We start from the raw sequence: 57,671 nt of genomic DNA, 5'->3' as shown, positions 1-57,671 counted from the left end.
TCGCTTGGCCGCCCAGCCCAGGACGAGGCCGGTGGGGAGGGTCAGGACGATGAAGCCGAAGGCGAAGACCGCGAAGACCGCGAAGAGTGCCTGGGCCTCGTTCTCGATCATCTCCTTCATCAGGAGCGCCGCCTCGGCGGCGCTGATGGCCGCCGCCACGGTGGTGTTCTTGGTGAGGGCGATCAGGACGTTGGCGAGCGGGGTCACCGCGGCGCGGAAGGCCTGCGGGAGCACCACCAGGGTAAGGACCTGGAAGAAGCTCAGGCCCAGTGCGCGGGCCGCCTCGGCCTGGCCCGGCGGCACCGTGTTGATGCCGGAGCGCAGCGCCTCGCAGACGAACGTGCCGGTGTACGCGACCAGTCCGAGGATCGCGAGGCGGAAGCCGATCGTCTCGGAGTCGTCGGCGCCGAGCGTGATCCCGAGGGTCTGGTCGAGGACGAGCGAGCAGGCCACGATGACCACGGTCAGCGGGGTGTTCCGGACGAAGTTGACGTACGCGGTGCCGAAGGACCGCATGAGCTGGACCGGGCTGACCCGCATGGCGGCCAGGGCGGTGCCCCAGACCAGCGAGCCGATCGCCGAGTAGAAGGCGAGTTGCGCCGTCACCCAGAAGGCGCCGAGCAGGTCGTACTGCCCGGAATCAAGAAAGTCGAACACGATGCCCCGCGCTCTCCCCTGGTGGTCGGTCGGTGTGGAGGCCGCCGCAGAGGCGACGGCCGGTGCCGATGTGACGGCCGCCCTCGTGCGGGGCGGCCGTCACGCCGGAGGCGGGGTCGGTCAGCCCGCGACCTTGGGCGCGGGCTCGGACTTGTAGCCGGAGGGGCCGAAGTGCTGGTCGACGAGCTTCTTCCAGGTGCCGTCGGAGACCATCTTCTCCAGCGCCTTGTTGATCTTGCCGCGCAGCTCGTCGTCGCCCTTCTTGAGGCCGATGCCGTAGTTCTCGTCGCTCATCCGCAGACCGACGAGCTTGAACTTGCCCTGGTTCTCCTTCTGCGCGGCGTAGCCCGCGAGGATGGAGTCGTCGGTGGTGAGGGCGTCGACGCGCTTGTTCTCCAGGCCGGTCAGGCACTCGGAGTAGCCGCCGAGCTGGCGCAGGTCGGCCTTGGGGGCGAGCTTGTCGCGGACGTTCTGCGCGGAGGTAGAGCCGGTGACCGAGCAGAGCTTCTTGGAGTTGAGGTCCTCGACCTTGGTGATCGAGGCGTCGTCGGCGCGCACGAGCAGGTCCTGGTGGGCCAGGAAGTACGGACCGGCGAAGTCGACCTCCTTCTTGCGCTTGTCGTTGATCGAGTAGCTGGCGACGATGAACTTCACGTCGCCGTTCTTGATCAGGTTCTCGCGCTCGGCGCTCGGCGCCTGCTTGAAGTTGATCTTGTCCTCGGCGTAGCCGAGCTCCTTGGCCACGTAACGGGCGACGTCGACGTCGAAGCCGGCGTACTTGCCGTCCGGGGTCTTCAGGCCCAGGCCGGGCTGGTCGAACTTGATGCCGATGGTGATCTTGTCGCCGTTGCTCCCGGAGTCGGACCCGCCACCACAGGCCGTCGCGGTCAGCGCGAGCAGGACGACGGCCGCGGCGGCGGCGGAGGTGTTGCGAAGCTTCATCGAGGAAAGTCCCTTGCGTAGGCGTGAGTTGGGAAGAGTAAATCCGAACTCGCTCAGTGGTGAAGGATCTTGGAGAGGAAGTCCTTGGCGCGGTCGCTGCGCGGGTTGCTGAAGAACTCCTCGGGGGAGGACTGTTCGACGATCTTCCCGTCCGCCATGAAGACGACCCGGTTGGCGGCGGAGCGCGCGAAGCCCATCTCGTGGGTGACGACCACCATCGTCATGCCCTCCTGGGCCAACTGCTGCATGACCTCCAGGACCTCGTTGATCATCTCGGGGTCGAGGGCCGAGGTCGGCTCGTCGAAGAGCATGACCTTCGGGTCCATCGCGAGCGCGCGGGCGATGGCCACGCGCTGCTGCTGGCCGCCGGAGAGCTGGGCAGGGTACTTGTCCGCCTGCGTGCCCACGCCCACCCGGTCGAGCAGCGCGCGGGCCTTCTCCTCGGCGGCCTTCTTCTCCGCCTTGCGGACCTTGATCTGCCCCAGCATCACGTTCTCGAGCACCGTCTTGTGCGAGAACAGGTTGAACGACTGGAAGACCATGCCGACGTCGGACCGCAGCCGGGCGAGCTCCTTGCCCTCCTCCGGCAGCGGCCTGCCGTCGATGGTGATGGTGCCGGAGTCGATGCTCTCCAGCCGGTTGATCGTGCGGCACAGCGTCGACTTGCCGGACCCCGAGGGTCCGATGACGACCACGACCTCGCCGCGGGTGATCGTCAGATCGATGTCCTGGAGGACATGCAGTGCGCCGAAGTGCTTGTTCACGCCGGACAGTACGACCAGGTCGTCCGCGGCGCGCGGGGTGTCCTCCGAAACCTTGGACACTGACTCTCCGCTCATCGGCCTCTTGCTCCGTCCTCCTCGGTTGGGGAGGACACTAGAGACCCGATGTGACGAGCGTCATCACATCTGAGCGGAAATTGAGGATAACGATCCGGCCGCAACCGGACACACTGCGTGAAGGCGACACCGGCCGCCGTACCAGGTGCATCACGGAAACGCCCACGCAACGGGGGGACACTTGACTGTGACGCCGCTGTCCGGTGTTCATGCTCTGGTACCACCTGGTACACAGAGACCCGGCAACCGGCGCGCGCACGACACCGGGAGCGGCGCGAAGGCCGCGGAAGAGACCACGGAAGATCACGGAGGAGGTACGCATGCGACTGCTGCTCGTGGAGGACGACGACCACGTCGCCGCCGCCCTCTCCGCGATCCTCGCGAAGCACGGCTTCGCCGTCACCCACGCCCGCAACGGCGAGGAGGCGCTCCAGGCCGTCCTGCCCACCGCGCACGGCGAGCGCCCCTCGTACGGGGTGATCCTGCTCGACCTCGGCCTGCCCGACCAGGACGGCTACCAGGTCTGCGGCCGCATCCGGAAGCTCACCACCACCCCGGTGATCATGGTGACCGCGCGCGGGGACGTGCGCTCCCGGATCCACGGGCTCAACCTCGGCGCCGACGACTACGTCGTCAAGCCCTACGACCCCGGCGAGCTCCTCGCCCGCATCCACGCCGTCAGCCGGCGCAGCCCCGGCCCCGAGGAGACCGGCACGGGCGCCGGGACCGCCGACGGGACCCGACTGCGGCTCGGCTCCGTCACCATCGAGCTGCCCACCCGCCGGGTCAGCGTCGAGGGCGAGAGCGTCCAGCTCACCCGCAAGGAGTTCGACCTCCTCGCCCTCCTCGCCCAGCGGCCCGGCGTCGTCTTCCGCCGTGAGCAGATCATCAGCGAGGTCTGGCACACCAGTTGGGAGGGGACCGGCCGCACCCTGGAGGTGCACGTGGCCTCCCTGCGCTCCAAGCTGCGGATGCCCGCCCTGATCGAGACCGTGCGGGGCGTCGGCTACCGCCTGGTCGCCCCCGCCGCGTAACCCTCCGGCGGTCCCTCCGTGCGCACCCGACTCCTCCCGCTGCTCATCGTCCTCATGGCCGGCGTGCTGCTCGCCCTGGGCTTCCCGCTCGCCGCCAGCCTCGCCGCCTCCGAACAGCAGAGGGTCGTCGTCGACCGGCTCGACGACGCCGCGCGCTTCGCCGCCCTCGCCCAGTTCGTCGGCGGGCGCGGCTTCGGCACCGACGAGCGGCACGCCACGCTCGGCGGCGAACTCGCCAGCTACCACGACGTGTACGGCATCCGGACCGGGATCTTCTACCGCGACAACCGCACCATGGCCGCCGCCCCCGAGGACTGGGTCGTCCCGTACGACGGGGAGGGCCGGCGCGCCTTCAACGAGGCGCTGCTCGGGCGGCGCAGCCACGACCCGCCCCAGGTGTGGCCCTGGCAGCGCGGCGCGCGGCTCACCATCGCCTCCCCGGTCGTCCGGGACGGCGACGTCGTCGCCGTCGTCGTCACCGACTCGCCCACCGGCCAGCTCCGCTCCCGCATCCTGCACGGCTGGCTGCTGATCTTCGCGGGCGAGGCCGCCGCGATGCTACTCGCCGTCGGCGCGGCCTTCCGGCTCACCGGCTGGGTGCTGCGGCCCGTCCGCGTCCTCGACGCGGTCACCCACGACATCGCCACCGGCCGGATGAACTCCCGGGTCGCCGCCACCGGGGGACCGCCCGAGCTGCGGCGCCTCGCGAGCTCCTTCAACGAGATGGCCGACCACGTGGAGGAGGCGCTCGAACAGCAGCGGGCCTTCGTCGCCGACGCCTCCCACCAACTGCGCAACCCGCTCGCCGCGCTCCTCCTGCGGATCGAGCTGCTCGCCCTGGAGCTGCCCGAGGGGAACGAGGAGATCGCCTCCGTACGGACCGAGGGCAAGCGCCTCGCCCGCGTCCTCGACGACCTCCTCGACCTGGCGCTCGCCGAGCACGCGGCGGCCGAGCCGCAGCTCACGGACGTCGGCGCGCTCACCGCCGAGCGGGTCGCGTCCTGGCGGCCGGTCGCCGAGGACAAGGGGGTCGTCCTGGCGGGGGAGTGCGGGGCGGTCACGGGCTGGGCGGACCCGGTGGCCCTCTCCAGCGCCCTGGACGCGGTGATCGACAACGCGCTGAAGTTCACCCCGGCCGGGGAGGAGGTCACGGTCACGGTCGCCCAGGAGGGCGCGCGCGTCGCCGTCGTCGTCGCCGACCGCGGGCCCGGCCTCACGGAGGAGGAGCTCGGCCGGATCGGGGACCGCTTCTGGCGCTCGGGCCGGCACCAGAACGTCAAGGGCTCGGGCCTCGGCCTCTCCATCGCCCGCGTCCTGCTGACGGCGGGCGGCGGCGGGGTGGCCTTCACCCCGAACGCGCCGCACGGCCTGCGGGTGACGGTCACCGTCCCCCGGCACGCTCCCGCGGAACGGCAGGATCAGGGCTTCGCCGAGCGGTAGCGCGGGGTCGGGGCTTTCGCCGAGCGGTCGTGCGTGACCAGGGCTTTCGCCGAGCGGTCGTACGAGGTCAGGGCTTCACCGAGCGGTAGTAGCGGCGGGCGCCCTCGTGGAGTTCCAGGGGGTCCGTGTAGACGGCCGTGCGCAGGTCCACGAGCTGGGCCGGGTGGACCAGGCGGCCGATCCCGTCCCTGCTCCTGATCACCGTGCGGGTGAAGCCCTCCACCAGGTCCGCGTCGGCCTCCTCCGTGGTGACCAGGAGGTTCGCCACGGCCAGCGTCTCGACCGACTGCCCGTCCTGCGCCTTCGCGTACGCGTCGGCCGGGATCACCGCCGAACGGTAGTGGCGGGTCGAGTCGCCGACGTCGTGGAGCTGGGCGACCAGCTCCGGGTCCAGCGGGAGCAGCCTGACCGGGGTGCGCTCGGACAGCTCCTGCACCGCCTGGGTGGGCAGCCCGCCCGACCAGAAGAAGGCGTCCAGCTCACCGCGCTCCAGGAGCCCCGGCATCGTGTCGATGCCGGCCGGGACCGCCCGGACGTCCCGGACGGGGGCCAGGCCCGCCGCCGCGAGGACCCGGTCCGCTATCAGCCGCACGCCCGACCCGTCCTGGCCCACGCCGACCCGCAGGCCCTTCAGGTCCTGCACCTTCCGCAGCGACGACCCCTTGCGGACCACGAGCTGCACGTAGTCGTCGTACAGCCGGGCGCAGCCGCGCAGCCGCTCGAAACCGGGCCTGCGGTCGCGCTGGTACTGGGCCACCGCGTCGGCCGTGGCGACGGTGAAGTCCGCCTCGCCCGTCGCCACCCGGGCCAGGTTCTGCTGGGAGCCCTCGCTGTCCGTGAGCCTTATCGTCACCTCGGGCAGGTCCTGGGCCAGGGCCTGCCGCAGGAGCTTCCCGTACCGCTGGTACACCCCGGTGGGGACCCCGGTGCTGAAGGTGACCGTGCCGCTGGGGGCGGGGGAGCCGAAGGGGGCGAGCCACCACACCAGCATCCCGCAGAGCGCGAGCAGCGCGGCCGTGACCGCCAGGGCACGGCGGCGGGCGGCGCGGGAGAGGGAGGCGAACATGGGGCCGATCCTGCCAGCCCACCGCCGCTCCTGGCCAGGGACGGCCGCGGGCCGCCCGGCGCCCTCCGGGACCGGAGCGCGCTCCGCCGAAGCGGTGAGCGGCCCGCCGGAGCGCGCCGCGCCGTGTGTCCTGCCGCGGCGGGGGGACCCCGGCGGTTAGCGTCGGAAGGCGTTCGGTGATCTTGAGGACAGTCCCCTGTCCGCCCCTGGCGTCCCCCTTCGAACGCACCGGTCCCTCCGATGTCCCGTCCCGTCCCCGCCCCGCCTCACCCCGCCACGGCGGTGAGGCGGCGCACCACCTCGTCCCGGCCCAGGACGCCCGCCACGGCGAACAGGTCCGGGCTCCGGGTGGCGCCCGTCAGCGCCACCCGGACCACGTTCGCCACCACCCTCGGCGGACCCGCCCAGCGGTCCGGTTCCCGGCGCCAGGCGGCCGTGTCCGGGGCGAAGCCGTGCCGCCCGGCCAGCGCGCGCAGCGCCCCGTACCACTCCTCCGGCGTGCCCGCCCCCACCCCGTCCCGGACGAACCCGGCCGCGATCCGGCGCACCAGCTCCGGTGCCAGGCCGCCGAACCGGTCGTCGGCGGCGGACGGCACCGGGCCGAACAGCTCCGCGAAGAAGAAGCCGTAGCGGTCGCGGAAGCACGACCAGCGGTCCAGGTCCTTCCGGGCGGGCGCGCCCTCCGGCCGCCCCACGGCCACCGCCGCCAGGGCGAGCCCCTCGTGGCGGACGAGGACGGACGCCAGCTCCGGGTCGTACTCCTCCGCCCAGTCGAGCAACTGCGCGTACAGCTCGCCCGGGGTGAGCGAGGCGATGAACTCCCGGCTCAGGGAGTGCAGTTTGGGCAGGTCGAGCAGCGGACCCGACGGGCGCATGCCGTCGAGCCGCACGGGGGCGGCGAGCGCCTCGGCCGTGGGGACGTCCATCAGCCGGATGTTGGCGAGGCCGCGCAGGTAGTGCTGGACGGCCGCCGGCGGATAACCGGCGGACAGGTAGTACTCCACCGACGCCTCCGGGTCCTTGCGCTTGCTCAGCTTGCGGCGCGAGGGCCCCTCGGCCTTCATCAGCGGCGCGAGGTGCGCGTACGCGGGCGGTGCGAAGCCGAGCGCGGTGTGCAGTTGGAGGTGGACCGGGGTCGAGGACAGCCACTCCTCGCCGCGCACCACGAGCGTGACCCGCATCAGGTGGTCGTCCACGACGTGCGCGAAGTGGTAGGTCGGCAGCGGGAGTTCCTCCTGCGAGGACTTCAGGAGCACGATGTCGTTGCCGTTGTCCTGCAGGGTGACCGAGCCCCTGATCCGGTCCGCGAAGCGGATCCGGCCGGGGAACTCGTACGGGCAGCGCAGGCGCACCACGTACGGCTCGCCGGCCGCGAGCCGCCGCGCCGCCTCCTCCGGGGCCAGCGTCCGGCACGGCGCCCACCGGCCGTAGTAGCCCAGCGGGGAGCGGCCCGCACGCTGCTCCCCGGCGCTCCGGGCCAGCCGCTCCTTGTCGCAGAAGCAGGGGTACGCCCGGTCGCCGCGCAGCAGTTCCCGCACGTGGCCCAGGTAGACGTCCCGGCGCTCCGACTGGAGGTACGGGCCCCACTCCCCGTCCCCGGCGACCCCGCCCTCGTCCGGGGCGAGCCCGAAGGCGCCCAGGAGCCGGGAGAACTCCTCGGCGGCGCCCGCCACCCGGCGGGCGCGGTCGGTGTCCTCGACGCGCAGCACGTACGTGCCGCCCGACTGGCGGGCGAGCGCCCGGGCCACGGCCGCCGTGTAGAGGCCGCCGATGTGCAGGTGTCCGGTGGGGCTCGGGGCGAAGCGCGTCACCTCGGCACCGTCCGGCAGGTCGCGCGGCCGGAACCGCCGTTCCCAGTCGTCCGGTTCCGGAAGGTCGGGCGGGAACATCGCGTTGATGACGGACAGGTCGAGCACGGTGGACTCCCTCCTGGGGTTCCTGAAGAGATCCACCGTAGGCCGGTGACCGGGCGGATCGAGGGGCGCGGGGGCGCGAGGCTGCGGAACCCCGAACCCTCTTGCGCGTTGTGGGCTGCGGGCGGGACGCGCGGTCAGTAGCGTCCCGAGGACCGTTCGGCACGACGACAAGGGGGCGCGATGGGCGGCACGCGTGCGGTGGGCCTGCTCGCGCTCGGCTCCTTCGCCACGGGGACCGACGCCTACGCGATGGCGGGGCTGCTCCCGGGCATCGGGGCCGACCTGGGGGTCTCCGTCTCCCTCGCGGGCCAGTCCGTCACCGCCTTCACCCTCTGCTACGCCCTGGCCGCGCCGTTCCTCTCGGCCGCGCTCGCCCGCCGGGGCACCCGTACGGTCGTCGTGACCGCCCTCGTCGTCTTCGTCCTCGCCAACGCCGGTACGGCCCTGGCCGGTTCGTACCTCGTGCTCCTCGGCACCCGGGCCCTCGCCGGTGTCGCGGCCGGCCTCTTCACCCCGGCCGCCGCCACCGCGGCCGTCGCGCTCGTCCCGCCCGAGCGGCGCGGGCGCGCCCTCGGCCTGGTCCTCGGCGGGATGAGCGCGGGCACCGTCCTCGGCGTCCCGCTGGGCCTGCTCGTCGCGGCCGGCGCCGGCTGGCGGGCCGCCCTGTGGCTGATCACCGGACTCGGCGTCCTCGCCCTGCTCGGCACCGCGGTGGCCCTGCCGCCGGTGCGGGGGGCCGCGGCGCCGTCCCCGCGGGACCGGTTCGCGGCCCTCGCCCGGCCCCGGGTCGCCGTGGTCGTCGCCGTCACCTTCACCCAGACCGTGGCCAGCCTCGGCCTCTACACCTACCTCGAACCGGTCCTCCACCGGACCGCCGACGTCGGCAGCGCCGTGCCGTACCTGTGGGTCTGGGGGATCGGCGGGGTCTGCGGCAGCCTCCTCGCCGGGACCCTCGTCGACCGGACGGGACGGCCCGCCCTCCTCTCGGTCGTGCTCCTGGGCACCCTCGGCGGCGCCCTCGCGCTGCTGCCGTGGACCGGATCCGTCCCCGGTCTGGTCCTCCTGCCCCTGCTCCTCTGGGGCGCGGTCGGCTGGGCCTTCGTCGTCCCGCAGCAGCACCGGCTGCTCGCGGGAGAAGGACCCGGGGAAAGATCGGGGGAGGGAGCCGGGGAAGCCGGGTCGGGAGCCGCCGCCGTCGGCCTCAACAGCTCCGCCACCTACCTCGGCGGCGCCGTCGGCTCCGCGCTCGGCGGCCTCGCCCTCGCCCACGGGCTCGACGCCCGCTGGCTCCCGCTCCCCGCCGCGGCGGTCGCGCTCGCGGGAGTCCTCCTCCACCTCGTCGCGGTCCCCGCCCTCGCCCGGCGCGCCGCGCGGACCGCTCCAGGAACCAAGGACCATGACGACGGGACCGGAGGCGCGGACGCGACCGCGGCCGGCTTCCCGGAAAGGAACGCCCCATGAAGTTCGGCGTCAATCTGCCCAACTACGGGCCCGAGGCCACCCCCGACGCCCTCGCCGACTGGGCGCTGCGGGTGGAGGCGCTGGGGTACGACTACGCCATGGTCTCCGACCACGTGGCGCTCACCCCGGACGTGCAGCACCTCTTCCCCGCCCCGTTCTACGACCCCTTCGCGACCCTCGCCTGGCTCGCCGGCGTCACCAGGACCGTGGGCCTCGGGACCACGGTCACGATCCTCCCGTACCGGCACCCCGTGCACACCGCCCGGGTCGCCGCCAACATCGACCGGTTCAGCAACGGGCGCCTCGTCTTCGGCGCGGCGGCCGGCTGGGCGGCCAGGGAGTTCGCCGTCCTCGACGTCCCGTACCGCAAGCGCGGCGCGATCAGCGACGAGTACCTCGCCGCCATCAAGGCCTGCTGGCGGGACGAGGTCGCCTCCTTCGACGGCGCCCACGTCTCCTTCCGCGAGGTGCACACCGGGCCGCTGCCCGTGCAGCGGCCCGGCCCGCCGGTCTGGGTCGGCGGCCACAGCCACGGCGCGCTGCGCCGGGCCGTCCGCCTCGGGGACGCCTGGCACCCCACCTCCGTCTCCGGCGACTGGCTCCTCGGCGTGGGACTGCCCGCGCTCCGCCAGGTCGCGGAGGAGCAGGAGCTGCCGGTGCCCGCGGTCTGTCCCCGCATCAAACTCCGGGTCACCCCGAGGCCGTTGGGGCCCGGCAGGCTGCTCGGCGAGGGCACCCTGGCCCAGATCGCCGACGACCTCGGGCTGCTCCAGGACGTCGGCGCGCGGGCCGTCGTCCTCGACCCCACCTACCCGGGCGACCGGCGCGAACCGGGGCGCACCGCGCGGGACCTCGACGTCCTGGAGACCCTGGTGAAGGAGGTCGTCGACGTGGACGCGGGGTCGGTGCGGTGACCGTCCGGACGTGACGTCCGGTGCGGGTGACGGCTCCGTACGGACAGCCGTCCCGTACGGGCGACGACCCCGTAAGGGCAGCGGTCCGGTGAGGGCGGCGACTCCGTGCGGTCAGCGGTCCCGTGCGGGCGACGACCCCGTACGGACAGCCGTCCCGTACGGACACCGGCTGCGTACGATGAGTGAGGGGGACCCGGGCGCCGGGACGCCCCCCGGAGACGGGAGGGAGAGCGGGACGTGGCCGATCCGGACCTGCGGAAGCTCCGCGTGCTGAGGGAGCTCAGCGAGCGCGGCACCGTCAGCGCGGTCGCCCAGGCGCTCCACCTCACCCCGCAGGCCGTCTCGCAGCAGATCAGCTCCCTGGGGCGGGAGTTGGGCGTGCCGCTCACCGAACCGTCCGGGCGCCGGCTGCGGCTCACGGGGGCGGCGCGGATCGTGCTCCGGCACGCCGACGCCGTCTTCACTCAGCTCGAACAGATGCGCGCGGAGCTCGCCGCGCACCGCAGCGGCGAGCACGGCGAGGTGGCCGTGGCCGGCTTCTCCACCACCCTCTCGGCGCTCATCCTGCCCGCCGTGGCCCGGCTGCGGGAGACCCGGCCGCTGCTGCGCACCTCGCTGGCCGAGGTCGACCCGCCGGAGAGCTTCTCCATGCTGCACCGAGGCGAGACCGACGTCGTCATCTCCGCCGACACCGCCCGGAACCCGGGCCCGGCGGGCGACGAGGGCCGTTCCGGCGGGCGGTTCCACCGGGTCCCGCTCTGCGAGGACCCCTTCGACATCGCCCTCCCCGAGGGCCACCGGCTCCTCGGGAGCCCCCGGCTGCTCCTCGCCGACCTCGCCGAGGAGACCTGGATCTTCGCCACCACCGGCATGTGCCACGACATCGGCGTGGCCGCGTGTACGGCCGCCGGGTTCACCCCGCAGGCCTCCCACGCCATCGGCGACTGGGACGCCACCCTCGCGGCGGTGCGGCTCGGCCTCGGGGTCGCGCTCGTCCCGCGGATGGCCAAGCCGGCCCCGCGGCCCGAGGTGACGATCCGCGCGTTCAGCGAGCGGGCCCCCTCCCGCACGGTCTTCGCGGCCGTACGGGAGGGCAGCCAGACCTCCCCGGAGATCGCCGCCGTCCTGGACGCGCTGCGCACCGTCGCCAGGGCGGCCGTGGCCGCCTGACCGGACGGCCGTCCGGCTTCCGACCTGCCGGTACGTGATCCTCCACGGCACGTGGAAGGTACCGTCCAGCAGACGTTGCTGGATCCGCCCGGCCGCCGGTGCGAGGCTCGTTGCCGTACCGCGGACCGCTCCGCGCGCCCCCTTCCTTCCTCACTCCCCTGTCTTTCCTCGTCCTTCCTCTGTCCCCTGCCGAGCCCTTCCGGAGAGCGGGAAACACCCATGTCCAAAGCCACCTACGCGCGGCTGGCCGCGCTGAGCCTCATCTGGGGCTCCGTCTTCCTGTGGATCAAGATCGCCGGGTACGGCTTCTCGCCCGTGCAGATGGTCCTCATCCGGCTCGCGCTCGGCGCCGTCGTCATCCTCGCCATCGGATACGCGCGGGGGCTCCGACTGCCGAAGGAGAGGGCCGTCTGGGGCCATCTGACCGTGGCCGCGCTGCTCGGCAACGCGATCCCCTGGACCCTGTACGCCGAGGGCGAGATCGAGGGGTCCAGCAGCGTCGCCGCCGTCGTCAACGGCAGCGCCCCGATCTGGACCCTGGCGGCCGCGCTGCTGCTCGGCCAGGAGAAGCGGGTCTCCGGCTTCAAGGCGGGCGGCGTCCTGCTCGGCCTCGGCGGCACCGCGCTCATCGCCTCCCCGTGGAACGCGTCCTCGGCCGGCACCGGCTGGAGCATCCTCTGCTTCGTCCTCGGCTCGATCAGCTTCGGCGCCAGCTTCGCGTACATGGGCAAGTTCCTGGTGGGCAAGGGCATCCCGCCCCTGATGCTCGCGGGCGGCCAGCTCGGCGTCGCCACCGTGCTGCTCCTGGTCGCCTTCCCGTTCCTGGGCCTCCAGAGCGTCACCTGGCGCACCGACTCGGTCGTCTCGGTCCTCGTCCTCGGCGTGGTCTGCACCGGTCTCGCCGCCCTGCTCAACTTCGAACTGATCATCAAGGACGGGGCCACGGTCGCCTCCACCGTCACCTACCTGATGACCGCCGTGGCCGTGGTGCTCGGCGCCGTGGTGCTGCGCGAGCCGCTCGGCTGGACCGTGTGGCTGGGCGCGGTGGCGGTCCTCGCGGCCACCGGCCTGCTGCGCCGCAAGCCGCGCCCGGCGGCGGAGGAGGGGAAGACGCCCGCACCTGCCGCACGACCCGCCCCGGAGGAGAAGGCGCCCGAGCCGGCCGTACGGCCCGCTCCGGAGGCCCGGACGCAGACCGCCGGAGCCGCCGATTGAATCCAGGCCGGACCTCGGCGTCGGAACCAGGAAAAAGCAAGGCGATACCCGGCCGTTCTCGGCGGCCGGGTGGAAGCCATTCCCTCCGTACCCCCATGAAATACCGGGCCGCCGTCCGCAACATTGTGTTCATTCAATGTGCAGGAGGCGGGTGGTAGCGTCACAAGCGGAAATACCCGGCCTCTGTGGGGGAGACGCACGTGGCTTTTGTGGTCGAACTCGTTTTCCGTGGTAAAGAGACGGACCGGCTGAGTTTCGGAGAAGCTCACCGGACCTACTGGAAAAGGATGGCCGCGCGCGGCCTCCTGCTCGGTGGCGGCCCCTGGCGGGACGGCACCGGGGAACTCCTGGTCTGTGAAGCCCGGGACCGCCGCACGCTCTTACGGGTGCTCTACGCCGACCCGTACGCGCAGGCGCAGGTCATCGGGGAACTGAGGGTCCGGGAATGGAACGCGGTGATGGGCCACGTGGTGCTCGCCGGCCTGGAGCGCTCCACCGGCGGTGCCGGGACCCACGAACGAATACGCGGGGGCGTCCCGGCGCCCGTCCCGCCGTACGCCCCGCCGGTCGGCCCGGCACCCGTGCCGCCGGCCCGCCGCAGGGAGTTCGCCGTCCGCGAGGAACCCGCCGTGCGCGAGGAGCTGACCGCCCACGAACGGCGCATCGCCACGATGATGCTCGACGGCCTGACCAACAAGCAGATCGCCGAGGCCTTCACGGTGTCGACCCGGGCCGTGGAGCTGCACATCACCCGGATCTACCGCAAGCTCGACATCCGCCGGCGCGCGCAACTGGCCGCTGCCATCGACCGGTTCGAGACCGCACCGGCCTGAACCCCGCGCCCGCGCACATCCGCACCACGCCCACGCCCGCACCCGTATCCGTACCCGATGGGGAGTCGTCATGCCGCTGGTCGAGATAACCGTTCCCGAGGGCACCCTCTCCGAGGCCGCCGCGGAGGTCCTGCAGCAGCAGGTCGCCGACTCCGTGCTGAAGGCCATGGAGCTGCCCCGTACCGACTTCTTCACCGCCGCCACCTGGGTGTACGTCCGCGAGGCCGCCAAGGGCCTCGCGACCACCGGCGCCGGCACGCCCCCGGGGGTCCTGGTCGTGGTCACCCCCCTGGAGGGCTTCCTGACCCCCGAGCGCAACGAGGCCCTCTCCGCCGAGGTGACCGGGTGGGTGCGGGAGGCGACCGGGCCCGACACCGTCGTCTGGCTCGTCGTGAACGAGGTCCCGGAGGGCAACTGGGCCGTGAACGGCGGACTGACCCGCCGCGCGAAGATCGACGAGTTCGTCGCCGAAGCCGAAGCCGAAGCCGAAGCCGCCAAGGCCGGCCGGGCCGGCCTTGGCGGCTGAATTCTCTTCGCGGAAAACATTTCCGCATTCCGGACGTCACGGCGCCGCACCCATTCCGGGTGCGGCGCCGTTCGCATTTCCGCGGTCCGGACCACCGGGTGCGGAATCCCGTATCGATGTTCTATCCGCCCCGCCCGTACGGTGATGTCAATGGCACCGACGGATCGGAGAGAAGCGCTCATGGCTCTGCATTCGGCGCCGCGACTCGGGGTGGTGGTTCCTTCCGGAAACGCCGCCGCCGAACCCGAGATCGCCGCCCTCGCCAGTCCCGCGTTCAACGTCCACACCTCGCGATTCCCGGTACTTCCCGGAAAGGACCTGCGGGGCCGTCTCGAAAAGTACAACGAGGTCCTTCCCGAAGTCCTGGGGAATTTCGGCGGGCTCCGCCTCGACGCGGCCGTCGTCTCCTGCACCGGCTCGCACTACCTCCTCACCCCGGACGGCGACCGGGCCCTCTGCGCGGAACTCTCCGAGCGGATCGGGGCGCCCGTGCGGTCCGCCGCGCTCGCCATCCTCGACACCGCGCGGGCCGTGGGCGCCGAACGGCTCGTCCTGATCTCGCCGTACGAGCCCTGGCTCACCGAACTGTCCCGCGCCTACTGGGAGTCGGCCGGCCTCACGGTCGACGAGGTGGTCAAGATCCGGGCCGGCGCCCGCTTCTCCCCGTACGACGTGGCCACCGGCGAACTCGTCGCCCAGGTGCGGGAGGCCCGGCTCCCCGAGGACGCGACGCTGCTGTTCACCGGCACCGGCATGTTCACCTTCGACGCGCTCGCCGAGCTCGGCCGGGACGGCGGGCAGACCCTGCTCACCTCCAACCTGGCGAGCGCCTGGTGGGCCCGGGACGCCCTCGGCCTCCCCGCCGGAGGCCCCGACGCGCACCCGCTGCTGCGCCGCCTCGCCGAACGGACCGGCGGCGGCCGGGACGCCTCCGGCCGCGACCCCGTGACCGTGCCGTGAGCGGTGACGCCCCGGGCAGTGGGGTCGCGGGCGGCACCGTGAGTGCCGCCGGGGCCTCCCGCCCGCCGGTCGCCGTCGTCGGCGCCGGGCCGGTCGGCCTGACCGCCGCCCTCGTCCTCGCCCGGGCCGGCGTCCCCGTGACCCTCCTGGAGGCCAGGGAGGAACTGGCCACCGAGTCCCGCGCCTCCACCTTCCACCCGGCCACCCTCGACCTCCTCGACGAGCTCGGCGTGGCGGCGGCCCTGCGCCGCCGGGGCCGCACGGTCGACCGGATCCAGTGGCGGGACCTGGACGGCGGCGTGCACGCCGAACTGGACTACGCCCTGCTCGCCGGACACACCGATCATCCCTACCGGCTCCACGTCGAACAGGCCCGGCTCACCCCCCTGCTGCTCGCCGAGCTGACCGCGACCGGCCTCGCCGACGTACGGTTCGGGGCCACCGTCACCGGGGCGACGGAGACCGGCGCCGGGGTGCGGCTGCGCACCGAGGACGCGGCGGGGCGGAGCACCGTCACCCACCACCCGTACGTCCTGGCGGCCGACGGCGCCCGGAGCCGGCTGCGCGAACTCGCCGGACTTCCCGGCACCGCCGAGGTCTACCCGGACTACGCGCTCCGCGTCGTCACGCAGACCCCGCTCGACGAGCTGGTCCCGGGGCTCGCCGCCCTCGCGTACGTCCGCGACCCGCGCGGCTCGTACAGCGTGCTCGGAATGCCCGACCACTGGCGGTTCATCTTCCGGATCCCGCGCGGCACGGATCGGGACGCAGTGCTCGCCCCCGACGCCGTACGGGCCCGGATCGAGCACGCCCTGCCCGGTCCCGCCGGGCGGGCCGTCCGGATCGCCGACGCGCACACCTACCGGCTCGCGCGGTTCCTGCTCCCGCGCTACCGGGCCGGCCGGATCCTCTTCGCCGGGGACGCGGCCCACCTGACCTCCACGGCGGGCGGACTGAACATGAACTGCGGCCTCCACGACGCCGTGGAGACCGGCCGGGCCCTCGCCGCGGTCCTGCGGGAGGGGCCGGGCGGCGAGGCCCTGCTCGACGCGGCCCTCGAACGCCGCCGCTCCGTCGTGGAGACGGCGGTCATCCCGCGCAGCGAGGCCCGTACGGCCGGCATCGGCACTCCGGCCGAACTCCCCGCGCGGCTCGCCGCCCTGCGGCGGACCGCCGCGGACCCCCGCTCGGCCACCGACTACCTGCTCAAGGCATCACTTCTCGACGTCGCACCACGACCACTGAAAGGTGAGGCACATGCGGATCTGGTTTCACAAGCACACGGTTGAGGGACGCCTGCCGCTGCTCGACCAGTGGTATCGCGAGCACCTCGACGCGATCGCCGCGCCCGGCACCACCGTCGACATCAAGACCCTGCCGGCCGACACGTACCCCGACCGCACCCCCTTCGGGCTCGTCGGCCACCACTCCGCCCAGGTGCTCTTCAGCCGCCACTTCTCCGAGTCCGCGCTCGTCGCGGAGCGGGAGGGCTACGACGCCTGGGTGATCGCCGCCGGCCAGGACCCCGGCCTGCGCGACGCCCGCCACCTCGCCTCCATCCCCACCCTCGGGTACGGCGAGACGGCCTTCTTCCTCTCCGCGCTCACCGGACAGCGCTTCGGGGTCCTCGGCTTCATGCCGCCCCTGGAGGAGCCCATCCGGGCCAACATCCGCCAGTACCGCCTGGAGTCCTCGCTCAGCTCCTACGAGGTCGTCCCCGGCGGCTGGGACTCGGTGCACCGCTCCCTGGAAGGGGACTTCGACGAGTTCGTCGAGGTGTACTCGGCCGCCGCGCTGCGGGCCGCGAAGGCCGGGGCCGAGGTCATCATCCCCGCCGAGGGCATCCCCAACGAGATCCTCTGGCACCTCGGCATCCACGAGCTGCACGGGCTGCCGGTGATCGACCCGGCCGGGCTCGCCGTCAAGCTCGCCGAGACCCTCGTCCAGTTGGGCGAGCTGAAGCTCTTCCAGCGCAGCGGCCACGGCTACTGGTTCAGCCGCCCCGACGAGCCGGTCGCCAAGCACCTGGAGAAGGTCTTCCTCGGCTCGCCGCTCTAGCCCTTCCCGCTCCAGACCCTTCCCGCGAGGGCCGGCCCCGCGCCCCGCACACCCCCTCGCACGCCCCCGCACACCCCGCCATCACGCCCTGCACGCCGACACGTTCCCGAGGGAGTCCTCCCCATGACGTACGACGCCTACGGCCGCAACACCGCGGCCACCGACCCCGCCGCCCCCTACTACCGTCCCCGCCGGCTGCGCCGCACCCCCGCCCTGCGCCGGTTCGCCGCCGAGACCCGCGTCGGCCCCGCCAACCTCGTCCAGCCCCTCTTCCTCCGCGAGGGCCTCACCGAACCGCGCGAGATCCCCTCCATGCCGGGCGTCTTCCAGCACACCCGCGACACCCTCCGCAAGGCCGCCGCCGAGGCGGTCGCCAACGGGGTCGGCGGACTCATCCTCTTCGGCATCCCCGAGCACAAGGACCCCACCGGCACCGGCGCCGTCGACCCCGACGGCATCCTCCAGGTCGCCCTGCGCGACGTCGTCGCCGAGGTCGGCGACTCCACCGTGATCATCGGTGACATCAACCTCGACGAGTACACCGACCACGGCCACACCGGCGTCCTCGACGCCCACGGCGACGTCGACAACGACGCCAGCATCGAGCTGTACGCGCGGGCCGCCGTCGTCCAGGCCGACGCGGGCGCCCAGATCGTCGCCCCCAGCGGCATGATGGACGGCCAGGTGCGCCGCATCCGCGAGGCCCTCGACCGGGCCGGACACCAGTCCGTCGCCATCCTGGGCTACTCCGCCAAGTACGCCTCGCACTTCTACGGCCCCTTCCGGGACGCCGTCGAGTCCACCCTGCGCGGCGACCGCAAGGGCTACCAGCAGTTCCCCGGCAACATCCGCGAATCCCTCCTGGAGGTCTCGCTCGACGTCGCCGAGGGCGCCGACCTGGTGATGGTGAAGCCCGCCCTCGCCTACCTCGACATCGTCCGGCTCATCGCCGACCACGTGCAGGTGCCCGTCTCCGCCTACCAGGTCTCCGGCGAGTACTCGATGGTCGAGGCGGCCGCCGCCAAGGGCTGGATCGACCGCGACCAGGTCGTCCGCGAGAGCCTCGCCTCCATCCACCGCGCCGGCGCCACCCAGATCATCACCTACTGGGCCTCCGAGTTCGCCCAGAGCCTGGACCGGTGACCCGGTGACCTCGCCCTCCACCATGCTGGTCCTCGGCATCAGCCACGCCAGCGCGCCGCTCGACCTCCTGGAGAGACTCGCCGGCACCGAACGGCCCGCCGAGGACCTCGTCTCCGACGTGACCTCCGTCGACGGGATCGACGCCGCCGTCGTCGTCTCCACCTGCAACCGCCTGGAGATCTACGCCGAGACCCGGGGCACCCCCTCCGACCCGGGCCGACTCGACGGTCTCGGCGAGCTGTTCGCCCAGCACACCGGCGTCGACCACGAGGAGATCGCCCCGCACCTCTACCGCCACCACGCCGACGGGGCCGTGCGCCACCTCTTCGCCGTGGCCTCCGGGCTCGAATCGGTCGTGGTCGGCGAGGACCAGATCCTCGGCCAGGTCAAACTGGGCCTCGAACGGTCCCAGCGGCTCGACCGGACCGGCCGGGTCCTCGCCAAGGCCGTCCAGACCGCCCTCAGGGTCGGCAAGCGGGCCCGCAACGAGACCGGACTCAACGAGGCGGGCCGCTCGCTCGCCACCGCCGGACTCGCCTTCTTCGAGCGCCGGGTCGGCTCGCTGCACGGCAAGACCGCCCTGGTCATCGGCGCCGGCGCGTTCGCCGGGGTCGTCGTGGCCGCGCTGCGCCGCTCCGGCCTCGACCGGGTGCACGTCGCCAACCGCACCCCGGAGAAGGCCCGGCGCCTCGCGGAGACCACCGGGGGAGAGGGGTACGACCTCACGGACGTGCCCCGGCTCCTCACCGAGGTGGACGTGGTCGTCGGCGCCACCGCCGCCACCGGCCACCTCGTCACCGCCCGGGACGTCGAGGACGCCCTCGCCGCCCGGGACGGCCGCGAACTGTTCCTGCTCGACCTGTCCCTCCCGCACAACATCGCGCCCTCGGTGTCCGGCCTGCCCGGCGTCACCTTCGTCGACCTGCGCGCGATCGCGGAGGAGGGCCAGGAGGACGAGATCTCGGCGGCCAGCGTCCGGGCCGCGCGCGAACTCGTCGACGCCGAGGTCGAGCAGTTCCGCACCGGCCTCCGGCTCGCCGGGGCCACCCCGGTCCTCACCGCCCTGCGGACGGCCGCCACCGAGGCGGCCGAAGCCGAACTCGACCGGCTCGCCCGCCGCCTGGAAGGGCTCGACGGCGCGGCCCGCCAGGAGATCGGCCGCAGCGTGCGCCGCATCGTCGACAAGGCCCTGCACCAGCCCACCGTCCTGGTCCGCGAACTGGCGGCGGACCCGGACGGCGCCCGGCACATCGCCGCCTTCACCCGCCTCTTCGCGGCGGCGGAGGACACCGGGGCGTCCGGCGCGTCCGGCGCGGACGACGCGAACGACGCGAACGATCCGCGCGGGAAGAGCGCCCCGCACGCGAAGAGCGACCCGAACGAGAAGAACGACCCGAACGAGAAGAAGATCGAGGCCATCGCATGAGTGACATCTCGGCCCTTTGGGAAGCCGAATCCATCGCCGTCATCGGCGCCAGCGAGCGCCCCGGCGCCCTGGGCCGCAAGCCGCTCGACTACCTCCTCCGGTACGGCTACAAGGGCCGCATCCTGCCGGTCAACCCGCGCTCCCCGGAGATCCTCGGCGTCCCCGCGTACCCCAGCGTGAAGGACGCCCCCGGCCCCGTCGACCTGGCGCTGATCATGGTCTCCGCCGAGCGGGTCCCCGGCGCCGTCGACGACTGCGTGGCCGCCGGCGTCAAGCTCGCCGTCATCGCCTCCTCCGGCTTCGCCGAGACCGGCGAGGAGGGCGCCCGCCTCCAGGCCGAGGTCGTCGCCAAGGCCCGCGCCGGGGGCCTGCGGATCATCGGCCCGAACTGCATCGGGGCCGTCGGCTACGAGAACCGGGTCCTCGCCACCTTCAGCCCCCTCTTCGGCGCCGAGTCCGTGCCCTTCGAGCCCGGCACCCTCGCCTTCGTCAGCCAGAGCGGCGCCCTCGGCTTCGGCGCCGCCAGCCTCGCCCTGGAGCGGGGCCTGCGCCCCGGCTGGGTCGTCAGCACCGGCAACGACGCCGACGTCACCGCGCTCGAAGTCCTCCGCGAACTGGCCGCCGTCCCCGACGTCACCGGCCTCCTCGGCTACCTGGAGGACACCCCGGACATCGGCACCCTGCGCGAGCTGGCCGGCTCCGGCAAGCCCGTCGCCCTCCTCAAGTCGGGCCGCACGGAGGCCGGCGGCCGGGCCGCCGCCTCCCACACCGGCGCCCTCGCCACCGACGACCGGGTCCTCGACGCGGCCCTGCGCGGCCTCGGCATCGTCCGCGTCGAGGACATCGACGAACTCCTCGACGTGGCCCGGGTCTTCGAGTCCGAGCGCCGCCCCACCGGCAACCGGGTCGCCGTCGTCACCACCTCCGGCGGCTCCGGCATCCTCGCCGCCGACGCCGTCGAGGCCCACGGCCTGGAGCTGAGCGCCCTGGAGCCCCGCAGCAAGGAGGCGCTCGCCGAGATCGTCCCCGCCTTCGGAGCCATCGACAACCCGGTCGACATCACCGCCACGGTCCTCAGCGACCCCTCCCTCTTCGACCGCTCCCTCGACGTCCTGATCGCGGACGAGACCGTCGACATCATCGTCGCCGCCTTCTGCGTGATGGCCGGCCCCGACGTGGAGAAGGCCGTCAACGCCCTCTCCCGCGCCGCCGAGAAGGGCGGCAAGCCGATCCTCGTCGCCCGCACCGGGGCCGACTTCCTCGCCCCCGACGCCCCCCGCGACCTGCGCGAGGCCGGACTGCCCGAGTACCCGACGCCGGCCCGCGCCCTGCGCGCCGCCGCCGCCCTCTGGGAGGTCAGCCGCCCCCGTACGCTCCCGGACGCGCCCCGCCCCGGGGCCGTGTCCGGGCCCGCCGCCGGGGTCACCGAGCCGGAGCTCAAGAGCCTCCTCGCCGACGCCGGGATCGCCGTGCCGAAGGGCCGGATCGCGAAGGACGCGGCGGACGCGGCCGCGGCCGTGACCGAGGTCGGCGGTACGGCGGTGCTCAAGGCCGTCGTCCCGGGCCTGCTCCACAAGACCGAGGCCGGCGGCGTCGAGATCGGCGTCACGGCCGGGGCCGCGCCCGAGGCCTTCGCCCGGCTCGCCGCCCTCGGCGGCCGGGTGCTCGTCGAGGAACTGGTCGACGAGGGCGTCGAGCTGATCGTCGGCGTGCACTCCACCGACCTCGGCCCCGTCCTCACCGCCGGTCTCGGCGGGATCTTCACCGAGGTCCTGGACGACGTCGGCCACCGGCTCCTGCCGCTGGCCCCGGGCGAGGGCGCCGAACTCCTCGCCGGGCTGCGCGGCGCGAAGATACTCGCCGGGGCCCGGGGCCGGGCCGCCGCGGACGTGGAGGCCGCCGCCGACCTCCTGCACAGGGTCGGCGCACTGGTCCAGGACTGGCCGGCCGGCTTCGCCCTCGACCTCAACCCGGTCCGGGTCCTGCCGAAGGGCGCGGTCGTCCTGGACGCGGCGCTCACCTTCGAAACCCCCGCCGACGAGGAGGCCTCCTCCTCCGGCGCGGCTCTCGTCTCCGAGGAGGCCGGCCGATGAGCGGGAGCACGGAGACGAACAGCAGGGCGCTCTTCGAGCGGGCCCGCAAGGTCACGCCCGGCGGCGTCAACTCCCCGGTCCGCGCCTTCGGTGCCGTCGGCGGCACCCCCCGCTTCATCGCCTCCGCCGACGGCCCGTACCTCACCGACAGCGACGGCAACGAGTACGTCGACCTGATCTGCTCCTGGGGCCCGATGATCCTGGGCCACCGCCACCCGGCCGTCGTCGAGGCGGCCACCCGGGCCCTGGAGCACGGCACCTCCTTCGGGGCGCCGTCCACCGGCGAGGTCGAACTCGCGGAGGAGATCACCGACCGGGTCGCCCCTGTCGAGCAGGTCCGCCTGGTCTCCTCCGGCACCGAGGCGACCATGTCCGCGATCCGCCTCGCCCGCGGCTTCACCGGCCGGAGCAAGATCGTGAAGTTCGCGGGCTGCTACCACGGCCACGTGGACGCCTTGCTCGCCTCGGCCGGCTCCGGCCTCGCCACCTTCGCGCTCCCCGACACCCCGGGCGTCACCGGCGCCCAGGCGAGCGACACGGTCGTCCTGCCGTACAACGACCTCGCGGCCGTCGAGAAGGTCTTCGCCGAGATCGGGGACGAGATCGCCGCCGTGATCACCGAGGCGGCCCCCGGCAACATGGGCGCGGTCCCGCCGCTGCCCGGCTTCAACGCCGGCCTGAAGGAGATCACCGCCCGCCACGGCGCGCTCTTCGTCTCCGACGAGGTGATGACCGGCTTCCGGGCGAGCCGCTCCGGCTGGTACGGGCGGGACGGCGTCGCCCCCGACCTGCTGACCTTCGGCAAGGTCATGGGCGGCGGCTTCCCGGCGGCGGCCTTCGGCGGCCGGGCCGACGTCATGGGCCACCTCGCCCCGGCCGGACCCGTCTACCAGGCGGGCACCCTCTCCGGGAACCCGGTCGCCACCGCCGCCGGCCTCGCCACCCTGCGGCACAGCACCCCCGAGGTGTACGAGCGGCTCGACCACGTCTCCGCCACGATCGGCGCCGAGGTCTCCGCCGCCCTGACGAAGGAGGGCGTGGCCCACCGGGTCCAGTACTCCGGGACCATGTTCTCCGTCTTCTTCACCGGGGACGAGGTCGTGGACTTCGACGGGGTGCGCGCCACCGAGTCGTACCGCTACACGCCCTTCTTCCACGAGCTGCTGCGGCGCGGCGTCTACCTGCCGCCCTCGCCGTTCGAGGCCTGGTTCGTCTCGGCCTCGCACGACGACCGGGCCGTGGGCCGGGTGGTCGAGGCGCTCCCGTTCGCGGCGGCGGCCGCGGCGGCGGCGAAGCCCTGACGACGGGGCCGGAGACGGAGGGAGCCCCCGCGGTCGAGGACCGCGGGGGCTCTCCCTCCTGTGCGAACGTCACGCGGCGAGGTTCACCCGCACGTCGACGTTCCCGTCGATCGCCTTCGAGTACGGGCAGCGCCCGTGCGCCGCGTCGGCGAGCCGGCGGGCCTCGGCGGGGTCGAGACCGGGCAGTTCGACGGTGAGGACCACCGACAGGTGGAACCCGCCCTCCTCCTTGTGCAGGGAGACCTCGGCGACGACCGTGTCGTCCGCGAGCGCGACCTTCGCCTCGCGCGCGGAGACCCGGAGCGCGCTGTGGAAGCAGGCGGCGTACCCGGCGGCGAAGAGCTGCTCGGGGTTGGTGGCGGTGCCGGACCCGCCCACGGCCTTGGGGCTCGACAGCGGCAGGTCCAGCAGTCCGTCGGAGGAGCGGACGGCGCCGTTGCGCCCGTCTCCGGTGGAGGCGACCTCGGCGGTGTAGACGACGGCCATGCGTCATGCCTTTCGAAAAGGGGGCGGGGAATTCCCCCAGTCTCGGACGGAGCCGAATTCCCGGCGCTACGGATCTCCGCAGTCCTTTCCGTACGGCCCCCGAATACCGTGGAAAACATCAACCAGCCTCATATGGATAGGGAGTTCACCATGGCGGGACCGCTGGCCGGAGTGCGCGTACTGGAATTCGCGGGTTCGGCGCCCACCGCGTTCGTCGGCACCGTCCTGTCCGGTCTCGGCGCCGACGTCGTACGGATCGACCGGGCGCCCGCGACCGCCGCCCCCGACGCCGTACGGGCCGACCGGGCTCCCGCCGCCTCCGATGCCGTACGGGCCGACCGGGCTCCCGCCGCCTCCGATGCCGTACGGGCCGACCGGGCTCCCGCCGCCTCCGACGCCGTACGGGCCGACCAGGCCTCCGCCGCCTCCGATGCCGTACGGGCCCCCGCCGCCCCCCGTCCGCCCGAGAACCCCCTCTCCCGGGGCCGCCGCTCCGTCGCGCTCGACCTCAAGAGCCCCGAGGGCGTCGAGCGGGCCCTGGCCCTTGCCGAGCACGCCGACATCCTGGTCGAGGGCTTCCGCCCCGGGGTCGCCGACCGGCTCGGCCTCGGCCCCGAGGCGGTCCACGCCCGCAACCCGCGCCTGGTGTACGGGCGGCTCAGCGGCTGGGGCGGCCACGGCGAGTGGGCCGGCCGCGCCGCCCACGACCTGGCGGTCCTCGCCCTCACCGGCGCCCTGGACACCGACCCGGCCACCGGGGACCCGGTGCTCCCCCCGACCGCGTACCTCTCCAGCTTCGCCGGCGGCGCCAACGTCCACGTGCAGGGCCTGCTCGCCGCGCTCCACGCGCGGGAGCGCTCCGGCCGGGGCCAGGTCGTCGACACCGCCCTCGCGGACGGCGCCGCCCTGATCTCCACCCTGATCCACCAGTGGCGCGAGGTGCCCGGCAACCACACCGTCACCGACGCCCCCCACTACTCCCTCTACGCCGCCGCCGACGGACGCCACCTCGCGGTCGCCGCCATCGAGCCCAAGCTCTACCGGGCCCTCCTGGAACAGTTGGGCCTCGCGGACGCCGAGGGCCTGCCGGACCGCGCCGACCCGGCCTCCTGGCCCGAGCTGCGCGCCCTGATCGGCGCCCGCTTCGCGACCCGGGACCGGGACCACTGGGCGAAGCTCTTCGACGCCGTGGACGCCGGGGTGGCCCCCGTCCTCACCCCCGAGGAGGCCGCCGCCCACCACCACCTGGCCGCGCGCGGGACCTTCGTGGCGGTCGGCGACTCCGTACAGCCCGCCCCGCCCTCCCGCTTCGACCGCACCCCCGCCGGCGCCCCGGGCCGCGCCCCGCTCCCCGGCGAGCACACGGAGGAGGTCCTCGCGGAGTGGTCCCGCTGAGCGCCCGGCATCCCTGCCCGCACCCCCCGCCCCCCCGCACCCCCCGCGCCGCTCGCGCCGCTCGTGCCGCCGGCCCCTCCGCCCCGCCGGAGCCCGCGCGGCGCCCGACCCCGTACGCAGGCGTACGGGGTCGGGTCGGGGGCCGCTCCGGAGCGCCTACCCTTGACGCATGACGAGCAGCAGCGACCGGAGCACCGCAGTGAGCGTTGACGGCACCAAGACCTACGAGATCCGCACCTACGGGTGTCAGATGAACGTCCACGACTCCGAGCGGCTCTCCGGTCTGCTGGAGGAGGCGGGTTACGTACGGGCACCCAAGGGCGCCGACGGCGACGCCGACGTCGTCGTCTTCAACACGTGCGCGGTCCGCGAGAACGCCGACAACAAGCTGTACGGCAACCTCGGCCGGCTCGCCCCGATGAAGACCACCCGTCCGGGCATGCAGATCGCCGTCGGCGGCTGTCTCGCCCAGAAGGACCGCGACACCATCGTCAAGAAGGCCCCGTGGGTCGACGTGGTCTTCGGCACGCACAACATCGGCAAGCTGCCGGTCCTCCTGGAGCGCGCCCGCGTCCAGGAGGAGGCGCAGATCGAGATCGCCGAGTCCCTGGAGGCCTTCCCCTCCACGCTGCCGACCCGGCGCGAGTCCGCCTACGCCGCCTGGGTCTCGATCTCCGTCGGCTGCAACAACACCTGCACCTTCTGCATCGTCCCGGCCCTGCGCGGCAAGGAGGAGGACCGCCGGCCCGGCGACATCCTCGCCGAGATCGAGGCGCTGGTCGCCGAGGGCGTCTCCGAGATCACCCTGCTCGGCCAGAACGTCAACGCGTACGGCTCCGACCTCGGCGACCGCGAGGCGTTCTCCAAGCTGCTGCGCGCCTGCGGGCGGATCGAGGGTCTGGAGCGGGTCCGCTTCACCTCCCCGCACCCCCGCGACTTCACCGACGACGTGATCGCGGCGATGGCCGAGACGCCGAACGTCATGCCGCAGCTCCACATGCCGCTCCAGTCCGGCTCGGACACGGTCCTCCGGGCGATGCGCCGCTCGTACCGGCAGGAGCGCTTCCTCGGCATCATCGAGAAGGTCCGCGCGGCCATCCCGCACGCGGCCATCTCCACCGACATCATCGTGGGCTTCCCCGGCGAGACCGAGGAGGACTTCCAGCAGACGATGCACACCGTCCGCGAGGCCCGCTTCGCGAACGCCTTCACCTTCCAGTACTCCAAGCGCCCCGGGACGCCGGCGGCCGAGATGGAGGGGCAGATCCCCAAGGAGGTCGTGCAGGACCGCTACATGCGGCTCGTCGCGCTCCAGGAGGAGATCTCCTGGGAGGAGAACAAGAAGCAGGTCGGCCGCACCCTGGAGGTCATGGTCGCCGAGGGCGAGGGCCGCAAGGACGGCGCCACCGACCGCCTCTCGGGCCGCGCCCCCGACAACCGGCTCGTCCACTTCACCAAGCCGGACGGGGACGTGCGCCCCGGCGACGTCGTGACCGTCGAGATCACCTACGCCGCCCCGCACCACCTCCTCGCCGAGGGCCCGGTCGCGGCGGTGCGCCGCACCCGCGCGGGCGACGCCTGGGAGAAGCGCACCGCCGAGAAGCCCAAGGGCGTCCTCCTCGGCCTCCCCAGGATCGGCGTCCCGGCCCCCCTCCCGGCGGCCGACGCCCCGGCCTGCGGAGCCCACTGACCCGACAGCGCGCGCCGGGGCCGTGCGCCCGGGAGCCGTTCTCCCGGGGCGCGGCCCCCGGACGGCGCCGGTCCGGGCCGCAGTAAGGTGCGGATCATGCTTGTCGCCGCAGCCGTCTGTCCCTGCCCGCCGCTCCTCGTGCCCGAGGTCGCGACCGGCGCCGCCCCCGAGCTGGACGCCGTGCGGGCCGCCTGCGCGGACGCCGTCGGGCTGCTCGCCGCAGCCCGCCCGGACCGGCTGTACGTCGTGGGGCCCGCGGCCGAGGGAGCCCGGGGCGTCTTCCCGGCCGGTGCCACCGGCTCCTTCGCCGGATTCGGCGTCGACCTCTCCGTACGCCTCGGCGACGGACCGGCCGGTGACCGCCCCCTGCCCGCCCCCCTCGCCGTCGGCGCCTGGCTCCTCGACCGGGCCCGCTGGGCCGGCGCGCCCGCCGAGGGCCTGGCCGTGGGGGAGGAGACCCCGGCCGAGACCTGCGCCGACACCGGCCGCGGGCTCGCCGCCTCCGCCGACCGCGTCGCCCTCCTCGTGATGGGCGACGGCAGCGCCTGCCGGACCGTGAAGGCCCCCGGCTACCTCGACGAGCGGGCCGCCGGCTTCGACGCGGAGGCCGTCCGCGCGCTGGGCGCGGCCGACGCACCCGCGCTGCTCGCCCTCGACGCGCGGCTCGCGCACGAGCTGAAGGCGTCCGGCCGGGCCCCCTGGCAGGTCCTCGCGGGCGCCGCCGAGGGCGCCGGACTCGCCGGCCGGCTGCTCCACGAGGACGACCCGTACGGGGTTGAGTACGTCGTGGCCGCCTGGTCCTGAGCACCTGAGCGCGCCCCGGAAGCGCCCCCGGACACGACGACGGCGGACGGCCGCGGAGCGCTTCGCTCCGCGGCCGTCCGCCGCCCACCGTCCGCTGTCGTCCCGGAAGCCTTCCCGGAACTCCCCGGAACTCCCCGGAAACCGTCAGGCAGCCGGCGGCGGCGTCACACCACCGCCGGGGGTACCACCGGTCCCAGGAGCGCCATTGGTCCCGGGCGTCCCACCGGCCCCCGGCATCCCACCGGTCCCGGGCGCACCACCGGTCTCGGCCGCACCGCCGGTCCCCGGAGCGCCGCCCTCCTTGTGGCCCATCCGGTCGATGGCCTCCTTGGCCTTGCCCGTACCGGAATGGATCTTGTCGCTGTACTTGCCCTTGGTCTTCTCGTCGACCACCTTCGCGGCCTTGTCCAGGCCCTGGTCGATCTTCTCCCCGTGCTGCTGCGCCAGATCGGCGACCTTGTCCTTGGCCGGGCCGAGCTTGGCCTTCAGCGAATCCAGGAGACCCATGGGGCACCTTCCCTCCACGGGCCCCCGCGGGCCCGTCCTCGTGTCCTGCCCCCAGCACCCGGGGGCCTGCCTACGCGCCTTCGGCCGCCTGGGCGCCCTCCGTACGGTCCGCGTGCCCGCTCTTCCCCGAAGAACTCGCTCCTCCGGCGAACCCGCGACCCGCGTCCGCCCTCGTGCGCGGCTCAGGGCGAAAACCTACGGCAAAACCTTTACAAAACACCCATATCCATCCCTCAGCCTACTCGGAGCGAGGGGTCCCCGCGACGACCGGCGGCGGGGTGCCGCGCACGGGCAACGAGCCCGGCCGGGGCCCGTCACGCCGCTCGTTCGGGGAGGGGGCCGGAGGTTTGGGAGACTGGGGCGGTGAGAAGCGCAGCTCCCGCCCCGCGGGTCATCGCCGTCGTCGGCCCCACGGCAGCCGGAAAGTCCGATCTGGGTGTGTTCCTGGCCCAGCAGCTCGGCGGCGAGGTCGTCAACGCCGACTCGATGCAGTTGTACCGGGGGATGGACATCGGGACCGCCAAACTGACGCCCGAGGAGCGCGGCGGCGTCCCGCACCACCTCCTCGACATCTGGGACGTCACCGAGGCCGCCAGCGTCGCCGAGTACCAGCGCCTCGCCCGCGCCGAGATCGACCGGCTGCTCGCCGCCGGCCGCACCCCGGTCCTCGTCGGCGGCTCCGGCCTCTACGTACGGGGGGCCGTCGACGCCCTGGAGTTCCCCGGCACCGACCCCGCCGTCCGGGCCCGCCTGGAGGCCGAGCTCGACGAGCGCGGCTCCGGCGTCCTGCACGCCCGCCTCGCCGAGGCCGACCCCGGGGCGGCCCGCGCGATCCTGCCCAGCAACGGGCGCCGCATCGTCCGGGCCCTCGAAGTGATCGAGATCACCGGCAAGCCCTTCACCGCCCACCTCCCCGGCCCCGACTCCGTCTACGACACCGTCCAGATCGGCGTCGACGTGGCCCGCCCCGAGCTCGACGAACGGATCACCACGCGCGTGGACCGGATGTGGGAGGCCGGCCTCGTCGACGAGGTGCGCGCCCTGGAGGCGGAAGGACTGCGCGAGGGGCGCACCTCCTCCCGCGCCCTCGGCTACCAGCAGGTCCTCGCGGCGCTCGCGGGGGAGTGCACGGAGGACGAGGCGCGGGCCGAGACCGTCCGGGCCACCAAGCGGTTCGCCCGCCGCCAGGACTCGTGGTTCCGCCGCGACCCGCGCGTGCACTGGCTCGACGGGGCCGCCGACCACCGGGGAGAACTCCCGCGAGAGGCGCTCTCGTTGGTCGAACGAGCGGTTACAGCCTGATCACGTGATGGCATCGGGACGCCCTGCCCGTCATTCCGGCGGTCGGGAGCGTGCCATCATCGAGCATCGATCGACCAAGTGGAGTCCGAGTGGGGAGGGCGCGTGGCGATGGAGGCCGGCCCTCGCGACAGAGAACAGCACGAAGCGGTCCTGGGCGGTCCGACGGCGGACCCGTCGGGTGAGACCCCGGGACGCCCCGGACACCCGGTGGACGACGCTCCGGTCGGAACCCCGGGGCTGACACCGGACGGCCCCGACGACGCGGTCGGCACCGCCGTCGAGGTGGACGCCGACGAGGTCGAGGTCGAGCTGCGCCCCCAGCGGCGGCTGCGGATCTGGCAGCTCGCCCCGATCGTGGGCCTCGCCGCCGTCGGCTCGCTGATGTTCGCCTTCCCGCTCGCCTTCGGCTCCGGGGACGGCGGCGCCGTCGTCGCCATGCTCGGCCTGCTCATCAGCTCCTGCGCGGCGGGCTGGGGCGTGATGGCCGCCCGCAAGGTCGGCCACACCTGGCCCGGCCTCCCGGCGCGCGGCTCCGGCGAGCGCCCGGACTGGCGCGTCCTCGCCCTGTACGTGGCGACCATCGGGGCCCTGGTCGCCCTCGCGGTCTGGCGCGTGGCCCGCCTCCGCTGAACCCGCGCCCCCGCCTCCGCCGAACCCGTGCCCCCGCCGGGACCGCCCCTGCCGAGCCCGCACCGCGGCCCCCGCGCGCCCCCGTCCCGCGCCCCCGCCTCCGCCGAACCCGTGCCCCCGCCGGGACCGCCCCTGCCGAGCCCGCGCGCACCGCGGCCCGCCTCCGCCGAACCCGCGCCCCCGCCGAGCCCGCACCGCGGCCCCCGCGCGCCCCCGTCCCGCGCCCCCGACCCGTACAGTTGATCTCGTGACCAGCACGCAGACCTCCCCGCTCCGTTTCCTCAAGGGCCACGGCACCGAGAACGACTTCGTGATCGTCCCCGACGCGGAGAACGCCCTCGACCTGCCCCCCGCCGTCGTCGCCCGGCTCTGCGACCGGCGCGCCGGCATCGGGGGCGACGGACTGCTGCACGTCGTGCGCAGCGCCGCCCACCCCGAGGCCCGGCACCTGGCCGGCGAGGCCGAGTGGTTCATGGACTACCGCAACGCCGACGGCTCGGTCGCCGAGATGTGCGGGAACGGGGTCCGGGTCTTCGCCCGCTACCTGGAGCACGCCGGACACGTCACCGCCGGCGAGGTGGCCGTCGCCACCCGCGGCGGGGTCAAGCACGTCCACCTCGACAAGGACGGCTCCGTCACCGTGGCCATGGGCCGCGCGGTCCTCCCCGAGGGCGGCGCCACGATCACCGTCGACGGCCGCAGTTGGCCCGCCCGCAACGTGAACATGGGCAACCCGCACGCGGTCGCCTTCGTCGAGGACCTCGACCACGCCGGGACCCTCTTCACCGAACCCGCCTACGCACCCGCCTCCGTCTACCCGGACGGGGTCAACATCGAGTTCGTCGCCGACCGCGGCCCCCGCCACGTCGCCATGCGGGTCCACGAGCGCGGCGCCGCCGAGACCCGCTCCTGCGGCACGGGCGCGTGCGCCGTCGCCGTCGCGACCGCCCGCCGGGACGGCGCCGACCCCGCGGAGACCGGCACCCCCGTCACGTACACCGTCGACGTCCTCGGCGGGACCCTGGTCATCACCGAGCACCCCGACGGACGGATCGACATGACCGGCCCGGCCGTCATCGTCGCCGAGGGCACCCTCGACCCCGCCTGGCTCGCCGGGGGCCCGGAGAACGCCGCCGGCCCCGGAATCGAAACGGTCAGCGACTGAATTATCGCTCGAATGGGTGATCCGATTCACGCTGAGCGAGAGCGTGACTGCGCCGCGTGGTGGGGTCGGTAGCATCAAGCACCGGCCCCCGGGCACGCCTGGCCCGCCCACCGCCGGTCTGTCGCCGGAGGTGCCCCATGAGCGCAGAGGCCACCAACCCTGTGAGCGCGGCGGAGGACGCCGCCACCGACGTGACCGTCCGCAGGCGCGGACGCGGCCGCATCGACCTGCGCCGTCTCGGCCGCGCCGCCCTGCTGGGCGCCACCGCCGGACCGGCCCCCCGAGACCGGCTCCCCGATGCCATCGGCCACGTCGCCGAGGCGCACCGCACCCACCATCCCGAGGCCGACCTGACGGTGCTGCGCCGGGCGTACGTCCTCGCCGAGTCCTCGCACCGCGGCCAGTTCCGCAAGAGCGGCGAGCCGTACATCACCCACCCGCTCGCGGTCACCCTCATCCTGGCCGAACTCGGCGCCGAGACCACCACCCTGACCGCCTCCCTCCTCCACGACACCGTCGAGGACACCGAGGTGACGCTCGATCAGGTGCGCCGGGAGTTCGGCGACGAGGTCGCCTACCTCGTCGACGGCGTCACCAAGGTCGAGAAGATCGACTACGGAGCCGCCGCCGAGCCCGAGACCTTCCGCAAGATGCTCGTCGCCACCGGCAACGACGTCCGGGTCATGTCGATCAAACTCGCCGACCGCCTCCACAACATGCGCACCCTCGGCGTGATGCGCCCCGAGAAACAGGCCCGGATCGCCCGGGTCACCCGGGACGTCCTCATCCCGCTCGCGGAACGGCTCGGCGTCCAGGCCCTCAAGACCGAGCTGGAGGACCTCGTCTTCGCCATCCTCCACCCCGAGGAGTACGAGACCACGCGCGCGCTCGTCGCCGGCAACCCGCACGCCCCCGACGCGCTCGGAGCCGTCGCGGAACAGGTCGACGCCGTCCTGCGCGAGGCGGGCATCGGCGCCGACGTCCTCGTCAGGCCCCGGCACCTCGTCTCCGTCCACCGCGTCCGCCTCAAGCGCGGCGAGCTGCGCGGCTGCGACTTCGGACGCCTCCTCGTGCTCGTCGCCGAGGACGCCGACTGCTACGCGGTCCTCGGCGAGCTGCACACCTGCTTCACCCCGGTGATCTCCGAGTTCAAGGACTTCATTGCGGCGCCCAAGTTCAACCTGTACCAGTCCCTGCACACCGCCGTCGCCGCCCCCGACGGGGCCGTGGCCGAGGTCCTCATCCGGACCCACCGGATGCACAAGGTCGCGGAGGCCGGGGTCGTCGCCCTCGGCGACCCGCACGGGGGACAGGAGACGGCCGAGCAGCCGGAGGGCACGGCGCCCCCGGCCGAGCGGCAGGGCACCTCCGCGACCCCCGCCTCCCTCGTGTCCGAGGACGGCGAGCGCGTCGACCCCACCCGCCCCGGCTGGCTCTCCCGTCTCCTCGACTGGCAGCAGTCCGCCCCGGACCCCGACACCTTCTGGACCTCGCTGCGCGCCGACCTCGCCGAGGACGACGAGATCACCGTCTTCCGCGCCGACGGCGGCGCCCCCGGCACGATCAGCCTGCCCGCCGGCGCGAGCTGCGTCGACGCCGCCTACGCCCAGCACGGCGAGGCCGCCCACGCCTGTCTCGGCGCCCGCGTCAACGGGCGCCTCGCCCCGCTGAGCACCGTCCTGGGCGACGGCGACACCGTCCAGCTCCTGCTCGCCCAGGACCCCGTGTCCGGCCCGTCCCCGGAGTGGCTGGACCACGCCCGCACCCCCGCCGCCCGGATCGCCATCACCGGCTGGCTGCGGGACCACCCCGAGAGCGCCACCCCCGCCGACCCCGGGCGCCGGCTCGGGCCCGGCGACCGATCCGGCGACCGATCCGACGACCGGCCCGACGGCTGGTCCGGCGACCGGCCCGGGACACGGCCCGAACCCCTCCCGGCCGCCGACCGCCGCCCCGGCGCCGAGCTCCACGCCGACCTGGACGGCGAACGGCCCGCCGCCGTCCGCCCGGCCGGATGCTGCACCCCCGTACCCCCCGACGAGATCACCGGCTTCCGGGTGCGCGGCGGATCGGTCACCGTCCACCGCTCCACCTGCGCCTCCGCCGACGCCATGCGCCGGATCGGCCGCGCACCCGTCGCCGTCCGCTGGGGCGACACCGCCCAGGGCAGGGTCACCCTCGTCGCCGAGTCCTTCGGCCGGCCCGGACTCCTCGCCGACCTCACCGAGGCCATCGCCACCGCCGGGGCCGCGGTCGTCTCCGCGACCGTCGAGCCGCCCAGCGAGCAGCGGGTCCGCCACACGTACACCCTCCACCTCCCCGACGCGGCCGAGCTCCCCGCCCTCATGCGGGCCATGCGGGACGTGCCCGGGGTGTACGACGTGAGCCGCGCCCGCCACCGCGCGTCCCCCCGCCCCCGCCCGCACCGGACGTGAGGGAACACGACCGTGACCGGGCGGGCCGCTCATGCGGACGGGCAGGTGACCCCCGGGGGTGAACCCCTTCGGGTGGCGGGCGGGCGAGCCGCCCCGGCGCGCGGCGAAAGCCCTGGTAGCCGTAGGGCCAGTCCCCCGGAAAGGCCCTGGCCCATGCCGTTCGCCCGATCCCCTGTGCCGTTCGACCGCACGCCCCTGCCCCGCGTCCGGTGGCTCCGCTCCGCCGCCCTGGTCGCCTCCTCGGCCGGGCTCCTCGCCGCCTCCCTGCCCGCCCCCGCGCCGCTCGGCATCGGCGACCCGCTCTTCCCGCACCTCGGCAACCCGGGCTACGACGTCCTCGCGTACACCCTCGACGTCGCCTACCCCGGCGTGAACACGAAGCCGCTCTCCGCCGTGACCCGGATCGACGCGCTCGCCACCGACGACCTGGAGCGGATCAACCTCGACTTCACCCACGGCCGGGTCTCCGCCGTCACCGTCGACGGCCGGCCCGCCGCGTACACCAGCCGCGGCGAGGACCTGGTCGTCACCCCCGCCGAGCCCGTCGACGCGGGCGAACCGCTCCGGATCACCGTCACCCACACCAGCGACCCCTCCGGGCCCGCCGACACCGGCGGCTGGGTCCGCACCGGCGACGGCCTCGCCATGGCCAACCAGGCCGACGCCGCCCACCGGGTCTTCCCGTCCAACGACCACCCGGCGGACAAGGCGTACTTCACCTTCCGGATCACCGTCCCCGACGGGCTCACCGCCGTCGCCAACGGCCTGCCCGCCGGCCGCGTCCGCCACGGCTCCCGGACCACCTGGACCTACCGCACCGGCCACCCCATGGCCACCGAGCTCGCCCAGATCTCCATCGGCCGCTCCACCGTCGTCCACCGCGCCGGCCCCCACGGGCTGCCCCTGCGGGACGTGGTTCCCACCGCCGACCGGGAGCTCCTGGAACCCTGGCTCCGCAGGACGCCGGGGCACGTGGAGTGGATGGAGCGGCAGGTCGGCCCGTACCCCTTCGAGACGTACGGCGTGCTCGTCGCCGACGCCACCACCGGTTTCGAGCTGGAGACCCAGACCCTCTCGCTCTTCGAGCGCCGCCTCTTCACGGAGCCGGCCCTCCCCGAGTGGTACGTCGACTCGATCATGGTCCACGAGCTGGCCCACCAGTGGTTCGGCAACAGCGTCTCGCCCCGCAGTTGGTCCGACCTGTGGCTCAACGAGGGACACGCCAGTTGGTACGAGGCCCTGTACGCCGAGGAGACCGCCGACAGGCCCCTGGAGCGGCGCATGAAGGCCGCCTACGCCGCCTCCGACGGATGGCGGGCGGCCGGCGGGCCTCCGGCGGCCCCCGAACCGCCCTCGCCGGACCACAAGATCAGCCTCTTCCGGCCGATCGTCTACGACGGCAGCTCCCTGGTCCTCTACGCGCTCCGCCAGGAGATCGGCACCGACGCCTTCCGGCGCCTGGAGCGCGCCTGGGTCACCCGGCACCGCGACGCGAGCGCCACCACCGCCGACTTCGTCGCCCTGGCCGGCCGGACCGCCGGACGCGACCTCACCGGCTTCTTCCGGGGCTGGCTGTACGGGGAGAAGACCCCGCCCATGCCCGGACACCCGGACTGGCGCAGCAACCCGGCCCGGAGCACGGGGAGCGCCCCGGAACGCGGATGACGGGCCCGGTGGACGCCCCGGGCCCCGGTCGGCGGCCCGGGCGGACGCCGGGAAACCCGGGTGACGGGCCCCGGCAGGGCGTGTCACCATCGTCCGGTCGGCGACGCGGCCGGGCCCGGGAATCTTCCGGCGCCCGCGCGCGTTGTCACCGGCACAGACTCTTTCTCTCAGACGTAAGGATCCAATGACCTCCTCTTCATCCCCTTCCCAGGACAACCAGAGCTTCGCGGAGACGAACCGTACCGAGAGCCTTCGGGCCGATGCCCTGATGGAAGAGGACGTCGCCTGGAGCCACGAGATCGACGGAGAGCGGGACGGCGACCAGTTCGACCGCTCCGAGCGCGCGGCCCTGCGCCGCGTCGCCGGCCTCTCCACCGAGCTCGAGGACGTCACCGAGGTCGAGTACCGCCAGTTGCGCCTGGAGCGCGTCGTGCTGGTCGGCGTCTGGACCTCGGGGACCGTGCAGGACGCGGAGAACTCCCTCGCGGAGCTCGCGGCCCTCGCCGAGACGGCGGGCGCCCTCGTGCTCGACGGCGTGATCCAGCGCCGCGACAAGCCGGACCCGGCCACCTTCATCGGCTCGGGCAAGGCGCGCGAGCTGCGGGACATCGTGGTCGAGACCGGTGCCGACACCGTCGTCTGCGACGGCGAGCTCAGCCCCGGCCAGCTCATCGCCCTCGAAGACGTCGTCAAGGTGAAGGTGGTCGACCGGACCGCCCTCATCCTCGACATCTTCGCCCAGCACGCCAAGTCCCGGGAGGGCAAGGCGCAGGTCGCGCTCGCGCAGATGCAGTACATGCTGCCGCGGCTGCGCGGCTGGGGCCAGTCGCTCTCCCGGCAGATGGGCGGCGGCGGCGGTGGCGGCATGGCCACCCGCGGTCCTGGTGAGACCAAGATCGAGACCGACCGGCGCCGCATCCGCGAGAAGATGGCGAAGATGCGCCGGGAGATCGCCGAGATGAAGACCGGCCGCGACATCAAGCGGCAGGAGCGGCGCAGGAACAACGTGCCGTCGGTCGCCATCGCGGGGTACACCAACGCCGGCAAGTCCTCCCTGCTCAACCGGCTCACGGGCGCGGGCGTCCTCGTGGAGAACGCGCTGTTCGCCACGCTCGACCCGACCGTCCGCCGGGCCGAGACACCCACCGGCCGGGTCTACACCCTGGCCGACACCGTCGGCTTCGTCCGGCACCTTCCGCACCACCTGGTCGAGGCGTTCCGCTCCACCATGGAGGAGGTCGGCGACTCCGACCTCATCCTGCACGTGGTGGACGGCTCGCACCCCGCCCCGGAGGAGCAGTTGGCCGCCGTGCGCGAGGTCTTCCGGGACGTCGGCGCGGTGGACGTGCCGGAGATCGTCGTCGTCAACAAGGCGGACGCGGCGGACCCGCTGGTCCTCCAGCGGCTGCTGCGCATGGAGAAGCACTCCATCGCGGTCTCGGCCCGCTCGGGCCAGGGCATCGACGAGCTGCTCGCGCTCATCGACGCCGAGCTGCCGCGGCCGAAGGTCGAGATCGAGGCCCTCGTGCCCTACACGCAGGGCGGTCTGGTCTCGCGGGTGCACGCCGAGGGCGAGCTGGAGTCCGAGGAGCACACCCCCGAGGGCACCCTGCTCAAGGCCAGGGTGCACGAGGAACTGGCGGCGCTCCTGGCGCCGTTCGTGCCCGCCGCGCACTGACGACTCCGTACGACGAAGGCGCCGGTCCCCTCCCTTCGGGGAGGGGACCGGCGCCTTCGGCCGTTCTCCGTACGGTACGGGTCAGCGGGCGTACTTCTTGCTGACCGTCTCGTGGGCCGCCCTGGCGCCGCTGCCGAGCTGCGGTCCGGCGAGCCAGCCGTTGCCGCCGGCCGGGCCGATCGAGGTGTTCGACACGAGCGCCGTCCTCCCGTTCGGCAGCACCCGGAACCAGCCGCCGCCGGACGACCCCGCGGTCATCGTGCAGCCGATCCGGTACATCACCGGGGTCGCGGGCGCCGTGGTGAGCCGCGTCGCCCGGTCCAGGCACTTGTGCATGATCACGCCGTCGTACGGAGCGGCCTGCGGGTACCCCCAGGCGCCGGTCGTCCCGGCCCGCGCGGGCGCCGGAGCGGAGAAGTCCACCGGCAGGGCGGCGCCGACGGTCTCCTCCAGGGACTTGGTGCCCCGCTGCGGCTTCACGTGCAGCACGGCGTAGTCGTACGGCTAGGCCCGGTCGGTGCCGCCCGACCTGATCCACTCGCCGGAGGTCACGGCCCAGTCGGCCCAGTACTGGCCGTACGGGTACACCTCGTGCGGCTGCGCGCCGTTCAGCGCGGCGGGGGACCTGCCCAGGTCGTTGAAGGCCGGCACGAAGGTGATGTTGCGGTACCAGCCGCCCTTCCCGCCCGCGTGGACGCAGTGGCCGGCCGTCCAGACCAGGTTCGACTTCCCGGGCCGGCGGGGGTCCTTCACGATGGTGCCGGAGCAGACCATGTGGCCCTGCGGCGCGTCGAAGAAGATCTTGCCGACCGGGGCCGCGTTGCGGTGGTACGGCGTCTTCTCGCGCTGCGCCCGCACGGGCCGGGGCGTCGGGTCGGTGCCGCCGGTGCCGGCCTGCGCCGTGATCGTCTGGTCCGGGCTCTTCGCGGACCGCATGCGCGCCGGGTCCCAGAGCCCTTCGACCACCGGGTTGACGAAGTCCTCAGCCTCACGCAGCCAGGTCTTCCTGTCCCAGTTCCTCCACTCGCCGTCCTTCCACCTGTCCGGATCGACGCCGTGCTTCCTGAGCTTGTCGGCGAGGTCCCCGGTGAGGCCGTCACCGCTGTCCGGGGCGGGTGCGGAGCCGCTCGCCCCGGCGGCCGGCTTGTCGGCGGCCGGCGTCTCGGCGGGCCCGCAGGCCGTGGCGGTCAGCGCGAGCGCCGTGACCAGGCCGAGGGCGGCGGGTATGAGTCGTACGGAGCGCATGTGGTGAGTTCCCCCTGAGGTGTGTCCCGCCGGGCCGTGTCCCGTGTCGGGGCCGGCCGCGGTCCGGCGCGGCCCGCGGGACGGGTGCGACATGGGTGGAGGCGGGACCCCGGGGGCCCCGCCTCCGTGCCGGGCCTAGCGGCCGGCGTACTTCTTGCTGACCTCGTCGAAGATGCCCTTGGCCTCCGGGCCGAGGCGCGGGCCCGCGAGCCAGCCCGCCGTCGACGGGCCGATCGAGGTGTTCGACACCAGCGCCGGCTTGCCGTCGCTGCCCTCGGCCACCCAGCCGCCGCCCGACGAACCACCGGTCATCGTGCAGCCGATCCGGTACATCGTCGGCTGGTCCGCCTTCAGGGACAGCCGGCCCGGCTTGTCCCGGCACTGGAACATCTTCTGGCCGTCGAACGGCGCCGCCGCCGGGTAACCGGTCGCCGTCAGGCTCGCGACCTTCGGCACGGCGGGCGCCTTGAACTCCACCGGAAGCGCCGAACCGACCGTCTCCTCCAGGGACTTGGCGGGGGAGCCCTTCTCCGGGGTCACCTTGATGACCGCGAAGTCGTAGGGAGCGCCCGCGCCGCCCGTGCTCGCGCCCTCGGCGATCCACTGGTCGGAGGTCTTGACCCACTCCGCCCACCACACGCCGTACGGGGCGATCTGCTCCCGCGTCGCCTTCTCCAGGTCGGAGGTCGCCAGCGCCGCGTCGTTGTACGAGGGCACGAAGGCGATGTTGCGGTACCAGCCGCCCTTCTTCCCCTTGTGCACGCAGTGACCGGCCGTCCAGACCATGTTGGACTTGCCCGGGTGCGCCGGGTCCCGCACGACCGTGGCCGAGCAGACCATGGAGCCCTCGGGGCCGTCGAAGAAGACCTTGCCGGACTCGGGGGCGTTGTCGTGGTACTTCGCGTCCACGGCCTTCGCCCGCACCGGGTCCGGAGTCGGGTCGGTGACGCCCTCGTCGCCCGAGATGTCCTCCTCCTCGACCGGCTCGTCGGGGCGCTCGGCCTCCCGCATCCGGTCCGGGTTCCAGAGGTCCTCGATGATCGGGTTGACGAAGTCCTTGGCCTCACGCAGCCACTTGTCGCGGTCCCAGTTCCTCCACTCGCCGCCGCGCCACTTGTCGAGGTCGATCCCGTGTTCCTTCAGGCGGTCCTTCAGGTCCTCCGGAATCTTGATCTTCTCGGCCGGGCTCAGGCTCGTGGGGGCACTGGGCTTGTCCCCCGCGTTCTCCTCGCTCGGCCCGCAGGACGTAATGGTGAGCGTCAGCGCCGCGACGGCGGAGGCCGCCGTCAGCAACGGACGAATCGATCGCATCTCGTGATCCCCCTGGGACTACGTCAACTTGTTCTGCTCGTTCAGCTTGTTCTGCTCGTCCACGAGCTCGCTCGTGAGCTCGTTCACGGGCCTGCTCGCGGGCGGGCGGTGGCCGGATCCCGGCGGAACACGGCCGACGGCCCCCACTATGCCGGTGCCGGAGGGGACGGTACGCGCCCCGCCGGTGGTTCCGGGCATCGTTCGGCCGTTGCCGTGCCGTGATCCGGGACACGCCAAGTTCTCGCCTCCGGCCCGTGATCCCGGGGAGTTCCCGTCGTTGGTACGTACGGGGGACACAACGGAAGCGCCCGGAACGGCCCTTGCGGCCGCTCCACGACGCCCCGATGTGCAACGCAACTGTTACAGCGGGAGGACACCGAGCCGTGGCCGTGACCGAATCAGCTCCGGCCGTCCCGGCGGAGCCGCACGCCCCGCCGACCCCGACGGCCGCGCCGGCCACGCCGGGTACGCCGGGCGAACCCGGCGAGGTCCCCGAAGGGTGCGAAGGGGGGAGGGCGCCCGGGTCGGGACAGGCGTCCGGGCCGGGACGGGTGTCCGGACCGGGACAGGAGTCGGGGTCCGGGCAGGCGTCCGGGTCCGGGCAGACGTCCCCGTCGGGGCGGACCGTGCGGGGGACCGGGTACGAGGGGATCCTGCGCCGCCAGTCCCTGCGCGAGTCCGCCGCCCGCACCTACGCCCGCTCCCTGCCGATCGTGCCCGTGCGGGCCCGGGGGCTGACCATCGAGGGCGCCGACGGCCGCCGCTACCTGGACTGCCTCTCCGGCGCGGGAACGCTCGCGCTCGGCCACAACCACCCCGTGGTCCTCGAAGCCGTCAAGAAGGTCCTCGACTCGGGCGCCCCGCTCCACGTCCTCGACCTCGCCACCCCCGTCAAGGACGCCTTCACCTCCGAACTGTTCGCCACCCTCCCGGGCGGACTCGCCGACGACGCCCGCGTCCAGTTCTGCGGACCGGCCGGCACCGACGCCGTCGAGGCCGCCCTCAAGCTCGTCCGCACCGCCACCGGCCGCGACGGCCTCCTCGCCTTCACCGGCGCCTACCACGGCATGACCGCCGGAGCCCTCGCCGCCTCCGGCGGAGCCCCCGACGTCCGCGTGACCCGGCTGCCCTACCCGCACTCGTACCGCTGCCCCTTCGGCGTCGGCGGCGAACGCGGCGCGGAGCTCTCCGCCCGCTGGACCGAGAGCCTCCTCGACGACCCCAAGAGCGGCGTCACCATCCCCGCCGGAATGATCGTCGAGGCCGTCCAGGGCGAGGGCGGCGTCATCCCCGCCCCCGACGACTGGATGCGCCGGATGCGCCGCGTCACCGCCGACCGCGGCATCCCCCTCGTCGTGGACGAGGTCCAGACCGGGGTCGGCCGCACCGGCGCCTTCTGGGCCGTCGAACACAGCGGCGTCGTGCCCGACGTGATGGTCCTCTCCAAGGCCATCGGCGGTTCCCTCCCGCTCGCCGTCGTCGTCTACCGCTCCTCGCTGGACGCCTGGGAACCCGGCGCCCACGCCGGCACCTTCCGCGGCAACCAGCTCGCCATGGCCGCCGGCACGGTCACCCTCGCGTACGTCCGCGAGAACCGGCTCGCCGAACGGGCCGGCACCCTCGGCGCCCGCATGCTCGGGCAGCTCCAGGGCCTCGCCGCGACCCACCCGTGCGTCGGCGACGTCCGCGGCCGCGGCCTGATGATCGGGGTCGAACTCGTCGACCCCGACGCGGCCGGACCGAACGACGCCGTTCCGCCCGCCGCCCCCGCCCTGGCCCTCGCCGTCCAGCAGGAGTGTCTGGCCCGGGGGCTCATCGTCGAACTCGGCGGACGCCACTCCGCGGTGGTCCGGCTCCTGCCGCCGCTCACCCTCACCGACGAGCAGGCCACCGCCGTCCTGGACCGCTTCGCCGACGCCCTCGCCGCCGCCGAACGGACCCGCGCCCCCCACTCGCCCCCCTCCCGCCGGGCCCCGGCCCCCACGCCCGCCCCCGGGCCGTCCCACTGACCCTCGGACCGCGCCCCCGGCCCCACCCCCCAAGGAAGCCCGTGAACGCCACGCCCACCTCCCCGGCGCCCACCACCGCCCCCCTCCCCACCACCGAGCCCCCCGGAACCGAGCCCTTCACCCCCGGGGCACCCGGCTCCGAGTACTCCGGCCCCGAGCGCCCCGGCTCCGAATACCCCGGCGCCGGGCGCCCCGATTCCGAGCACTCCGGCGCCGAGCGCCGCGGTTCCGAATACCCGGGCCTCGAACGCCCCGGTTCCGAATATCTCGGTCCCGAGTACTCCAGCTCCGAGCGCCCCGGCTCCGAGTACTCCAGCTCCGAGCGCCCCGGCTCCGAGCGCCCCGGCTCCGAGTACCCCGGCGCCGAGTACCCCGGCGCCGACTGCCGCGGTTCCGAGCGTCCCGACTCCGGCGACCCCACCGTCCCGCGCCAGCACCTCGGACCGCTCGACCCCCGGTCCTCCCGGCCCGCCGCCGACCCCCTGGACGATCCCGACCCGGAGCGCGCCGCCGACACGGCCGCGGTCGAGAACCTCCTGCGCTGCTGGGTCCGGGAGAAGAACCTCCCCGCCCCCGGCTCCGCCACCCTGCGCGTCCCCCTCGACGCCAGCGGCACCGCCCTCCTCGTCCCCGTCTCCTACTGGTCGCCCACCGGCTGGCACCGCTTCGGCGCCCCCGTCCTCGAAGGGCTCCCCTCCTCGGCGCCGCCCGTCGACGCCGTCACCGTCGCCGCCCTCCTCAGCCGGGAGACCGGCCGCCCCGAGGGCACCGAACTCGTCGGCCGGGTCGCCGACTCCGCCCGCCGCACCGCCGACTTCATCGCCGCGCGCCGCCACCGGCCCCAGCCGCACCCGGACGCCGACCTGTTCCTCGCCGCCGAACAGTCCCTCCTGCTCGGCCACCCCCTCCACCCCACCCCCAAGAGCCGGGAAGGCCTCACCGAGGCCGAGAGCCGCCTCTACTCACCCGAACTGCACGGCGCCTTCCCCCTCCACTGGTTCGCCGTCGACACCTCCCTCCTGGCCTCCGACTCCGCCTGGACCGAACAGGGCCGGCCCGTCACCGCCGAGCAGCTCGTCCTCGGCCTCGCGGAGGGGCTCACCGTCCCTGCCGGCACCGCCCCCCTGCCCCTCCACCCCTGGCAGGCCCGCGAACTCCGCCACCGCCCCGACGTCCGCGCCCTCTTCGACGCCGGCCTCCTCCACGACCTCGGCCTGCACGGCACCCCCTGGCACCCCACCTCCTCCATCCGCACCGTGCACCGCCCCGGCGCCCCGGCCATGCTCAAGCTCTCCCTCGGCCTGCGCATCACCAACTCCCGCCGCGAGAACCTCCGCAAGGAACTCCACCGCGGCGTCGAGGTCCACCGACTGCTCCGGACCGGCCTCGTCGACGAGTGGCAGGCCGCCCACCCCGGCTTCGACATCGTCCGCGACCCCGCCTGGCTGGCCGTCGACGCCCCGGACGGCACCCCCGTCCCCGGGCTCGACGTCATGGTCCGCCACAACCCCTTCGGCCCCGGTGACGACGCCGTCTGCATCGCCGCCCTCACCGCCCCCCGCCCCTGGCCCGGAGCCACCACCATGCGCTCCCGGCTCGCCGACGTCATCGGCCGCCTCTCCGCCCGCACCGGCCGCTCCACCGCCGCCGTGGCCACCGAGTGGTTCCTCCGCTACCTCGACCACGTCGTCCGCCCCGTCCTCTGGCTCGACGGACACGCCGGCATCGCCCTGGAGGCCCACCAGCAGAACACCCTGGTGCTCCTGGACCCGGACGGCTGGCCGGTCGGCGGCCGCTATCGCGACAACCAGGGCTACTACTTCCGCGAGTCCCGTCGCAGCGAGCTGGAGAGCCGTCTCCCCGGCATCGGCGCCCACAGCGACACCTTCGTCTCCGACCAGGTCACCGACGAGCGCTTCGCCTACTACCTGGGCATCAACAACGTCCTCGGTCTGATCGGCGCCTTCGGAGCCCAGCACCTCGCCGACGAGCGCGTCCTGCTCGCCGCCCTCCGCAGCTTCCTCACCTCCGCCACCGGCCTGGGCTCGCCCCTCCCGCACCGGCTCCTGGAAGCCGCGACCCTGCGCAGCAAGGCCAACCTCCTCACCCGCCTGCACGGCCTGGACGAGCTCGTCGGCCCGGTCGACACCCAGTCCGTCTACGTCACCATCACCAACCCCCTCCGCGCCTGACCTCCTCTCCACCTCCGACCCCTGCCGACCTCCCCACGCCCCAGGCCCCGCGCCCCGACCGCACCGCCGAGAGGAGAGCGACACCGTGTCACCCACCCGCCCCCCGGCCGACCCACCGGGAGACGACACCCTCGACCTGAGGGTCGACGACCTCCTCGCCCTCCTCGCCCGGGGAGCACCACCACAGCCCCCGGCCGGCGACGTCCCCACCGGCGGCCCCTCTTCCACCGACCCCCCTTCCACCAGCGCCCCGGCCACCGGCACCTCTACCACCGGCGCCCCGGTCACCGGCACCTCCGCCACCCCGGTCACCGGCACCCCGGCCGGCGACACCTCCACCGGCGACGCCCCCGCCACCGGCACCCCACCCGGCGCCCTCTTCCGCGGCGGCCGTCCGCGCCGCGAGCTCCTCGACGGCGACCTGCTCGACTCCGTCGCCTCCTGGGGCCCCACCACCACCCCGGTCGGCTCCTTCCGACTCGTCCCCGTCCGACTCGAACACGACCTGCCGCTCCTCACCCGGTGGATGAACGACCCCGCCGTCGCCGCCTTCTGGGAGCTCGCCGGGCCCGAGACCGTGACCGCCGAACACCTCCGCGGCCAACTGGAGGGCGACGGCCGGAGCGTCCCCTGCCTCGGCCGGCTCGACGGCACACCCATGAGCTACTTCGAGATCTACCGCGCCGACCTCGACCCGCTCGCCCGGCACTATCCGGCACGCCCCCACGACACGGGCGTCCACCTGCTGATCGGAGGCTCCACCGACCGGGGCCGGGGCGTCGGCACCACGCTCCTGCGGGCCGTCGCCGACATGGTCCTCGACCACCGTCCCCGGTGCACCCGGATCGTCGCCGAACCCGACCTCCGCAACACCCCCTCCGTCTCGGCCTTCCTCGGCGGCGGCTTCCGCTACGCGGCGGAAGTCGACCTTCCCGACAAGAGAGCCGCCCTCATGATCCGTGACCGCGCCCTGCGGCACGTCCTCTGAACAACTCCCTCCCTTGCGTACACCGCTCGTCCCACAGCGGTCCCACCCCGAGGAGTCCTCGTGTCGACATCCCCTGCACCCCACGACTCCGCACCACCCACCCCTTCCGTTTCCACCCCTGCCTCGCCCTCCGCCCCTGCCCCGACCTCCGTCCCGGCTCCCGCCCTCGCACCCGACACCCTGCCCCCCACGCCCGGCACCCCGATCCGCGTGCCCGCCGGAGCCCCGGCGCCCACGCCCGAAGCCCCGGACCCCGCGTCCGAACCGCTCGCGTCTCCCCGCCTCCTCGCACCCCCCGAGCTGAACGCCGCCGCCTGGACCCGTGCCTCCTCCCGTCTCCTCGCCAAGCTCCTCGCCGAGTTCGCGTACGAGGAGGTCCTCGAACCCGCCCCCGTCGAGGACGAGGAAGGGGGCGGTGACGAGGACGCCGTCCCCGACCGTCACGCGCTGCGGCTTGACGACGGCACCACGCTCACCTTCCGCGCCCGCCGCGGCGCCTACGGGAGCTGGCGCGTCGCCCCCGACTCGATCGCCCACGAGGGCCGGCCCCTGACCGACCCCTTCGACCTCCTGGTCCGTGCCCGCGGTCTCCTCCGCCTCGACGGCGCCACCCTCGGCCACCTCATCCGCGAACTCTCCGCCACCCTCGCCGCCGACACCCGCCTCGACCACACGGCCCTCACCGCGAACGAGCTGGCCGACCTCTCCTACGCGGAGCTCGAAGGCCACCAGACCGGTCATCCCTGGCTCGTCCTCAACAAGGGCCGCATCGGCTTCTCCGCTTCCGATACCGCCCGCTGGGCCCCCGAGGCGCGCCGCCCCACCCGGCTGCCGTGGATCGCCGTCAGCAAACGCCTCGCCGCCTACCGGGGCGTCCCCGGCCTCGACACCCCCGACCTCCTCTACACCCGGGAACTCGACCCCGAGGTCCGCGCCGCCTTCCGCGCGGCCCTCACCACCCGCGGCCACGCACCCGACGACTACCTCCTCCTCCCCGTCCACCCCTGGCAGTGGGACGAGATCCTGCTCCCGCTCTACGCGCCGGCCGTCGTCACCGGGGACATCGTCCCCCTCCCCGCCGACGGCGACCTCCGTCTGCCGCAGCAGTCCGTCCGCACCTTCCTCAACACCAGCCGTCCCGACCGGCACACCGTGAAGCTCCCCCTTTCGGTGCTCAACACCCTCGTCTGGCGCGGTCTGCCCACCGAACGCACCCTCGCCGCCCCCGCCGTGACCGCCTGGGTCCACGGACTGCGCGACGCCGACCCGTTCCTGCGGGACGAGTGCCGGGTGGTCCTCCTCGGGGAGGTGGCCTCCGTCACGGTCGAGCACCCGCTGTACGACCGGCTGCCCGAGGTCCCGTACCAGTACAAGGAACTGCTCGGCGCGATCTGGCGCGAGCCCCTGGAACTGCCGTCAGGGGAGCGCGCCCGCACCCTCGCCGCCCTCCTCCACACGGACCCGGCCGGCCGGGCCTTCGTCGCCGAACTCGTCGAGCGCTCGGGACTCGCCCCCGCCGACTGGCTCCAGCACCTCTTCACCGCTCTGCTCCCTCCTCTGCTGCACTTCCTCTACCGCTACGGCACCGTCTTCTCGCCCCACGGCGAGAACGCCATCGTCGTGTACGACACCGACGACGTCCCCGTACGCCTGGCGATCAAGGACTTCGTGGACGATGTGAACATCAGTGCCCACCCCCTTCCCGAACACGCCACCCTTCCGGACGACGTCCGCGGCGTCCTGTTGACGGAGGAGCCCGGTTTCCTGACCCAGTTCATCCACTCGGGGCTCTTCGTCGGCGTCTTCCGCTATCTGGCACCGCTCTGCGAAGAGCAACTCGGTGTGCCCGAGCGGGACTTCTGGGCCCTCGTCCGCGCCGAGATCCTGCGCCACCAGGCGCGCTTCCCGGAGCTCAAGGAGCGCTTCGACCTCTTCGACCTCCTCACCCCCCGCATCGAGCGACTCTGTCTCAACCGCAACCGTCTGCACCTGGACGGCTACCGGGACCGGTCCGAGCGCCCCCACGCGGCCATTCACGGAACCGTCCCGAACCCCCTCGCGTGACCGGGCTGTCAGTACCGCCCCTTAGGGTGGGAGCGCTATGACGAAGCCATCCCTCCCCGACCTCCTCCACGCCGCCGTCGCCTCCGTCGGCGGCACGGAGCGGCCCGGCCAGGTCGCCATGGCCGAGGCCGTGGCCGAGGCCATCGACGACAACTCCCACCTCCTCGTCCAGGCCGGCACCGGCACCGGCAAGTCGCTCGGCTACCTCGTGCCGGCGCTGGCCCAGGGGGAGCGGGTGGTGGTGGCCACGGCCACCCTGGCGCTGCAGCGCCAGCTCGTCGAGCGCGACCTCCCCCGGACGGTCGACGCGCTGCATCCGCAACTGCGCCGGCGCGCCCAGTTCGCCATGCTCAAGGGCCGGTCGAACTACCTCTGCCTGCACCGCCTCCACGAGGGGGTGCCGCAGGACGAGGAGGAGGGGCTCTTCGACCCCTTCGAGGCGGCCGCGCCCACCAGCAAGCTGGGCCAGGACCTGATGCGCCTGCGGGACTGGTCGGACGAGACGGAGACCGGAGACCGGGACGACCTGACGCCGGGCGTCTCCGACCGGGCCTGGTCCCAGGTCTCGGTCTCCTCCCGGGAGTGCCTCGGCGCGAGCAAGTGCGCTTACGGGGCGGAGTGCTTCGCCGAGGCGGCCCGCGAGCGCGCCAAGCTCGCGGACGTCGTCGTCACCAACCACGCGTTGCTCGCCATCGACGCCATCGAGGGCGCCCCGGTGCTCCCGCAGCACGAGGTGCTGATCGTCGACGAGGCCCACGAGCTGGTCTCCCGCGTGACCGGCGTCGCCACCGGGGAGCTCACCCCCGGCCAGGTCAACCGCGCGGTGCGCCGGGCCGCGAAGCTCGTGGACGAGAAGGTCGCCGACCAGCTCCAGACCGCCGCCGAGGGCTTCGAGCGGGTCATGGAGCTGGCGCTGCCGGGCCGCCTGGAGGAGATCCCGGAGGACCTCGCGTACGCCCTGATGGCGCTGCGGGACGCGGCCCGTGCCGTGATCACGGCCCTGGGCTCGACCCGCGACCGGTCCGTGCAGGACGAGGACGCCGTGCGCAAGCAGGCCATGGCCTCGGTGGAGACCGTCCACGGCGTCGCGGAGCGGATCACCCAGGGGTCCGAGTACGACGTCGTCTGGTACGAGCGGCATGATCGGTTCGGAGCCTCGCTGCGGGTCGCCCCGCTCACCGTCTCCGGTCTGCTCCGGGAGAAGCTGTTCACCGAGCGGTCCGTGGTGCTCGCCTCGGCCACGCTCAAGCTGGGCGGCGACTTCAACGGCGTCGGGGCCTCGCTCGGCCTCGCCCCCGAGGGCACCACCGGCGACGACCTGCCCGTCTGGAAGGGCCTCGACGTCGGCTCGCCGTTCGACTACCCCCGGCAGGGCATCCTGTACGTCGCCAAGCACCTCTCCCGCCCCGCGCGCGACGGGGACCGGGGCGACATGCTCGACGAGCTGACCGAGCTGGTGCAGGCGGCCGGCGGGCGGACCCTGGGCCTCTTCTCCTCCATGCGCGCGGCGCAGCAGGCGGCGGAGGAACTGCGGACCCGGGTGCCGGAGCTGCCGATCCTGCTCCAGGGCGAGGACACCCTGGGCGAGCTGATCAAGAACTTCGCCGCCGACCCGAAGACCTGTCTCTTCGGCACGCTGTCGCTCTGGCAGGGCGTGGACGTCCCGGGCCCGAGCTGCCAACTGGTCGTCATGGACAAGATCCCGTTCCCGCGTCCGGACGACCCGCTGATGAGCGCGCGGCAGAAGGCCGTCGAGGAGGCCGGGGGCAACGGCTTCATGGCGGTCGCGGCGACCCACGCGGCCCTGCTGATGGCCCAGGGCGCGGGCCGTCTCGTGCGGGCCACCGGCGACCGGGGCGTCGTGGCGGTCCTCGATCCCCGGCTCGCCACGGCTCGTTACGGCAGCTACCTCAAGGCCTCGCTGCCCGACTTCTGGTACACCACCGACCGCAACCAGGTGCGGAAGTCGCTCGCGGCCATCGACGCAGCCTCGAAGGCGGCGAGCGTCTGAGTCCGGGCCCGGGGGACCGGGCCCGGACACGGCAGGGCCCCGGAACCGGCGCAGGGGTTCCGGGGCCCGGTCAGAGCCGACGGCGTGCGGTCACACCCGTCGCAGCACCGCCACGACCTTGCCGAGGATGGTGGCCTCGTCGCCGGGGATGGGCTGGTACGCGGCGTTGTGCGGCAGCAGCCAGACGTGGCCGTCCTCGCGCTTGAAGCGCTTGACCGTGGCCTCGCCGTCCAGCATCGCGGCGACGATGTCGCCGTTCTCCGCGACGGGCTGGCGGCGGACGGTGACCCAGTCGCCGTCGCAGATGGCGGCCTCGATCATCGAGTCGCCGACGACCTTCAGGACGAACAGCTCGCCGTCGCCGACCAACTGCCGGGGGAGGGGGAAGACGTCCTCGACGGACTCCTCGGCCAGGATCGGGCCGCCGGCGGCGATGCGGCCGACCAGCGGGACGTACGACGCGGCGGGCTTGCCGGTGGTGTCCGTGGGCTGGGTGCTCGGCTGGTCGGAGCCGCGGACCTCGTACGCCCGGGGGCGGTGCGGGTCGCGGCGGAGGAAGCCCTTGCGCTCCAGCGCCATGAGCTGGTGCGCCACGGAAGAGGTGCTGGAGAGGCCCACCGCCTGCCCGATCTCGCGCATCGACGGCGGGTAGCCGCGCCGCTGGACCGAGTCGCGGATGACCTCGATGACCCGGCGCTGCCGGTCGGTGAGGCCGGAGCTGTCGGCCCGGATGCCGGGAGGTCGCCCGGGGAGGGCACGGGCGGGGCGCCCGGGCTCCTCGCCGTTCATGTTTACGTCACTCATGGCGTGCACCGCCTCGAGTCGGCCCTGGGAGCGGTCCTGGGCGGTGATGGTGGCGCTGTCTGCGGTGGTGGTCACGTCGTCGGCCCCTCTCGAATGGTCTCCCTGGCTGGCACAACGGTAGTAGCTTTCGAAAGGTTGCGCCAAACACACGTTCGAGTGAAAATTCGCGAATCGCCTTACGCTCGCATGGGGTGAGGTGTATGCGTACAACCGCTCGGAACCACCGCGCCGCCGCCCCGAACCGGGCCTTCCGGTAGCCTTCGCCGCTGGGTCGTGATCACCCGCGGTCACCCGTGGTCGGTCGGCGGTCCCCTCAGTGTCACACCCGCCGGGGCGGAATCCCGGGAGCGGGCGCGCCGCGACACGCGGAAGGCCCGGAAAACACCCCCGACCCAAGATCTAGTGGTTGGATGTCATCGGCCGCCCAGGGGTAGTGGTCCCGGTCTGCCGGGGGTGCTCGCATCACCTATGCTGGTGGTCGCTTCGCAGGGCCTTGACGGGCAGCGCGAGGCTTGTCAGTCGTGCCGTGAGGGAGGCTCTGGAACCAATGCACTGCCCCTTCTGCAGGCACCCCGACAGCCGTGTCGTCGACAGTCGCACTACCGACGACGGGACGTCCATCCGACGCCGTCGCCAGTGTCCCGACTGCTCCCGTCGCTTCACGACGGTGGAGACCTGCTCGCTCATGGTGGTGAAGCGTTCCGGCGTCACCGAGCCCTTCAGCCGCACCAAGGTCATCTCCGGCGTGCGCAAGGCGTGCCAGGGGCGACCGGTCACCGAGGACGCCCTCGCCAAGCTCGGCCAGCGTGTCGAGGAGGCGGTGCGCGCCACCGGCAGTGCCGAGCTGACCACCCACGACGTGGGCCTGGCCATCCTCGGCCCCCTGCGGGAACTCGACCTCGTCGCGTACCTGCGCTTCGCGTCCGTCTACAAGGCCTTCGACAGCCTGGAGGACTTCGAGGCCGCCATCGCGGAGCTCCGCGTGCGGCCCCCCGTCGAGAACCCCGGGACCGGTGCGACCCCGGAGGTCCCCGTTCCCGCCACCGCCGCCGACTGACCGGCGGTCCGGGCCGTCCCGCGGCCCGGCGCGACCGGCCGCCGTCGCGCGGCCCGGCAGACGTGCCCCGAACGGCCCCGTGGCCCTCGCGGCAGCAGTACTGAACGACGTACCAGAAGACGGTGCCCTGGGATTATCTGGGCGCCAAAGTGTGTTTTGCCCGTATATGGGAGGCGGCATGACAGAGACGGCGAGCAGCCCGGCACGTGGTTCCCGCACCAAGGGAACCAAGTCGGCGAGCAGGGGCCTGCGCATCGAGCGCATCCACACCACCCCCGGCGTGCATCCGTACGACGAGGTGACGTGGGAGCGCCGGGACGTCGTCATGACCAACTGGCGCGACGGCTCGGTCAACTTCGAGCAGCGCGGCGTCGAGTTCCCCGACTTCTGGTCGGTGAACGCGGTCAACATCGTCACCAGCAAGTACTTCCGCGGCGCGGTCGGCACCCCGCAGCGCGAGACCGGTCTCAAGCAGCTCATCGACCGGATCGTGAAGACGTACACGAAGGCCGGCGAGGAGTACGACTACTTCGCCTCGCCCGCCGACGCCGAGATCTTCGAGCACGAGCTGGCCTACGCCCTCCTGCACCAGATCTTCAGCTTCAACTCGCCGGTCTGGTTCAACGTCGGCACCCCGCAGCCCCAGCAGGTCTCCGCCTGCTTCATCCTGTCCGTCGACGACTCCATGGAGTCGATCCTCGACTGGTACAAGGAAGAGGGCATGATTTTCAAGGGCGGCTCCGGCGCCGGCCTGAACCTCTCCCGCATCCGCTCCTCCAAGGAGCTGCTCTCCTCCGGCGGCAACGCCTCCGGCCCGGTCTCCTTCATGCGCGGCGCCGACGCCTCCGCCGGAACGATCAAGTCCGGCGGCGCCACCCGCCGCGCGGCCAAGATGGTCATCCTCGACGTCGACCACCCCGACATCGAGGACTTCATCGAGACCAAGGTCAAGGAGGAGGAGAAGATCCGCGCCCTCCGCGACGCGGGCTTCGACATGGACCTGGGCGGCGACGACATCACGTCCGTCCAGTACCAGAACGCCAACAACTCCGTCCGCGTCAACGACGCGTTCATGAAGGCCGTCGAGACCGGCGGGAAGTTCGGCCTGCGCGCCCGCATGACCGGCGAGGTCATCGAGGAGGTCGACGCCAAGGCGCTCTTCCGCAAGATGGCCGAGGCCGCGTGGGCCTGCGCCGACCCGGGCATCCAGTACGACGACACGATCAACCGCTGGCACACCTGCCCCGAGTCCGGCCGCATCAACGGCTCGAACCCGTGCAGCGAGTACATGCACCTGGACAACACGTCCTGCAACCTCGCCTCGCTGAACCTGATGAAGTTCCTCAAGGACGACGGCAAGGGCAACCAGTCCTTCGACGTCGAGCGCTTCGCCAAGGTCGTCGAGCTCGTCATCACCGCGATGGACATCTCCATCTGCTTCGCCGACTTCCCCACCCAGAAGATCGGCGAGAACACCCGCGCCTTCCGTCAGCTCGGCATCGGCTACGCCAACCTCGGCGCCCTCCTGATGGCGACCGGCCACGCGTACGACTCCGACGGCGGCCGCGCCCTCGCCGGCGCCATCACCTCCCTGATGACCGGCACCTCGTACAAGCGCTCCGCCGAACTCGCCGCCGTCGTCGGCGCGTACGACGGCTACGCCCGCAACGCCGAGCCGCACCAGCGCGTCATGAAGCAGCACGCCGACGCCAACACCATCGCCGTCCGCGTGGACGACCTGGACTCCCCGATCTGGGCCGCCGCCACGGAGGCCTGGCAGGACGTGATCCGCCTCGGCGCCAAGAACGGCTTCCGCAACGCCCAGGCCTCGGTCATCGCCCCCACCGGCACCATCGGCCTCGCGATGTCCTGCGACACCACCGGCCTCGAGCCCGACCTCGCCCTGGTCAAGTTCAAGAAGCTCGTCGGCGGCGGCTCGATGCAGATCGTCAACGGCACCGTCCCGCAGGCCCTGCGCCGCCTGGGCTACCAGGAGGAGCAGATCGAGGCGATCGTTGCCCACATCGCCGAGCACGGCAACGTGATCGACGCGCCCAGCCTCAAGACCGAGCACTACGAGGTCTTCGACTGCGCCATGGGCGAGCGCTCCATCTCCGCGATGGGCCACGTCCGCATGATGGCCGCCATCCAGCCGTGGATCTCGGGCGCCCTCTCCAAGACCGTGAACCTGCCGGAGACGGCCACGGTCGAGGACGTCGAGGAGGTCTACTTCGAGGCCTGGAAGATGGGCGTCAAGGCGCTCGCGATCTACCGCGACAACTGCAAGGTCGGCCAGCCGCTCTCCGCCAAGAAGAAGGAGGACGAGAAGGCCGAGGTCACCGCGAAGTCCGAGGCGACGATCCGCGAGGCCGTCGAGAAGGTCGTCGAGTACCGCCCGGTCCGCAAGCGCCTGCCCAAGGGCCGCCCGGGGATCACCACCTCCTTCACCGTCGGCGGTGCCGAGGGCTACATGACCGCCAACTCCTACCCGGACGACGGTCTCGGCGAGGTCTTCCTGAAGATGTCGAAGCAGGGCTCGACCCTCGCCGGCATGATGGACGCCTTCTCCATCGCCGTCTCCGTCGGCCTCCAATACGGCGTCCCGCTGGAGACGTACGTCTCGAAGTTCACCAACATGCGCTTCGAGCCGGCCGGCATGACGGACGACCCGGACGTGCGGATGGCGCAGTCGATCGTCGACTACATCTTCCGCCGCCTGGCGCTCGACTTCCTGCCCTTCGAGACCCGGTCCGCCCTCGGCATCCACTCGGCCGAGGAGCGTCAGCGCCACCTGGACACCGGTTCGTACGAGCAGCCCGAGGACGACGAGGTCGACGTCGAGGGCCTGGCCCAGTCGGCGCCCCGCACCCCGGAGCTGAAGGCCGTCGCCACCGCCCCGGCCCCGAAGGCCGAGGTCCCGGCCCCGAAGCAGGCCCACACCTCGGCGGAGCTCGTCGAGATGCAGCTCGGCATCAGCGCCGACGCCCCGCTCTGCTTCTCCTGTGGAACGAAGATGCAGCGGGCCGGCTCCTGCTACATCTGCGAGGGCTGCGGCTCCACCAGCGGCTGCAGCTAGTCCGTCCGTGAGAGGGGCGTCGACCGACCGGTCGGCGCCCCTTTCGCGCGCCCGGAGGGTGCGGTCAGGAGGTCTTGGAACCCAGCAGCTTGCCGAAGGCCTGGGGGTCGGCGTCGAAGCCGCGGGGAAGCGGTCGGTACGTCCAGCCGTCCGGTCCGGTGCGGGTGAACTCCACGACCGTCGCCGACAGGGCGTCCGGGACGTCCGCGAAGTCGTGGGTCAGGAGGTCGGTGTAGCCCTCGCGGACCCGTACGCCCGTGCCCGCTATGTCGCCGAAGGAGAGCCGCCCGCCGCTCTGCTGTATGGCCACGCCCACCACCACGCGCGCGTACCTCGGCGCGAGACGGTCCAGCTCCACGGTCATGGCCTCGTCGTAACCGAACCCCTGGCCCGTACGGCTGTCCCGGTGGAGCGTGATCGTGCCGTCCGGGGAGCGGCTGCCGAAGTGCACCAGTTGGGCCGGGGTGCCGTGCGGGTCGTCGGCGGTGAAGACGCCGGCGACGAGGTCCAGATCGTGGGCCGGGGAGCCGGCCTGGGCGGGGTCCCACTTGAGCGTCACCTCGACGCGCCCCACTCCTTTGTTGAGTCCGCTCATGGTGCTTCCCCTCTCCGCGCGCCCCCGCGCGCCTCGCCTCGTACCGTCGACCCGGTCGAACGCCCTCGGCCGCAGCCCTTGGTCGCGTGCCGATCACTCATGGTGTCATGCGCCTGTGACAGAGGGGCCGGCGCTGGAAGGGGCAGAACGGCGACGAGCCGGATCTCGACGCCTCTCTGGCTCGAATCGGTCGGCCCGGGGGGAGGGCGGGGAACTCGCTTTCTTAAAAGGGGTCCTGACGGCCCTTCGCCAGGCGCGCTCCCGGGGCGTTCCGTCCGGAAGCGGGGGAGCGTGCGGGCGCGGAGCGCGTGCGCCCGCCGGGGACTGCCGGGGTGCTCTCCGGCCCCGTACGATGGCGCGGTGCTGGTCAAGTGGATTTGCTGCACCGTGGTGGACCGTCGAGGGTTCGAACGAGGACAGCGGAAATGGGCGGGGCTGCTCGGTGAGCCGGGCTTCCGGGGACAGGGCGGCGGGTGGAGCCGGAGTCGGCCGGACGTCGCCCACGTCTTCGCGTTCTGGGAGAGCCGGGCCTTCTACGACTCCTTCATGGCGCGGTCGCACGACCGGCTCGCGGCGTCGCAGGTGGGCACGTTCCGGGACGGCCAGGCCAAGCTGTTCGACCACCGCTTCGACGTGAAGACGGGGTTCGAACCGCGCTTCTCCGACGCCGACGTGGCACGGGTGGCGCACTGCCGTGTCCACGAGGACCGCGCCGAGCACTTCGCGCTCATGCAGGAGAAGGTGTGGAACCCGGCGATGGCCGGATCCCCCGGCATGCTGCGGGGCATGTTCGGGGAGGCACCCGGCAGCGAGTTCCTGGTCCTCTCGATGTGGCAGTCCACCGCCGAGCACGGCAAGTACCGGGAGGAACGGGTGGAGCGGCTCGGGCTGCGGGCCCGGACCGCGGCCGACGTGGCGGCGCTGAACGGGGACGTGGTGCGGCTCGAACCGTCCTGGACGGTCTGAGGACGCCCGCCGCCCGCCCCGCCGGTGGACCCCTCGGCCGAGCCTTCCGGAGAGTGACGATCTAGGGTCGGGGTATGGCACGACCGCGGCGCATCGTCCTCGTACGACACGGAGAGTCCGAGGGCAATGCCGATGACACGGTGTACGAACGGGAGCCCGACCACGCCCTGCGGCTCACCGATGCCGGACGGCGGCAGGCGGAGGAGACGGGGGAGCGGCTGCGGGAGCTCTTCGGCGAGGAGCCGGTCAGCGTCTACGTCTCGCCCTACCGGCGCACCCACGAGACCCTCCGCGCCTTCCGGCTCCCCCCGGACCAGGTCCGGGTGCGCGAGGAGCCACGGCTGCGGGAGCAGGACTGGGGCAACTGGCAGGACCGGGAGGACGTACGCCTCCAGAAGGCCTACCGCGACGCGTACGGACACTTCTTCTACCGCTTCGCCCAGGGGGAGTCGGGCGCGGACGTCTACGACCGGGTCGGAGCCTTCCTGGAGAGCCTGTACCGCAGCTTCGAGGCGCCCGACCACCCGCCCAACGTCCTCCTCGTCACCCACGGACTGACCATGCGCCTCTTCTGCATGCGCTGGTTCCACTGGACGGTCGCGGACTTCGAGTCGCTGTCGAACCCCGGCAACGCCGAGACCCGCGTCCTCCAGCTCGGCGAGGACGGGAGATACCGCCTGGACAGGCCGTTCGAACGCTGGCGCACCCCCGAACCGTACGGCCGCACCGGATAGAGTGGCAGACCGATGACCGCTGACTCCTCACCCGACCGGCGCTTCGACCGCGCCCTGGCCAGCCTGCGCGGGCTGTCCGTGGGAGACGCCCTGGGCTCCCAGTTCTTCGTCCCCGTCCACTACCCCCTGCTGAAGCGGCGCGAGCTGCCTCCCGGATCCTGGCAGTGGACCGACGACACCGAGATGGCCTGCTCCGTCCTGGCCGTCCTCGTGCGACACGACCGGATCGACCAGGACGCCCTGGCCCTGTCCTTCGCGCACCATCACGACTTCGACCGGGGCTACGGTCCCGCGGTCAACCGGATGCTCAGGCTCATCCGGGAGGGCGGTGACTGGCGGGAACTGGCCGCCGCGCTCTTCAGGGGACAGGGCTCCTGGGGGAACGGCGCCGCGATGCGGATCGCCCCGCTCGGAGCCTGGTACGCGGACGACCCGGAGCAGGCGACCCACCAGGCCGAGATCTCCGCGTACACGACCCACCAGCACCGCGAGGCCGTGGTGGGCGCCATGGCCGTCGCCGCCGCGGCCGCCCTCGCCGCCGACCCCGCCGGGCCGCCCACGCCCGAGGCGCTGCTCGACGGGGTGATCGCCCTGGTGCCGCGCAGCGCGGTCGGAGCGGGCCTGCGCAGGGCCCGCGACATGCTCGACTACGGCGACCCCGGCACGGTCGCCGCCGTGCTCGGCAGCGGGCGGCGCACGAGCGCGCACGACACCGTCCCCTTCGCCCTCTGGTCGGCCGCGCGGGCGCTCGGCGACTTCGAGCGGATGTTCTGGACGACCGCGCAGGTCGGCGGGGACGTCGACACGACCTGCGCCATCGCGGGGGGAGTGGTGGCCGCCACGGAGGCCGGCGCGCCCCCGGCGGACTGGCTGGGACAGACCGAGGAACTTCCCGAGTGGATCCCCGTCACGGCCTCCTGAGATCGTGATCCGGTGTCGCCGGGTCCTGGGGGCGATGCCTGCCGGGTCCGGTGACTCTCCCTGGGGCGGAGCTTCGCTCGTGCGACTTTCTGTGGGGCGGTGGGGGCTTTCGTCGGTCGCTTCGGTCGATCCCGGCTCTGATCCTTCTTCCCTTTGGTGTGGGTGAGATGGGGCGGATGACTGTTCGGTTTCCAGGGGGTGCCCTGGCGTGATGGCGTGACGGTTCGTGTGTGCGTACGCGAATCCGAGGGCGTTCGGAGCGCGGTGGTGGCGGTGCCGGGCGGTGGAGCGACGGAGCTTTTCGGGAGCTTGGCGGGAATCCGGGTATCGCGGGCGGTGTCGAGCGGCGTAACCTGTCTGGCGCCATGCCGTACGAACCCCCCACCCACACCGTCGAGCGATCGCTCCGAGCCACCACCGGCGCCAGGATCGTCGCCGGAGTCGACGAAGTCGGGCGCGGGGCGTGGGCCGGTCCCGTCACGGTCTGCGCGGCCGTCACCGGACTGCGCCGACCCCCCGAAGGGCTCACCGACTCCAAGCTGATCACCCCCAAGCGCCGTGCCTCCCTCGCACTGGAGCTGGAGCAGTGGGTCACGGCGTATGCGCTCGGCGACGCCTCCCCGCAGGAGATCGACGACCTCGGAATGACCGCGGCACTGCGGCTCGCGGCGGTCCGGGCCCTCGAAGGCCTGCCCGTGCGGCCCGACGCGGTGATCCTCGACGGCAAGCACGACTACCTCGGCAGCCCCTGGCGGGTCCGTACGGTGATCAAGGGCGACCAGTCCTGCATCGCCGTGGCCGCCGCCTCCGTCCTCGCGAAGGTCCGCCGGGACACCCTCATGGCGGAGCTGGAGGCCGGTGCCGGGACGGGGGAGTACGTGCCGTACGCCTTCGGCGCCAACGCGGGCTACCCCTCGCCGGTCCACCGGGCGGCCCTCGCGGAGCTG

46 protein-coding genes and 1 pseudogene (2 of these 47 cut by a window edge) are annotated in these 57,671 nt (G+C 73.4%); 35 read left to right on the top strand and 12 right to left on the bottom strand.

The annotated features are described in order from the left end of the window. The 3 genes from ACFYNX_RS32295 to ACFYNX_RS32285 all read right to left on the bottom strand — a co-directional run. On the bottom strand, positions 1-657 hold the 5' portion of the coding sequence (locus ACFYNX_RS32295; protein ID WP_365547197.1) for an amino acid ABC transporter permease. 18 nt of this gene lie to the left of the window's left edge; the window shows 657 of its 675 coding nt (coding positions 1-657); the start codon lies at positions 655-657; its stop codon lies beyond the left edge, outside the window. Between the two features lie 120 nt (positions 658-777). After that, positions 778-1,599, bottom strand: coding sequence for a glutamate ABC transporter substrate-binding protein (locus tag ACFYNX_RS32290; protein WP_388666835.1), 822 nt, complete (start codon positions 1,597-1,599; stop codon positions 778-780). Between the two features lie 53 nt (positions 1,600-1,652). Continuing rightward, positions 1,653-2,438 carry an amino acid ABC transporter ATP-binding protein gene (locus tag ACFYNX_RS32285; RefSeq protein ID WP_388666832.1) on the bottom strand — a complete coding sequence of 262 codons (786 nt, stop codon included), beginning with the start codon at positions 2,436-2,438 and terminating at the stop codon, positions 1,653-1,655. A gap of 320 nt (positions 2,439-2,758) precedes the next feature. Here ACFYNX_RS32285 and ACFYNX_RS32280 point away from each other — a divergent pair, with 320 nt between their 5' ends. Further along, the gene (locus tag ACFYNX_RS32280; protein WP_388666829.1) at positions 2,759-3,472 is read left to right on the top strand and encodes a response regulator transcription factor; all 714 of its coding nucleotides are present in this window, start codon (positions 2,759-2,761) and stop codon (positions 3,470-3,472) included. Between the two features lie 18 nt (positions 3,473-3,490). Then, positions 3,491-4,912 (top strand): HAMP domain-containing sensor histidine kinase, encoded by a 1,422-nt coding sequence (locus tag ACFYNX_RS32275; protein WP_365547208.1) that lies wholly within the window; start codon positions 3,491-3,493, stop codon positions 4,910-4,912. A 67-nt stretch (positions 4,913-4,979) separates the two neighbouring features. Here the strand turns inward: ACFYNX_RS32275 and ACFYNX_RS32270 are convergent, their stop codons facing one another. Together ACFYNX_RS32270 and ACFYNX_RS32265 are read right to left on the bottom strand one after the other, a co-directional pair. Beyond that, complete coding sequence (locus ACFYNX_RS32270) at positions 4,980-5,978, bottom strand: TAXI family TRAP transporter solute-binding subunit (protein ID WP_388666826.1); 999 nt, start codon at positions 5,976-5,978, stop codon at positions 4,980-4,982. 266 nt (positions 5,979-6,244) lie between these two features. After that, on the bottom strand, positions 6,245-7,894 hold the full coding sequence (locus ACFYNX_RS32265; RefSeq protein WP_365547215.1) for a glutamate--tRNA ligase family protein: 1,650 nt from the start codon (positions 7,892-7,894) through the stop codon (positions 6,245-6,247). Positions 7,895-8,074: 180 nt separating this feature from the next. On the opposite strand from ACFYNX_RS32265, the gene ACFYNX_RS32260 reads away from it, so the two are divergent. From ACFYNX_RS32260 to hemL, 13 genes are all read left to right on the top strand, one after another. Then, positions 8,075-9,355: an MFS transporter gene (locus tag ACFYNX_RS32260; RefSeq protein WP_388666823.1), complete on the top strand. Its 1,281-nt coding sequence runs from the start codon at positions 8,075-8,077 to the stop codon at positions 9,353-9,355. Next, on the top strand, positions 9,352-10,269 hold the full coding sequence (locus ACFYNX_RS32255; RefSeq protein WP_388666820.1) for a TIGR03619 family F420-dependent LLM class oxidoreductase: 918 nt from the start codon (positions 9,352-9,354) through the stop codon (positions 10,267-10,269). Before ACFYNX_RS32260 ends, ACFYNX_RS32255 begins: the two co-directional genes overlap by 4 nt. Positions 10,270-10,506: 237 nt before the next feature. After that, the gene (locus ACFYNX_RS32250) at positions 10,507-11,439 is read left to right on the top strand and encodes a LysR family transcriptional regulator (protein ID WP_388666817.1); all 933 of its coding nucleotides are present in this window, start codon (positions 10,507-10,509) and stop codon (positions 11,437-11,439) included. Positions 11,440-11,658: 219 nt separating this feature from the next. Further along, positions 11,659-12,654, top strand: a complete 996-nt coding sequence (locus ACFYNX_RS32245) for a DMT family transporter (protein WP_388666814.1) — start codon at positions 11,659-11,661, stop codon at positions 12,652-12,654. Positions 12,655-12,839: 185 nt separating this feature from the next. Beyond that, positions 12,840-13,487, top strand: a complete 648-nt coding sequence (locus ACFYNX_RS32240; protein ID WP_388666811.1) for a LuxR C-terminal-related transcriptional regulator — start codon at positions 12,840-12,842, stop codon at positions 13,485-13,487. Positions 13,488-13,557: 70 nt separating this feature from the next. Continuing rightward, positions 13,558-14,013, top strand: a complete 456-nt coding sequence (locus ACFYNX_RS32235) for a 4-oxalocrotonate tautomerase family protein (protein WP_388666808.1) — start codon at positions 13,558-13,560, stop codon at positions 14,011-14,013. A 180-nt stretch (positions 14,014-14,193) separates the two neighbouring features. Then, entirely contained in the window at positions 14,194-14,973 is a 780-nt protein-coding gene (locus tag ACFYNX_RS32230; RefSeq protein ID WP_365547230.1) for an arylmalonate decarboxylase, read from the top strand. Positions 14,974-15,011: 38 nt separating this feature from the next. Beyond that, positions 15,012-16,262 carry an FAD-dependent oxidoreductase gene (locus tag ACFYNX_RS32225; protein ID WP_388666804.1) on the top strand — a complete coding sequence of 417 codons (1,251 nt, stop codon included), beginning with the start codon at positions 15,012-15,014 and terminating at the stop codon, positions 16,260-16,262. Continuing rightward, positions 16,231-17,031, top strand: coding sequence for an aspartate/glutamate racemase family protein (locus ACFYNX_RS32220; RefSeq protein ID WP_125665619.1), 801 nt, complete (start codon positions 16,231-16,233; stop codon positions 17,029-17,031). Before ACFYNX_RS32225 ends, ACFYNX_RS32220 begins: the two co-directional genes overlap by 32 nt. A gap of 123 nt (positions 17,032-17,154) precedes the next feature. Next, positions 17,155-18,174 carry a porphobilinogen synthase gene (gene hemB, locus ACFYNX_RS32215; RefSeq protein WP_388666799.1) on the top strand — a complete coding sequence of 340 codons (1,020 nt, stop codon included), beginning with the start codon at positions 17,155-17,157 and terminating at the stop codon, positions 18,172-18,174. A gap of 4 nt (positions 18,175-18,178) precedes the next feature. Further along, entirely contained in the window at positions 18,179-19,600 is a 1,422-nt protein-coding gene (gene hemA / locus ACFYNX_RS32210) for a glutamyl-tRNA reductase (protein WP_388666796.1), read from the top strand. Beyond that, entirely contained in the window at positions 19,597-21,693 is a 2,097-nt protein-coding gene (locus tag ACFYNX_RS32205) for an acetate--CoA ligase family protein (protein ID WP_388666793.1), read from the top strand. Before hemA ends, ACFYNX_RS32205 begins: the two co-directional genes overlap by 4 nt. Then, positions 21,690-22,994 (top strand): glutamate-1-semialdehyde 2,1-aminomutase, encoded by a 1,305-nt coding sequence (gene hemL, locus ACFYNX_RS32200; RefSeq protein ID WP_388666790.1) that lies wholly within the window; start codon positions 21,690-21,692, stop codon positions 22,992-22,994. Before ACFYNX_RS32205 ends, hemL begins: the two co-directional genes overlap by 4 nt. 69 nt (positions 22,995-23,063) lie before the next feature. Here the strand turns inward: hemL and ACFYNX_RS32195 are convergent, their stop codons facing one another. Next, entirely contained in the window at positions 23,064-23,480 is a 417-nt protein-coding gene (locus tag ACFYNX_RS32195) for an organic hydroperoxide resistance protein (RefSeq protein ID WP_388666787.1), read from the bottom strand. Positions 23,481-23,630: 150 nt separating this feature from the next. Between ACFYNX_RS32195 and ACFYNX_RS32190 the strand changes: the two genes are divergently transcribed. The 3 genes from ACFYNX_RS32190 to ACFYNX_RS32180 all read left to right on the top strand — a co-directional run bounded on the left by ACFYNX_RS32190 (position 23,631) and on the right by ACFYNX_RS32180 (position 27,369). Then, complete coding sequence (locus ACFYNX_RS32190) at positions 23,631-24,875, top strand: CaiB/BaiF CoA transferase family protein (protein ID WP_388666784.1); 1,245 nt, start codon at positions 23,631-23,633, stop codon at positions 24,873-24,875. A 169-nt stretch (positions 24,876-25,044) separates the two neighbouring features. Then, entirely contained in the window at positions 25,045-26,565 is a 1,521-nt protein-coding gene (miaB, locus tag ACFYNX_RS32185) for a tRNA (N6-isopentenyl adenosine(37)-C2)-methylthiotransferase MiaB (protein ID WP_388666781.1), read from the top strand. A gap of 96 nt (positions 26,566-26,661) precedes the next feature. Beyond that, positions 26,662-27,369: a hypothetical protein gene (locus tag ACFYNX_RS32180; RefSeq protein WP_388666779.1), complete on the top strand. Its 708-nt coding sequence runs from the start codon at positions 26,662-26,664 to the stop codon at positions 27,367-27,369. 144 nt (positions 27,370-27,513) lie between these two features. On the opposite strand, the gene ACFYNX_RS32175 is transcribed toward ACFYNX_RS32180, so the two are convergent. After that, a complete protein-coding gene (locus ACFYNX_RS32175; RefSeq protein ID WP_388666776.1) occupies positions 27,514-27,876 on the bottom strand; it encodes an antitoxin in 363 nt (120 codons plus the stop codon). Between the two features lie 363 nt (positions 27,877-28,239). Between ACFYNX_RS32175 and miaA the strand changes: the two genes are divergently transcribed. From miaA to hflX, 6 genes are all read left to right on the top strand, one after another. Next, positions 28,240-29,178 (top strand): tRNA (adenosine(37)-N6)-dimethylallyltransferase MiaA, encoded by a 939-nt coding sequence (gene miaA / locus ACFYNX_RS32170; RefSeq protein WP_388666773.1) that lies wholly within the window; start codon positions 28,240-28,242, stop codon positions 29,176-29,178. 108 nt (positions 29,179-29,286) lie between these two features. Then, positions 29,287-29,808 carry a hypothetical protein gene (locus ACFYNX_RS32165; protein ID WP_125668220.1) on the top strand — a complete coding sequence of 174 codons (522 nt, stop codon included), beginning with the start codon at positions 29,287-29,289 and terminating at the stop codon, positions 29,806-29,808. A gap of 247 nt (positions 29,809-30,055) precedes the next feature. Next, entirely contained in the window at positions 30,056-30,973 is a 918-nt protein-coding gene (gene dapF / locus ACFYNX_RS32160; RefSeq protein ID WP_388666770.1) for a diaminopimelate epimerase, read from the top strand. Positions 30,974-31,110: 137 nt separating this feature from the next. Next, positions 31,111-33,408 (top strand): RelA/SpoT family protein, encoded by a 2,298-nt coding sequence (locus ACFYNX_RS32155; RefSeq protein WP_388666767.1) that lies wholly within the window; start codon positions 31,111-31,113, stop codon positions 33,406-33,408. Positions 33,409-33,561: 153 nt separating this feature from the next. After that, positions 33,562-35,073: a M1 family metallopeptidase gene (locus tag ACFYNX_RS32150; RefSeq protein ID WP_388666764.1), complete on the top strand. Its 1,512-nt coding sequence runs from the start codon at positions 33,562-33,564 to the stop codon at positions 35,071-35,073. 184 nt (positions 35,074-35,257) lie between these two features. Then, on the top strand, positions 35,258-36,751 hold the full coding sequence (hflX, locus tag ACFYNX_RS32145; protein ID WP_365547274.1) for a GTPase HflX: 1,494 nt from the start codon (positions 35,258-35,260) through the stop codon (positions 36,749-36,751). Positions 36,752-36,832: 81 nt separating this feature from the next. On the opposite strand, the pseudogene ACFYNX_RS32140 reads toward hflX, so the two are convergent. The 3 genes and pseudogenes from ACFYNX_RS32140 to ACFYNX_RS32130 all read right to left on the bottom strand — a co-directional run bounded on the left by ACFYNX_RS32140 (position 36,833) and on the right by ACFYNX_RS32130 (position 39,505). Beyond that, positions 36,833-37,996: pseudogene (locus ACFYNX_RS32140) on the bottom strand (trypsin-like serine peptidase). A 135-nt stretch (positions 37,997-38,131) separates the two neighbouring features. Continuing rightward, positions 38,132-39,307, bottom strand: a complete 1,176-nt coding sequence (locus ACFYNX_RS32135; protein WP_388666760.1) for a trypsin-like serine peptidase — start codon at positions 39,305-39,307, stop codon at positions 38,132-38,134. Positions 39,308-39,325: 18 nt separating this feature from the next. Beyond that, on the bottom strand, positions 39,326-39,505 hold the full coding sequence (locus tag ACFYNX_RS32130) for a hypothetical protein (RefSeq protein ID WP_365547283.1): 180 nt from the start codon (positions 39,503-39,505) through the stop codon (positions 39,326-39,328). Positions 39,506-39,651: 146 nt separating this feature from the next. On the opposite strand from ACFYNX_RS32130, the gene ACFYNX_RS32125 reads away from it, so the two are divergent. The 5 genes from ACFYNX_RS32125 (at position 39,652) to ACFYNX_RS32105 (ending at position 48,571) form a co-directional block, all read left to right on the top strand. Beyond that, entirely contained in the window at positions 39,652-41,316 is a 1,665-nt protein-coding gene (locus ACFYNX_RS32125) for a diaminobutyrate--2-oxoglutarate transaminase family protein (protein ID WP_388666757.1), read from the top strand. A gap of 41 nt (positions 41,317-41,357) precedes the next feature. After that, positions 41,358-43,508 (top strand): IucA/IucC family protein, encoded by a 2,151-nt coding sequence (locus ACFYNX_RS32120; RefSeq protein ID WP_388666754.1) that lies wholly within the window; start codon positions 41,358-41,360, stop codon positions 43,506-43,508. Between the two features lie 85 nt (positions 43,509-43,593). Continuing rightward, entirely contained in the window at positions 43,594-44,496 is a 903-nt protein-coding gene (locus ACFYNX_RS32115) for a GNAT family N-acetyltransferase (RefSeq protein ID WP_388666751.1), read from the top strand. 210 nt (positions 44,497-44,706) lie between these two features. Next, a complete protein-coding gene (locus ACFYNX_RS32110; RefSeq protein ID WP_388666748.1) occupies positions 44,707-46,560 on the top strand; it encodes an IucA/IucC family protein in 1,854 nt (617 codons plus the stop codon). A 37-nt stretch (positions 46,561-46,597) separates the two neighbouring features. Beyond that, on the top strand, positions 46,598-48,571 hold the full coding sequence (locus ACFYNX_RS32105; protein ID WP_365547295.1) for an ATP-dependent DNA helicase: 1,974 nt from the start codon (positions 46,598-46,600) through the stop codon (positions 48,569-48,571). Positions 48,572-48,661: 90 nt separating this feature from the next. On the opposite strand, the gene lexA is transcribed toward ACFYNX_RS32105, so the two are convergent. Then, positions 48,662-49,450, bottom strand: a complete 789-nt coding sequence (gene lexA / locus ACFYNX_RS32100) for a transcriptional repressor LexA (RefSeq protein WP_053648539.1) — start codon at positions 49,448-49,450, stop codon at positions 48,662-48,664. A 472-nt stretch (positions 49,451-49,922) separates the two neighbouring features. Between lexA and nrdR the strand changes: the two genes are divergently transcribed. Next, positions 49,923-50,432, top strand: a complete 510-nt coding sequence (gene nrdR / locus ACFYNX_RS32095; protein ID WP_383434977.1) for a transcriptional regulator NrdR — start codon at positions 49,923-49,925, stop codon at positions 50,430-50,432. A gap of 178 nt (positions 50,433-50,610) precedes the next feature. Then, a complete protein-coding gene (locus tag ACFYNX_RS32090) occupies positions 50,611-53,508 on the top strand; it encodes a vitamin B12-dependent ribonucleotide reductase (RefSeq protein ID WP_388666743.1) in 2,898 nt (965 codons plus the stop codon). 64 nt (positions 53,509-53,572) lie between these two features. Here the strand turns inward: ACFYNX_RS32090 and ACFYNX_RS32085 are convergent, their stop codons facing one another. Further along, positions 53,573-54,103: a TerD family protein gene (locus ACFYNX_RS32085; RefSeq protein ID WP_365547303.1), complete on the bottom strand. Its 531-nt coding sequence runs from the start codon at positions 54,101-54,103 to the stop codon at positions 53,573-53,575. 360 nt (positions 54,104-54,463) lie between these two features. Between ACFYNX_RS32085 and ACFYNX_RS32080 the strand changes: the two genes are divergently transcribed. The 4 genes from ACFYNX_RS32080 to ACFYNX_RS32065 form a co-directional block, all read left to right on the top strand. Continuing rightward, positions 54,464-55,069: a YdbC family protein gene (locus tag ACFYNX_RS32080; protein ID WP_388666740.1), complete on the top strand. Its 606-nt coding sequence runs from the start codon at positions 54,464-54,466 to the stop codon at positions 55,067-55,069. A gap of 74 nt (positions 55,070-55,143) precedes the next feature. Beyond that, complete coding sequence (locus ACFYNX_RS32075; protein WP_388666737.1) at positions 55,144-55,803, top strand: histidine phosphatase family protein; 660 nt, start codon at positions 55,144-55,146, stop codon at positions 55,801-55,803. Between the two features lie 12 nt (positions 55,804-55,815). Next, positions 55,816-56,724, top strand: a complete 909-nt coding sequence (locus ACFYNX_RS32070) for an ADP-ribosylglycohydrolase family protein (RefSeq protein ID WP_388666734.1) — start codon at positions 55,816-55,818, stop codon at positions 56,722-56,724. A 365-nt stretch (positions 56,725-57,089) separates the two neighbouring features. Next, a protein-coding gene (locus tag ACFYNX_RS32065) for a ribonuclease HII (RefSeq protein WP_365547310.1) crosses the window boundary here: on the top strand, positions 57,090-57,671 show its 5' portion. The gene runs 135 nt beyond the window's last position; 582 of the gene's 717 nt are visible here — the first part of the coding sequence; it begins with the start codon at positions 57,090-57,092; its stop codon lies off the right edge, out of view.

This window comes from Streptomyces sp. NPDC007872, from assembly GCF_042868165.1.
GTDB lineage: Bacteria > Actinomycetota > Actinomycetes > Streptomycetales > Streptomycetaceae > Streptomyces.
The sequence above is the reverse complement of the archived record's forward strand: the minus strand, read 5'-3'. Positions and strand labels throughout refer to the sequence as shown.

Coding starts and splice junctions, on each gene's coding strand:
- ACFYNX_RS32180 (WP_388666779.1), top strand. CDS start 26,662: ATGCTTGTCGCCGCAGCCGTCTGTCCCTGCCCGCCGCTCCTCGTGCCC.
- ACFYNX_RS32090 (WP_388666743.1), top strand. CDS start 50,611: ATGACAGAGACGGCGAGCAGCCCGGCACGTGGTTCCCGCACCAAGGGA.
- ACFYNX_RS32125 (WP_388666757.1), top strand. CDS start 39,652: ATGTGCAACGCAACTGTTACAGCGGGAGGACACCGAGCCGTGGCCGTG.
- ACFYNX_RS32235 (WP_388666808.1), top strand. CDS start 13,558: ATGCCGCTGGTCGAGATAACCGTTCCCGAGGGCACCCTCTCCGAGGCC.
- ACFYNX_RS32260 (WP_388666823.1), top strand. CDS start 8,075: ATGGGCGGCACGCGTGCGGTGGGCCTGCTCGCGCTCGGCTCCTTCGCC.
- ACFYNX_RS32280 (WP_388666829.1), top strand. CDS start 2,759: ATGCGACTGCTGCTCGTGGAGGACGACGACCACGTCGCCGCCGCCCTC.
- hflX (WP_365547274.1), top strand. CDS start 35,258: ATGACCTCCTCTTCATCCCCTTCCCAGGACAACCAGAGCTTCGCGGAG.
- ACFYNX_RS32205 (WP_388666793.1), top strand. CDS start 19,597: ATGAGTGACATCTCGGCCCTTTGGGAAGCCGAATCCATCGCCGTCATC.
- ACFYNX_RS32070 (WP_388666734.1), top strand. CDS start 55,816: ATGACCGCTGACTCCTCACCCGACCGGCGCTTCGACCGCGCCCTGGCC.
- ACFYNX_RS32130 (WP_365547283.1), bottom strand. CDS start 39,505: ATGCCCGGAACCACCGGCGGGGCGCGTACCGTCCCCTCCGGCACCGGC.
- ACFYNX_RS32270 (WP_388666826.1), bottom strand. CDS start 5,978: ATGTTCGCCTCCCTCTCCCGCGCCGCCCGCCGCCGTGCCCTGGCGGTC.
- ACFYNX_RS32195 (WP_388666787.1), bottom strand. CDS start 23,480: ATGGCCGTCGTCTACACCGCCGAGGTCGCCTCCACCGGAGACGGGCGC.
- ACFYNX_RS32085 (WP_365547303.1), bottom strand. CDS start 54,103: ATGAGCGGACTCAACAAAGGAGTGGGGCGCGTCGAGGTGACGCTCAAG.
- ACFYNX_RS32255 (WP_388666820.1), top strand. CDS start 9,352: ATGAAGTTCGGCGTCAATCTGCCCAACTACGGGCCCGAGGCCACCCCC.
- ACFYNX_RS32245 (WP_388666814.1), top strand. CDS start 11,659: ATGTCCAAAGCCACCTACGCGCGGCTGGCCGCGCTGAGCCTCATCTGG.
- ACFYNX_RS32150 (WP_388666764.1), top strand. CDS start 33,562: ATGCCGTTCGCCCGATCCCCTGTGCCGTTCGACCGCACGCCCCTGCCC.
- ACFYNX_RS32105 (WP_365547295.1), top strand. CDS start 46,598: ATGACGAAGCCATCCCTCCCCGACCTCCTCCACGCCGCCGTCGCCTCC.
- ACFYNX_RS32155 (WP_388666767.1), top strand. CDS start 31,111: ATGAGCGCAGAGGCCACCAACCCTGTGAGCGCGGCGGAGGACGCCGCC.
- hemB (WP_388666799.1), top strand. CDS start 17,155: ATGACGTACGACGCCTACGGCCGCAACACCGCGGCCACCGACCCCGCC.
- ACFYNX_RS32135 (WP_388666760.1), bottom strand. CDS start 39,307: ATGCGATCGATTCGTCCGTTGCTGACGGCGGCCTCCGCCGTCGCGGCG.
- ACFYNX_RS32290 (WP_388666835.1), bottom strand. CDS start 1,599: ATGAAGCTTCGCAACACCTCCGCCGCCGCCGCGGCCGTCGTCCTGCTC.
- ACFYNX_RS32230 (WP_365547230.1), top strand. CDS start 14,194: ATGGCTCTGCATTCGGCGCCGCGACTCGGGGTGGTGGTTCCTTCCGGA.
- ACFYNX_RS32220 (WP_125665619.1), top strand. CDS start 16,231: ATGCGGATCTGGTTTCACAAGCACACGGTTGAGGGACGCCTGCCGCTG.
- ACFYNX_RS32165 (WP_125668220.1), top strand. CDS start 29,287: ATGGAGGCCGGCCCTCGCGACAGAGAACAGCACGAAGCGGTCCTGGGC.
- ACFYNX_RS32190 (WP_388666784.1), top strand. CDS start 23,631: ATGGCGGGACCGCTGGCCGGAGTGCGCGTACTGGAATTCGCGGGTTCG.
- ACFYNX_RS32175 (WP_388666776.1), bottom strand. CDS start 27,876: ATGGGTCTCCTGGATTCGCTGAAGGCCAAGCTCGGCCCGGCCAAGGAC.
- hemL (WP_388666790.1), top strand. CDS start 21,690: ATGAGCGGGAGCACGGAGACGAACAGCAGGGCGCTCTTCGAGCGGGCC.
- ACFYNX_RS32285 (WP_388666832.1), bottom strand. CDS start 2,438: ATGAGCGGAGAGTCAGTGTCCAAGGTTTCGGAGGACACCCCGCGCGCC.
- nrdR (WP_383434977.1), top strand. CDS start 49,923: ATGCACTGCCCCTTCTGCAGGCACCCCGACAGCCGTGTCGTCGACAGT.
- ACFYNX_RS32075 (WP_388666737.1), top strand. CDS start 55,144: ATGGCACGACCGCGGCGCATCGTCCTCGTACGACACGGAGAGTCCGAG.
- miaB (WP_388666781.1), top strand. CDS start 25,045: ATGACGAGCAGCAGCGACCGGAGCACCGCAGTGAGCGTTGACGGCACC.